Annotated in this window: 58 protein-coding genes, 1 rRNA gene and 7 pseudogenes (1 of these 66 running past the window's edge); 16 read left to right on the top strand and 50 right to left on the bottom strand. The window is 45.5% G+C overall.

From position 1 onward, the window contains the following. Positions 1-308: transposase (locus tag A3844_RS18520; RefSeq protein WP_143192110.1), on the top strand; the 308-nt coding region annotated here is incomplete at its 5' end. 474 nt (positions 309-782) lie between these two features. Here the strand turns inward: A3844_RS18520 and A3844_RS18525 are convergent. From A3844_RS18525 to A3844_RS18540, 4 genes are all read right to left on the bottom strand, one after another. After that, entirely contained in the window at positions 783-1,703 is a 921-nt protein-coding gene (locus tag A3844_RS18525; protein ID WP_074088245.1) for a sensor histidine kinase, read from the bottom strand. Further along, entirely contained in the window at positions 1,693-2,415 is a 723-nt protein-coding gene (locus A3844_RS18530) for a response regulator transcription factor (RefSeq protein ID WP_074108167.1), read from the bottom strand. The genes A3844_RS18525 and A3844_RS18530 overlap by 11 nt, the downstream gene beginning before the upstream one ends. Positions 2,416-2,695: 280 nt before the next feature. After that, the gene (locus A3844_RS18535; protein WP_074108168.1) at positions 2,696-3,100 is read right to left on the bottom strand and encodes a VOC family protein; all 405 of its coding nucleotides are present in this window, start codon (positions 3,098-3,100) and stop codon (positions 2,696-2,698) included. Between the two features lie 219 nt (positions 3,101-3,319). Next, positions 3,320-3,949 carry a TetR/AcrR family transcriptional regulator gene (locus tag A3844_RS18540; protein ID WP_074108169.1) on the bottom strand — a complete coding sequence of 210 codons (630 nt, stop codon included), beginning with the start codon at positions 3,947-3,949 and terminating at the stop codon, positions 3,320-3,322. A gap of 114 nt (positions 3,950-4,063) precedes the next feature. On the opposite strand from A3844_RS18540, the gene rrf reads away from it, so the two are divergent. Both rrf and A3844_RS18550 read left to right on the top strand, forming a co-directional pair. Beyond that, positions 4,064-4,180 (top strand): 5S ribosomal RNA (gene rrf / locus A3844_RS18545). Positions 4,181-4,265: 85 nt separating this feature from the next. Next, positions 4,266-4,682: a 4-oxalocrotonate tautomerase gene (locus A3844_RS18550; RefSeq protein ID WP_074108170.1), complete on the top strand. Its 417-nt coding sequence runs from the start codon at positions 4,266-4,268 to the stop codon at positions 4,680-4,682. A 60-nt stretch (positions 4,683-4,742) separates the two neighbouring features. Here A3844_RS18550 and A3844_RS18555 read toward each other — a convergent pair whose 3' ends face one another. The 3 genes from A3844_RS18555 to A3844_RS18565 form a co-directional block, all read right to left on the bottom strand. Next, on the bottom strand, positions 4,743-5,084 hold the full coding sequence (locus tag A3844_RS18555; RefSeq protein ID WP_074108171.1) for a darcynin family protein: 342 nt from the start codon (positions 5,082-5,084) through the stop codon (positions 4,743-4,745). A 72-nt stretch (positions 5,085-5,156) separates the two neighbouring features. Then, positions 5,157-5,738, bottom strand: a complete 582-nt coding sequence (locus A3844_RS18560) for a Crp/Fnr family transcriptional regulator (protein ID WP_074108172.1) — start codon at positions 5,736-5,738, stop codon at positions 5,157-5,159. A gap of 159 nt (positions 5,739-5,897) precedes the next feature. Then, positions 5,898-6,842 (bottom strand): MBL fold metallo-hydrolase, encoded by a 945-nt coding sequence (locus A3844_RS18565; protein ID WP_074108173.1) that lies wholly within the window; start codon positions 6,840-6,842, stop codon positions 5,898-5,900. A 171-nt stretch (positions 6,843-7,013) separates the two neighbouring features. Here A3844_RS18565 and A3844_RS18570 point away from each other — a divergent pair, with 171 nt between their 5' ends. Further along, positions 7,014-7,424, top strand: a complete 411-nt coding sequence (locus A3844_RS18570) for a MerR family transcriptional regulator (protein WP_074108174.1) — start codon at positions 7,014-7,016, stop codon at positions 7,422-7,424. 276 nt (positions 7,425-7,700) lie between these two features. Here A3844_RS18570 and A3844_RS18575 read toward each other — a convergent pair whose 3' ends face one another. After that, entirely contained in the window at positions 7,701-8,036 is a 336-nt protein-coding gene (locus A3844_RS18575; RefSeq protein WP_074108175.1) for a helix-turn-helix domain-containing protein, read from the bottom strand. Between the two features lie 418 nt (positions 8,037-8,454). Here A3844_RS18575 and A3844_RS33480 point away from each other — a divergent pair. Beyond that, positions 8,455-8,574, top strand: a pseudogene (locus A3844_RS33480) (DUF6044 family protein); the annotation flags it as partial. A gap of 260 nt (positions 8,575-8,834) precedes the next feature. Here the strand turns inward: A3844_RS33480 and A3844_RS18585 are convergent. Together A3844_RS18585 and A3844_RS18590 are read right to left on the bottom strand one after the other, a co-directional pair. Further along, positions 8,835-9,074, bottom strand: coding sequence for a hypothetical protein (locus A3844_RS18585; RefSeq protein ID WP_074108177.1), 240 nt, complete (start codon positions 9,072-9,074; stop codon positions 8,835-8,837). Positions 9,075-9,137: 63 nt separating this feature from the next. Beyond that, complete coding sequence (locus tag A3844_RS18590; RefSeq protein WP_143192111.1) at positions 9,138-10,280, bottom strand: stalk domain-containing protein; 1,143 nt, start codon at positions 10,278-10,280, stop codon at positions 9,138-9,140. Positions 10,281-10,521: 241 nt separating this feature from the next. Here A3844_RS18590 and A3844_RS18595 point away from each other — a divergent pair, with 241 nt between their 5' ends. Together A3844_RS18595 and A3844_RS18600 are read left to right on the top strand one after the other, a co-directional pair. Next, complete coding sequence (locus A3844_RS18595) at positions 10,522-11,997, top strand: FTR1 family iron permease (RefSeq protein WP_074108179.1); 1,476 nt, start codon at positions 10,522-10,524, stop codon at positions 11,995-11,997. Between the two features lie 23 nt (positions 11,998-12,020). Then, positions 12,021-12,401 carry a hypothetical protein gene (locus A3844_RS18600; RefSeq protein ID WP_074108180.1) on the top strand — a complete coding sequence of 127 codons (381 nt, stop codon included), beginning with the start codon at positions 12,021-12,023 and terminating at the stop codon, positions 12,399-12,401. 200 nt (positions 12,402-12,601) lie between these two features. On the opposite strand, the pseudogene A3844_RS34020 reads toward A3844_RS18600, so the two are convergent. From A3844_RS34020 to A3844_RS18615, 4 genes and pseudogenes are all read right to left on the bottom strand, one after another. Beyond that, positions 12,602-12,760, bottom strand: a pseudogene (locus tag A3844_RS34020) (EcsC family protein); the annotation flags it as partial. 612 nt (positions 12,761-13,372) lie between these two features. Further along, positions 13,373-14,032: a U32 family peptidase gene (locus A3844_RS34025; protein WP_425270614.1), complete on the bottom strand. Its 660-nt coding sequence runs from the start codon at positions 14,030-14,032 to the stop codon at positions 13,373-13,375. Between the two features lie 141 nt (positions 14,033-14,173). Next, positions 14,174-14,641: pseudogene (locus A3844_RS34030) on the bottom strand (U32 family peptidase); the annotation flags it as partial. Positions 14,642-15,230: 589 nt separating this feature from the next. Next, positions 15,231-16,175: an alpha/beta fold hydrolase gene (locus tag A3844_RS18615; RefSeq protein ID WP_074087059.1), complete on the bottom strand. Its 945-nt coding sequence runs from the start codon at positions 16,173-16,175 to the stop codon at positions 15,231-15,233. A 100-nt stretch (positions 16,176-16,275) separates the two neighbouring features. On the opposite strand from A3844_RS18615, the gene A3844_RS18620 reads away from it, so the two are divergent. Next, positions 16,276-17,187, top strand: coding sequence for a helix-turn-helix transcriptional regulator (locus A3844_RS18620; RefSeq protein WP_074100002.1), 912 nt, complete (start codon positions 16,276-16,278; stop codon positions 17,185-17,187). Between the two features lie 514 nt (positions 17,188-17,701). On the opposite strand, the pseudogene A3844_RS18625 reads toward A3844_RS18620, so the two are convergent. Then, positions 17,702-18,084: pseudogene (locus tag A3844_RS18625) on the bottom strand (EVE domain-containing protein); the annotation flags it as partial. 109 nt (positions 18,085-18,193) lie between these two features. Between A3844_RS18625 and A3844_RS33490 the strand changes: the two are divergent. Continuing rightward, entirely contained in the window at positions 18,194-18,415 is a 222-nt protein-coding gene (locus A3844_RS33490) for a flavodoxin domain-containing protein (protein WP_244169799.1), read from the top strand. Between the two features lie 152 nt (positions 18,416-18,567). On the opposite strand, the gene A3844_RS18635 is transcribed toward A3844_RS33490, so the two are convergent. The 12 genes from A3844_RS18635 to A3844_RS18690 form a co-directional block, all read right to left on the bottom strand. After that, entirely contained in the window at positions 18,568-19,290 is a 723-nt protein-coding gene (locus tag A3844_RS18635; protein WP_074087056.1) for a type 1 glutamine amidotransferase family protein, read from the bottom strand. A 39-nt stretch (positions 19,291-19,329) separates the two neighbouring features. Next, entirely contained in the window at positions 19,330-20,223 is an 894-nt protein-coding gene (locus A3844_RS18640; RefSeq protein WP_074108182.1) for a DUF2785 domain-containing protein, read from the bottom strand. A gap of 94 nt (positions 20,224-20,317) precedes the next feature. Next, the gene (locus A3844_RS18645; protein WP_074108183.1) at positions 20,318-21,238 is read right to left on the bottom strand and encodes a helix-turn-helix transcriptional regulator; all 921 of its coding nucleotides are present in this window, start codon (positions 21,236-21,238) and stop codon (positions 20,318-20,320) included. A gap of 51 nt (positions 21,239-21,289) precedes the next feature. Next, the gene (locus A3844_RS18650) at positions 21,290-23,881 is read right to left on the bottom strand and encodes an FtsX-like permease family protein (protein WP_074108184.1); all 2,592 of its coding nucleotides are present in this window, start codon (positions 23,879-23,881) and stop codon (positions 21,290-21,292) included. Continuing rightward, a complete protein-coding gene (locus tag A3844_RS18655) occupies positions 23,878-24,561 on the bottom strand; it encodes an ABC transporter ATP-binding protein (RefSeq protein WP_074100000.1) in 684 nt (227 codons plus the stop codon). The genes A3844_RS18650 and A3844_RS18655 overlap by 4 nt, the downstream gene beginning before the upstream one ends. 24 nt (positions 24,562-24,585) lie before the next feature. Then, positions 24,586-25,524, bottom strand: coding sequence for a VanZ family protein (locus tag A3844_RS18660; protein ID WP_074087050.1), 939 nt, complete (start codon positions 25,522-25,524; stop codon positions 24,586-24,588). Positions 25,525-25,625: 101 nt separating this feature from the next. After that, positions 25,626-26,627, bottom strand: a complete 1,002-nt coding sequence (locus A3844_RS18665; RefSeq protein WP_074087049.1) for a sensor histidine kinase — start codon at positions 26,625-26,627, stop codon at positions 25,626-25,628. Then, positions 26,628-27,311 carry a response regulator transcription factor gene (locus A3844_RS18670; RefSeq protein WP_042141824.1) on the bottom strand — a complete coding sequence of 228 codons (684 nt, stop codon included), beginning with the start codon at positions 27,309-27,311 and terminating at the stop codon, positions 26,628-26,630. A gap of 94 nt (positions 27,312-27,405) precedes the next feature. Next, positions 27,406-29,649, bottom strand: a complete 2,244-nt coding sequence (locus A3844_RS18675; RefSeq protein ID WP_074108185.1) for a U32 family peptidase — start codon at positions 29,647-29,649, stop codon at positions 27,406-27,408. A 169-nt stretch (positions 29,650-29,818) separates the two neighbouring features. Further along, a complete protein-coding gene (locus tag A3844_RS18680; protein ID WP_074108186.1) occupies positions 29,819-30,475 on the bottom strand; it encodes a DsbA family protein in 657 nt (218 codons plus the stop codon). A 29-nt stretch (positions 30,476-30,504) separates the two neighbouring features. Continuing rightward, a complete protein-coding gene (locus tag A3844_RS18685; protein WP_074108187.1) occupies positions 30,505-31,149 on the bottom strand; it encodes an NAD(P)-dependent oxidoreductase in 645 nt (214 codons plus the stop codon). 36 nt (positions 31,150-31,185) lie between these two features. Then, on the bottom strand, positions 31,186-31,845 hold the full coding sequence (locus A3844_RS18690) for an SDR family NAD(P)-dependent oxidoreductase (RefSeq protein WP_074087043.1): 660 nt from the start codon (positions 31,843-31,845) through the stop codon (positions 31,186-31,188). 196 nt (positions 31,846-32,041) lie between these two features. On the opposite strand from A3844_RS18690, the gene A3844_RS18695 reads away from it, so the two are divergent. After that, positions 32,042-32,635: a TetR/AcrR family transcriptional regulator gene (locus tag A3844_RS18695; RefSeq protein ID WP_074087041.1), complete on the top strand. Its 594-nt coding sequence runs from the start codon at positions 32,042-32,044 to the stop codon at positions 32,633-32,635. A 104-nt stretch (positions 32,636-32,739) separates the two neighbouring features. On the opposite strand, the pseudogene A3844_RS18700 reads toward A3844_RS18695, so the two are convergent. The 10 genes and pseudogenes from A3844_RS18700 to A3844_RS18755 all read right to left on the bottom strand — a co-directional run. After that, positions 32,740-33,047 (bottom strand): annotated as a pseudogene (locus tag A3844_RS18700) (hypothetical protein); the annotation flags it as partial. Between the two features lie 242 nt (positions 33,048-33,289). After that, positions 33,290-33,589, bottom strand: a complete 300-nt coding sequence (locus A3844_RS34035) for a DNA/RNA helicase domain-containing protein (protein ID WP_208619443.1) — start codon at positions 33,587-33,589, stop codon at positions 33,290-33,292. Next, complete coding sequence (locus A3844_RS34040) at positions 33,555-33,785, bottom strand: SRPBCC family protein (protein WP_074108188.1); 231 nt, start codon at positions 33,783-33,785, stop codon at positions 33,555-33,557. Before A3844_RS34040 ends, A3844_RS34035 begins: the two co-directional genes overlap by 35 nt. Positions 33,786-34,036: 251 nt before the next feature. Next, entirely contained in the window at positions 34,037-34,663 is a 627-nt protein-coding gene (locus A3844_RS18720) for a DUF2306 domain-containing protein (protein WP_074087040.1), read from the bottom strand. A gap of 120 nt (positions 34,664-34,783) precedes the next feature. Continuing rightward, a complete protein-coding gene (locus A3844_RS33140) occupies positions 34,784-35,833 on the bottom strand; it encodes a U32 family peptidase (RefSeq protein ID WP_208619441.1) in 1,050 nt (349 codons plus the stop codon). A gap of 102 nt (positions 35,834-35,935) precedes the next feature. Beyond that, a pseudogene (locus A3844_RS33910) lies at positions 35,936-36,136 on the bottom strand (DUF3656 domain-containing protein); the annotation flags it as partial. Positions 36,137-36,150: 14 nt separating this feature from the next. Beyond that, entirely contained in the window at positions 36,151-36,372 is a 222-nt protein-coding gene (locus tag A3844_RS33145) for a U32 family peptidase (RefSeq protein ID WP_244169800.1), read from the bottom strand. Next, positions 36,347-36,562: a DsbA family oxidoreductase gene (locus A3844_RS34045; RefSeq protein WP_074087036.1), complete on the bottom strand. Its 216-nt coding sequence runs from the start codon at positions 36,560-36,562 to the stop codon at positions 36,347-36,349. The genes A3844_RS33145 and A3844_RS34045 overlap by 26 nt, the downstream gene beginning before the upstream one ends. Before the next feature lie 393 nt (positions 36,563-36,955). Next, on the bottom strand, positions 36,956-37,537 hold the full coding sequence (locus tag A3844_RS18750; protein WP_074100736.1) for a TetR/AcrR family transcriptional regulator: 582 nt from the start codon (positions 37,535-37,537) through the stop codon (positions 36,956-36,958). A gap of 90 nt (positions 37,538-37,627) precedes the next feature. Continuing rightward, positions 37,628-38,638, bottom strand: a complete 1,011-nt coding sequence (locus tag A3844_RS18755) for a fumarylacetoacetate hydrolase family protein (RefSeq protein WP_074087034.1) — start codon at positions 38,636-38,638, stop codon at positions 37,628-37,630. A gap of 165 nt (positions 38,639-38,803) precedes the next feature. Between A3844_RS18755 and A3844_RS18760 the strand changes: the two genes are divergently transcribed. Then, complete coding sequence (locus A3844_RS18760) at positions 38,804-39,826, top strand: MBL fold metallo-hydrolase (RefSeq protein WP_074100735.1); 1,023 nt, start codon at positions 38,804-38,806, stop codon at positions 39,824-39,826. A 96-nt stretch (positions 39,827-39,922) separates the two neighbouring features. On the opposite strand, the gene rlmH is transcribed toward A3844_RS18760, so the two are convergent. From rlmH to A3844_RS18775, 3 genes are read right to left on the bottom strand one after another with little or no spacing between them, the layout of a single operon-like run. Then, entirely contained in the window at positions 39,923-40,402 is a 480-nt protein-coding gene (gene rlmH / locus A3844_RS18765; RefSeq protein WP_074108190.1) for a 23S rRNA (pseudouridine(1915)-N(3))-methyltransferase RlmH, read from the bottom strand. 58 nt (positions 40,403-40,460) lie between these two features. Continuing rightward, on the bottom strand, positions 40,461-42,059 hold the full coding sequence (locus A3844_RS18770) for a hypothetical protein (protein ID WP_074108191.1): 1,599 nt from the start codon (positions 42,057-42,059) through the stop codon (positions 40,461-40,463). Further along, positions 42,056-42,940, bottom strand: coding sequence for an ABC transporter ATP-binding protein (locus A3844_RS18775; RefSeq protein WP_074087030.1), 885 nt, complete (start codon positions 42,938-42,940; stop codon positions 42,056-42,058). The genes A3844_RS18770 and A3844_RS18775 overlap by 4 nt, the downstream gene beginning before the upstream one ends. Before the next feature lie 172 nt (positions 42,941-43,112). Between A3844_RS18775 and infC the strand changes: the two genes are divergently transcribed. Continuing rightward, complete coding sequence (infC, locus tag A3844_RS18780) at positions 43,113-43,631, top strand: translation initiation factor IF-3 (RefSeq protein ID WP_074087029.1); 519 nt, start codon at positions 43,113-43,115, stop codon at positions 43,629-43,631. A gap of 125 nt (positions 43,632-43,756) precedes the next feature. Here the strand turns inward: infC and A3844_RS18785 are convergent, their stop codons facing one another. Then, a complete protein-coding gene (locus tag A3844_RS18785; protein WP_074108192.1) occupies positions 43,757-44,107 on the bottom strand; it encodes an ArsR/SmtB family transcription factor in 351 nt (116 codons plus the stop codon). Positions 44,108-44,138: 31 nt separating this feature from the next. On the opposite strand from A3844_RS18785, the gene A3844_RS18790 reads away from it, so the two are divergent. Both A3844_RS18790 and A3844_RS18795 read left to right on the top strand, forming a co-directional pair. After that, positions 44,139-44,846 (top strand): MFS transporter, encoded by a 708-nt coding sequence (locus A3844_RS18790; protein WP_074108193.1) that lies wholly within the window; start codon positions 44,139-44,141, stop codon positions 44,844-44,846. Between the two features lie 418 nt (positions 44,847-45,264). Further along, complete coding sequence (locus A3844_RS18795; RefSeq protein WP_074087026.1) at positions 45,265-45,798, top strand: hypothetical protein; 534 nt, start codon at positions 45,265-45,267, stop codon at positions 45,796-45,798. A gap of 429 nt (positions 45,799-46,227) precedes the next feature. Here the strand turns inward: A3844_RS18795 and A3844_RS18800 are convergent, their stop codons facing one another. After that, the gene (locus A3844_RS18800) at positions 46,228-47,373 is read right to left on the bottom strand and encodes an IS110 family RNA-guided transposase (protein ID WP_074100730.1); all 1,146 of its coding nucleotides are present in this window, start codon (positions 47,371-47,373) and stop codon (positions 46,228-46,230) included. Between the two features lie 257 nt (positions 47,374-47,630). Beyond that, positions 47,631-47,939, bottom strand: a pseudogene (locus tag A3844_RS18805) (group II intron maturase-specific domain-containing protein); the annotation flags it as partial. 89 nt (positions 47,940-48,028) lie between these two features. Between A3844_RS18805 and A3844_RS18810 the strand changes: the two are divergent. Beyond that, the gene (locus tag A3844_RS18810; RefSeq protein ID WP_074086444.1) at positions 48,029-48,694 is read left to right on the top strand and encodes a phosphatase PAP2 family protein; all 666 of its coding nucleotides are present in this window, start codon (positions 48,029-48,031) and stop codon (positions 48,692-48,694) included. 398 nt (positions 48,695-49,092) lie between these two features. Here the strand turns inward: A3844_RS18810 and A3844_RS18815 are convergent, their stop codons facing one another. Next, positions 49,093-49,443: an ArsR/SmtB family transcription factor gene (locus A3844_RS18815; RefSeq protein ID WP_074086445.1), complete on the bottom strand. Its 351-nt coding sequence runs from the start codon at positions 49,441-49,443 to the stop codon at positions 49,093-49,095. Between the two features lie 138 nt (positions 49,444-49,581). Between A3844_RS18815 and A3844_RS18820 the strand changes: the two genes are divergently transcribed. Continuing rightward, positions 49,582-50,982 (top strand): MFS transporter, encoded by a 1,401-nt coding sequence (locus tag A3844_RS18820; protein WP_074108194.1) that lies wholly within the window; start codon positions 49,582-49,584, stop codon positions 50,980-50,982. A 158-nt stretch (positions 50,983-51,140) separates the two neighbouring features. Here the strand turns inward: A3844_RS18820 and A3844_RS18825 are convergent, their stop codons facing one another. The 6 genes from A3844_RS18825 to cydB all read right to left on the bottom strand — a co-directional run. Beyond that, complete coding sequence (locus A3844_RS18825) at positions 51,141-51,308, bottom strand: CxxH/CxxC protein (protein WP_074086447.1); 168 nt, start codon at positions 51,306-51,308, stop codon at positions 51,141-51,143. Between the two features lie 93 nt (positions 51,309-51,401). After that, positions 51,402-52,664, bottom strand: coding sequence for a M3 family metallopeptidase (locus tag A3844_RS18830; RefSeq protein WP_244169804.1), 1,263 nt, complete (start codon positions 52,662-52,664; stop codon positions 51,402-51,404). Further along, complete coding sequence (locus A3844_RS33505) at positions 52,568-53,185, bottom strand: gluzincin family metallopeptidase (RefSeq protein WP_083606923.1); 618 nt, start codon at positions 53,183-53,185, stop codon at positions 52,568-52,570. Before A3844_RS33505 ends, A3844_RS18830 begins: the two co-directional genes overlap by 97 nt. A gap of 199 nt (positions 53,186-53,384) precedes the next feature. Further along, positions 53,385-55,181: a thiol reductant ABC exporter subunit CydC gene (gene cydC, locus A3844_RS18835; RefSeq protein WP_074108195.1), complete on the bottom strand. Its 1,797-nt coding sequence runs from the start codon at positions 55,179-55,181 to the stop codon at positions 53,385-53,387. Continuing rightward, positions 55,178-56,998 (bottom strand): thiol reductant ABC exporter subunit CydD, encoded by a 1,821-nt coding sequence (gene cydD / locus A3844_RS18840; protein ID WP_074100726.1) that lies wholly within the window; start codon positions 56,996-56,998, stop codon positions 55,178-55,180. The genes cydC and cydD overlap by 4 nt, the downstream gene beginning before the upstream one ends. Continuing rightward, positions 56,998-57,671 carry the 3' portion of a cytochrome d ubiquinol oxidase subunit II gene (gene cydB / locus A3844_RS18845; protein ID WP_074086451.1) on the bottom strand. 343 nt of this gene lie beyond the right edge of the window, so the window shows 674 of its 1,017 coding nt (coding positions 344-1,017); its start codon lies beyond the right edge, outside the window — the gene reads right to left on this strand; its stop codon occupies positions 56,998-57,000. Before cydB ends, cydD begins: the two co-directional genes overlap by 1 nt.

Genomic DNA, 57,671 nt, shown 5'->3' on the forward strand with positions numbered 1-57,671 from the left:
TCAAAGAGAACAGTTCGGGAAAGAAAAAAGGCAAGTCCAGTATTACCAAGCGTGGACGTGCAAGGCTAAGGGCCCTGTTGTTCCGGGCGGTCATGCCCATGGTGGCAAAGAACACGGAGTTCAAGGCACTGCACCAGTACTTTACGAAGCGAAGTCAGAATCCACTGAAGAAAAAACAATCCCTTGTGGCTTTATGCGGAAAGCTCATACGAGTCCTGCACACGCTCGGGACCAAGCACATTCCATACGATGCAAACGACGTTTTAGGGCCGGTACGTCAGGCCCAGATCCAGATGGCACTTAAGTAAAACCGAAATCACGTTTCTCACCGGAAGGAAAGAACCAAGACAAAGGAAGCACGGAGCAGCCGCAGGAATCATTTCCATAAGGGCAACGACCCTGTAAAGGAGCAAGAAACGGCGTCCACCTCCTGAGAGGCCGAACGAAGGAATGTAAGGGCAAAGACCCCGCGTGACATGGGAGGGTAAGCCGTCAGGAGACAGGTGTGGATATCCAACGTGCGATCACAGAACGTATCCTTGGGTTGGGGATGAATCCCCCGCTCTCTATTCCCGCCACCGGCTTCACCAGAAAATAATGTCATCCTTACATGACTTCTCCAGCTCTCAATCTGTCTATGGCTGAAAATCTTAGAACGAGTGAGTAAACAAGAGTATTTATTAATTTATAGTGGGAGTAAATTCTATACGCCACTGATATAATTCTGATTTTTTTCTGATAGTCATACAAAAAGGAGGAAATGCTCTTGGCATTCCCTCCTCTTATCTTGCTAATGGCAATTGCAGCTTAAACACCGTTTGTGAAGATGGCAGGCTACTTACATTAATGTTACCACCCATCTTCTTCATAAGTTCGTAAGCAATCGCAAGACCAAGCCCACCATGTTCTGTTCTAGCCGCATCACCTTGATACAATCGATCAAAAATGAACTCCATATCTTGTGCAGCTATACCGTTTCCATGATCGATGACTTCTACAAAAACATGCTTATTCTCTACATAGACGTGGATTCCTAAATAACAACCTGATTTCCCATGAATAAGTACATTCCGAATTAAGTTTTGGATCACACGAATAAAAGCGGATGGATCTACCCTAACAGGGTATTCCTCATGAGGAATTTGCGTTTCCACATCGAAATGGCTTTTTTCAAGCAGGGGGACGAAATCGATAACAACACCGCGAACCAGTTCACAAATATCTAGTTTTTTCTCTTTCAGTTGAATTTCATTGGCATCAAGCCGCACGAGCTCAAACAACTGGTCAACGCGGCGTTTTAAGTCGTATGATTTTTGCAGCGCTGTTTGCAGATAGAGCTCCCGCTCATTACCATGAACCAGTTTCCCAGTAACGGCTTCCAAATAACCAATAACAGAAGCCAAAGGAGTGCGAACATCATGTGAAAGGTTTGCCAGCAATTGTTTTCTCGCCTGTTGTTCCCGGTTCACTAGAATACGTTCCTTTTGATAGGATTCCATGAGTTGATTAATTTGCAAGGATAAGTTCGCCGTTTCTTTTCCGGGCATGGTAAATAAATGTAATTTATTATTGCCCTCCAATACTTTTTCCAGTATAGATTCCATTTCTTTAATACGTTTACGAGTTTGCCATTGGCGAACTATTAATCCCACTGAAACAAGCAATACAACAATGAAAAAGATAAGTAATAAATTATTCGTCATAAGCTGCCTCGTAGTGGAAGCGGTATCCCACGCCCCAAACCGTTTGAATATACTGAGGATTGTCCGAATTGTCCTCCACTTTTTTGCGTGTACGACGGATTAGCGCCATGATATTGTTATCGTCATACACATATTCCTCGTTCCAAACGTTCTGATAAATTTGTCTTTTACTGAATACTTGCTCAGGATGGCTGGCCAAAAAGTTCAGCAGTTCGAACTCTTTTGCAGTTAATAATATTTCCGTTTCATTCTTAGAAACAAGATGTCTTTCACGATCTATTGTTAACTTCCCAAAAGTAAGAACGTGGTTACTTTCCTTATCGTCTACTCGACCCCCGAATACTGTAAACCTTCGAATCAAACTGTTCACACGGGCATTCAATTCAGAAAGACTGAATGGCTTGGTAAGATAATCGTCTGCACCTGCTTTCAGACCTAATACCTTGTCCATTTCTTGATCTTTCGCTGATAGCATAAGAACCGGCATATTACAGGTTCTGCGCAGTTCAGCTAGAACCTCTAAGCCGCCTACTTCCGGTAACATCACATCTAACACAACCAGTTCATAGTGATTATTTCTCACCATGTTTATTCCTGCGAGCCCGGAATGAGCCACGTCTACGGAATAACCCTCACTTTCAAGGCATTTTTTCAATACCGTACATAATTCTATATCATCATCAACGATGATTACTCTTTTCACAATGTTCATTGTGCACCTCAATTTTAGTAATTCATTTAGCTGTAATACAAAGATATTTAATTGCCTCGCCGATCCAGGTTTCCCGCCTCTGATTATTGCCATTAATCATAAAATAAGTGCTACACATACGCTACAGCAAAACGCACAAGCCAGTGGCTTGTGCGTTTTGCTTTTTACGACTTCATGGGCCCTATAGGGCTTTGCCTCATAATAATTCTTAAACAACTGGACTAAATTAGCTTCAAGCGATTCTGCTATCTTATATAAATTCAACAAAGAAACATTCTTCTCACATTCTACCTCTAAACCGTTTAATCGCATCCTCGGTTACGGGCTCGAAGAGGTTAATAAGGTTGCCGTCGGGATCGCGGAACAGCATAGAACGGTTCCCCCACGGCATCGTGGTCGGTTCCTTGACCCAATTATCGACAAATGGCTTCAAGCGTACATATTCGGCCTCGACATCGTCGACACGGAACTCAATAATGACAGAACGATTATTAGCCCCCACTACGGAACCGGCGCCGAATAACTGCGCCGTTTGGGAGTGGCCGATGGCAAGGGTGCATGATGGCACAACGAGTTCGGCAAATACAGGCGCGGGTCGCTCCGCCGAAACCCCCATAACGTGCTCATAGAACTCGACGAGACGATCCACGTCGTCCGTAATGATGCGTACAGAAGCGAAGTTCACCAGATATCATCCTTCCTAATTATTAATTATCTATCTCTCTTACATTTACATGTCCAATTATAAAAAAACGCTACTGACAACGTTATGTCAGTAGCGTTTTAGAATTTTCAGGGCTTCCTCACGAATCGAATGGTTCGGGTTCCAACACTATGGCGGATCTTATCGGGATTTTCAACTGAATCCTGAAACGCTTGTCTAACCTCCGTAATAGCTACCACTTCAGACCATGAACGAGCGGATGTGCGCGATCATGGCGTCCAATCCCGCTTCGAGCGGGCTCGTCTCCCTGCGGACCTGTGTAAGAAGAAGTCCGCCCTGAAGGGCGGCCAGCAGCGCAAGCGCGAGGCTGTCCGGATCACCGTCGGCTCTCATCTCACCGCGCTCATGCATTGCGCGAAGTCCTCGTCTAATGGAGTGCTCCCACTGCACAAATGCGGACGCGAGTTCGGTACGAGCCGCCGGTTCCGTATCGGCCAGCTCGCTGACAAGCGAGCCGATGGCACACCCCCCCTGACATTTCCGTTCAATCTGAACTTGTACGATCGCATCCCGCCAAGTTTGCAGCGCCTCCATACTGTCCAGATGGCTCAGTAAGGGCTCCTGGGCATTCAGTACACACTCCGTCTGATACACAATGACCGCCAGAACGAGCTCTCGCTTTTCCTTGAAATAATGATATAGCTGAGAGGCGCTTACCTTCGCCTCCCGTTGAACGTCTTCCACACTTGTACCCGCAACACCCCGCTCAAACATCAGTTTGGCCGCAGCGGCTACAATACGTGAGCGGGTCTCTTTTCCCTTTTTTGTCAGCCGATGCTCTTGCTTTTTGATTTCAATTAAGTTTTCCATACTTGTAGTATACCAAAAATGGAGTTGACAATCCAGAATCGCAACGTTATGATGAGTTCGTAAATAGTGGAGTGAACACTCCAAAATTAAGCAGCGAGATTTTCTAACGATCCGTTTGGTGGCAACAGCGGAGGGGTCACACGCGTACCCATCCCGAACACGACCGTTAAGCCCTCCATCGCCAATGGTACTTGGACCGCAAGGTCCTGGGAGATTAGGACGTTGCCATGCGGGTCCTCTAGGACTGCTCTTTGTTCCTTGAAAACCGAATTGCGAAACAGTTCCGATAATATAATCCAAAAGGAGATGTATGTGCATGCCTCTAACTCTTACTCTTACAGAAGGTGTTTTACCCCAAGGTACCGAGAATCTAGCGTTCTCACGTCTAAGTGACCTGATGTTAGAATGGCACGGGCTTAGCGGCAACAAGATCATGACACCAAACATTGTCGGCTCCATTCACATCATTTCGCAAGAGCACACATTCTCTGGCTCGAAAGAAGCGCCTGTCGCTTTTATTGAATGGAAAACCCCAGCGACAGCATTTAATACCCGAGAAATTCAACAGGGGTATTTCATGGAAGCGACCGACATCATTCATGAAATGTCAGGTGGAAATTTACCAAAAGAGCAAATCTGGATCAACGTTATTCATGCAGTCGATGGAGCCTGGGGCATTGGTGGTCAAGCATTGACTAACGAACAATTAGGCGGAGCGCTTTCGCAAGGCTAGGGAATCATTTCCTTAAGGACTTTCCCATTAAGTAGTTTTGGTACGTTTCGCATTCGGTTTTTAGGGGCCCATATTCAGTACTTCTTCCTCATACGATTGAAATGCGTTTTCTATTCCCATCACAACATCTTTGATTTTCATATACCCTTTGGTGTACGGGAGCGAGTCTCTGATTTCTTCCCACATATAGTGGTACTGCTTTAAGTCCACCGTTTCGCACAGGACAAAATCCGTATAATCTTTTCCAGGCAGCGCTTCTGCGTCAAAGAATCGCACTTTGACGTGCTGACCGTATTTTTGCATAATCTCCTGCAATGAATCGGCATATGTTCTCCGTTCCTCCCGAGGCAATGCAAGCCAGGAAGGATAAAACTCCAACAGCACAACCATCATGTACCGCATTTCTTTACCACCTTTATTTGCTTATTTTTGTTTTATTTTAGCGACAAAGCGCTGGCTTCGCATTAACATAGGTTAATCTTTTTCCGAATGAAGGATCCGGCTCAGAGAAACAGGGGTAATTCCCAAATAGGACGCAATGTGATACTGAGGAATCCGATGGCCCAATCCAGGGTACTTGACCAAAAATACGTCATATCTTTCCTTCGCGGTCAGGTAAAGCAATTCCCGCTCTCTTTCTTCCTTTCGTATATATAATCTTTCAACACTCTTATACACAAAACGTTCCCATGCACGGCTTTTATCCATTAACTCCTTCAGAATATCATAAGATATTTCGATAACTGCAGAGTCTTCCATAGCCTCGATTGTAAAGAAAGAAGGCGTCCCCATGACCATGGCACCATAAGAAGTAGCAAAATCATTTTCCACCGTAAAGGCAACATTATATTCCCTGCCGTCTTGAAGCGTATAATACAGGCGAAATAAGCCCATTGTGCAAAAATAAGCATGCTTCACCAATTGTCCCGCCTGAATTAGGGTGACTCCTTTAGGGATTCGTTTTGTTCGTGTACGTTCTACAAACAGGTTCCAGTCCTCATCGGATAGCTGCGCTGCTTGAGGAAGATCTCTTATCGCACTGTAGTCAATATCCATCAGGAATAACACCCCCTAGTTTTTTTGTCGCAAGTGACAACATCTATTGAGCGAAATCGAAAGGCACACGATGGGTGCCCTCTTCACGTAAATTATAAGGTATACTTCATACTTATCCTCGTTTCTATATTTATTTTGCAAACAGTGCTGCTTGTTGTCTCATCTGTTGTTTTGAACAAGCATACTGTTAAAGAGCCAGCGAAAGTTCCATCTGAAATACTGGGGCAGATGCCAATCCTCATAGCCTTTTAATACCCCTTGTTCCAGCCAGTAAGACTCTGATTTCCCGCTTTTTACAGCTCCAGAAACATAAGTGATCGTATTCTCCAAAAAGCGTATGACATCCGTGATTCGATCTGAATTAGATACCTCTCCGTGTCCAGGAATGACAGTATCGACCTTGAGGTCTTTTTGAATGCGTTTAAGGATACGTATCCAAGCGTATGGATTACCGTATGGTATGACCGGAATGGTCTTAGTCGATATTAAATCACCCGCGATCAAAGTTTGCTCTTCTGGAACGTACACAACAGCATCACTTAAGGAATGACCGCCTCCGTAAGATAAAACTTCGATGGTTCGCTTTGTTCCTTGAATAACGAGTTTATCCTCAAAAGTTATCGTGGGTATCACCCTGCAAAGGGAAGGGATGGCATCATAAAGGGCACGCTGTACGGAAAGATCATAGCCGATTTCAGTCAGCATGTGGGGATCTTTTTGCGTTGAACGTACCTGATTTAGGCTAGTTATTATCTTTTGAATGTTTTGCTGCATGAGATCAATATTCACTTCACCCATATCAGACAGCAAATCTCTTGTCCAAACGGTAGAAATAAATTCGCTTTTCATAAATTGCTGATTGCCGTTGACATGATCTCCATGAAAATGTGTATTCACAACATATTTAACCGGCTTGTTTGTTAATTGTTCAGCAGTATGCCGTAACAAAGCACCAGAATGCGGCAGGTTGGTTGTATCCACTACAACGGTTAAATCCCCAAGATCAATAATTGCTGCATTCCCCAGAGAACCGCTGCCTGGAACCGAAATAACCCCCCATATACCTTCCGATGCTTGTTGAATCGTGAAATATTCGTTGTTCATTGTTGCACCCCTTTAACAATTAGTAGAGTTAACTTACAAGTTAGAGTCAACTGGAAGTCAAGAGATTCTTCAGGGTGAGGTTAGGGGGAATTGTAAACATTCGCTTTGAGTAGACTGAAAGCTGTATAATATTTTTCAATATCAGCATTAAAAAGGAGGGGCAGAAATCGGATGCTTACAATCAGTCAAGTGTCAGAAAAAACGGGATTAACTCCTTATACGATACGTTATTATGAAAAAATCGGGGTACTACATGAACCCAAGCGTAGTAATGGAGGGGCACGTGTCTACAAAGAAAGCGAGGTTTCCTACATTCAATGTCTAAATAAACTAAAAAAATTGGGTTTATCGCTTGAGGAGATTACGGAATTTACTCGTGAGGGCTGTGTAATGGATAAAATTCAACAAGGGGAAAATCCTTCTAATTATAATCCCACCTTAAAAAAGCGGATTGAAATCCTTGAGAAGCATCTGATGGAACTGGAATCCAGGCGACAAGAAATTGAATACATGATTTCTCTCGCCGAAGAGAAACTTACCCTATACCAAGAACTTACGAAAGAAGACATAGTAAATACCTAGATAAATTCTATCGCAGAAAAAAATGTAAGCCGTGCATTTCCTGCACGAATAAGTCAGCATGTCGATCATAGTTTAATTCTCGCATGCTATAACAGGCTTATATACGTTTCAAGCCAAAAAACTTACCCCTATTTATGATGCGGTTTCGAGAGGACGCCACCGTGATGTAAGACAGCAAGGCAGATGAGAGCCATGCGTGAACATAGTAGATTGGAAAAGTCGAAGTCTTAGCACTAGCAAAACGCACAAGCCAATGGCTTGTGCGTTTGCCTTGCTTCATAATAATTCTTTTAGCACATTTTTAGCCACACGTATCTTCTCATCATTGGAATCACGAAGCATACTTACGATATCCTGAATATCGCTCTCTGCTGAGGTAATCAAGAAATCCTCATTCTGATACGCAAACAGCTGAACTAAATTAACATCAAGTGATTCTGCTATCTTATGTAAATTCAATAAAGAAACATTCTTCTCACCACGTTCAATCTGCCCTATGTATGAAAAATGAAATCCGCCCTTTTCCCCAAGCGCTTCTTGCGATAAGCCCCGCTCTTTCCGCAGAGCCCGAATCCGGGTTCCTACGAGCTTCAATATTTCTTTATCCATCACGTTATTCACCTCTCCATGTCAAAAGTGTAGACAAGTTTCCTAAAGGTAAACACCAATGAATGAATATCATTATATATTTTAATATTTATAAGTATTATAATAGTGTAATACTTTTCCAAACTCGGTGTGGGAGGTCTTCACTATGGGAAGAAGCATGCAAGAAAAAATCAAGGACTATACAGAGCTTGCTCAATATCACATGAAGTTAGCTCATATCATGAAAAATCACAAGCAATATAAAACTGCGTTCTTTCTATGTCATTCAGCACTCATCTCCATGATTCGTGCTTTATGCATCTATGAGCATAGGACAGAGTTTGGTACAGAGATATCATTAATTGATCTTACGCTGCTTGCACATACGGATTACAACCCTGGGCTTGAGATTGTAGTGTTTTTGGGTGAGTTGAATTATATCGGCCGATATATTTTTTCGTCTGTGCCAATTTTGAATGCCGATGAAGATGGACTCCTATTATTGAACACCTTCGACAACCCTGAATCCGCTTGGAAAATATACCTGTACCAAGCAAAATGATAAATTGAAGGAGAATTGCCGTTTGTTCTGAAGTCTAAGTCCCTGGGCCTTAGAGGCCCTCTGAAGCGGGCAAGATAACGGGACCGGTTAGAAGGGTGTCGCCATTATCTTCAAGCGTGATGGTCAGATCTTCGAACCAGTCCGTCTAACCGGGTCCCAGATGGCCTTTGATCCTGATTTGATACATTACGGATTCGCTTGGATTTATTGACGGATCGATACCTGCCTTGATAGGCTTTCAGATCTCCTCAGATATCTTGCTAATGATTCAATTTCAATGAACCTATGATCTCATTTAATTCCTTCTGTGCATCCTCTAAAATCTCTTCATTTGCAGAAGCCGTAATCTCGTAGAAAGATCCATCCACGTCAAAGATAATCACCGTGCATACAAAGTTTTTCCAGCCTTCTTCTTCCGTCTTGTGGAAAACTAACCTTTTAGCAGGATACCCTTGGAACGTCTCCTCTGTTTCTTCCAATAGGGAGGTTTCGGGGTCCATTAGTAACTGCGTCTTGGTATCCTTATAAAATTGATCCAGATTCGTGTCGGGGGTCCGTTCTTGTTAAGAAACCTCGCTTACGACCAATGCGCTCCAACTAAAAGTTTCAATCGCCAGCTTGGCAAATTTGGGAAGGTCTTCAATAGCGGTCCAGCCGCCATAGGCGGTGACTTCTACGGTGCCATCTGAGGAAGCAAACCGCTGCTTGCTTCTGATAATAGCTAATTTTCGACTGGCGTCCCATTCAACTTTAGCATCTAAGGACTGGGCCACGAACCGCAATGGCACGAAGGTACTACCTGACACGTTTATCGGTGCTACAGCAAGCGATATCTGCTTTCCGTTAACATCGGCACTTTGCTGACCCAGTTTCATCTTTATCGTAATACCTTCTTTTTCTCCAATTATGGTTTGGGTACCTTCGATCCATGAAAGCTTTAAGCCGAGTTTTTCGAATATGGCTCGAAATGGAACCATCACGCTTCCGTCTATTATTAACGGTGAGATATCGAAAGCAACCGGCTCCCCATCGAGAGAAACTTGAATCTCCTCTGGCTTAGTCCCATCGTTATCTTCCAAATCTACAATGACGCCATTGTTCTCTAGTTTTTTGACAACCTGCTTCGCCAGCTCATTCAGCGAGTTGTTTACCAAAGATACTTCTCTTAAATTCGGTATCGTTTCAAGCACTTCAATATCCTGGATGAGGTTATCATCCAGATAAAGATACTCTAATGTAGGATGATTTTTTAACGGCGTCAAATCTTGGATTTTATTTCCGCTCAGCATGAGCCATTTTAACTTCAATTTCTGAATGGGACTTAGATCTACCACCTGATTGTTACTGGCAAGAAGATCGGTCAGCTTATGTAAATTTTTCAACGGCAATAGACTTTTTATCTTGTTATCGTCAACAACCAGATTTTCCAGAGAAGTTAACCCGGAAAGCGGTGAAAGGTCTGTAATCTGATTCCTGTCAACAGCTAAAAATGTCAGTTTATTCAACTTGGCGAGCGGTGTAATATTCTTTATCTTTTGGCCGGGCAGAAATAAGCTCTGCATGTTAACGGCATATTCAAGTCCTTGCAAACCGCTGATTTTACCCTTTTCATCCATAGGATACAAAGATATCAATTTCTGCAAATCACTCGTCTTCACCTCTTTATTAGCCGGCAGCTTTAATTCCACTCGAATGGCTTTCGCCACCTTTTAAGCAACCCGAATGGGTGATTCTTACTTTTATCGGATTTTTCTCCCAAACTGTTCACCTTTAACGCTGATACGGTTTCTACGAGCGATTTTTAAAAGACACCTAATTCCGGGACCCAAATTGTGCGATAGACGATTACTTATTGACTTGAGAATCATTATCAGTTAAAATTACGATTGCATATTGATAATGATTTTCATTATTGACACAAACATTTGCAGCTAAGGTGGATGACACATGCGTAATCGGTTTTGGATGGCAGGGATTGCAGCCCTGGTTTTGCTCCTATTTATACTTCCTTCTGGGGCTTTTGCTTCGAGCGCCGGTGTTGAAAATATGACGAAGCTCAAAGTCTACATTGAGCAAGCTCTAGAAAAAGCTCCTACAGATCTGGTATCTTCCAAAAATGTGTATGATCAATATCATGATCAATGGCTTAATGTTGAAGATACCATTAAATCAAATTCAATGGATGCTTATCGGGATATCGAAACCCAAATGGGTCAAGTCGAATATGCCTATATTACTAATAAGGTTCAAGATGTCCAGAATGGTCTTCAAGGCTTGAAGAAAGTAGCCGAAGACTTTATTGCCGGCAAATATGGAACATCGAACGATTCGAAACAGCAAAATTTATCGCTTTCCGATTTCATTGGTCTATTGCAGCACACGAAAGAAAGTATACTTACTCAGGATCAACAAAAATCGCTTCAAGCGATTTCCAATGCGCGTGAAGCTTGGTTGAGCGTGGAGGGTGTCGTCGTGGCGCAATCTGCGTCACTTTATAGCAACTCTGAACGAGATTTGGTCGTTATCCAAGCGATGATCAAAGATCAAAAGTTAAATGAGGCGGAAAAGACAGTAAGTAATATGATTGCCTATCTGACGCCTCTTAGTCAAAAATCCGCTTATTCGTACTGGGATGCGGCCATGATTCCAATTCGGGAAGGATTAGAAGCTCTTTTGGTCGTCGGCGCGCTTCTTGCTTTCGTGAGTAAATCGAAATCCGGAAAAGGGAAGACGTGGATCTTATCCGGTGTCGGAGCCGGCCTACTACTAAGCGTTATTTTGGCCGTCATTATTCAGGTCGTTTTCTCATCCGGCGCTTTTGGCCAAAATAACTTCCTCATTTCTGGTTGGACGGGAGTTTTCGCTGCCGCAATGCTTCTCTACATGAGTTACTGGCTGCACAGCAACTCCAACATTCAGCAGTGGAATAAATACATCAAAACCAAAACTGAAAATGCCATGAGTTCCGGACGGATGATCTCGTTAGGGCTCCTATCTTTCTTGGCGGTTTTTCGCGAAGGAACCGAGACGGTACTGTTCCTCATTGGTATGATCAATCAGATCAGCATTCAGCAACTGCTTCTAGGGATGCTAATTGGATTCGGATTTTTAGCAGTCCTGGCGTTTTTAATGCTCTATGTTGGTGTCAAATTGCCGATCCGTCCCTTTTTTATCGTCTCAAGCTTGATCGTATTTTACTTGTGCATCAAATTTATGGGTTTGGGGATCCACAGCTTGCAGCTTGCGGGGATGTTGCCTGTCTCCAATTCGTCTACGCTGCCGAGCATTGATTTTCTTGCTTTTTACCCTTCTTGGCAAAGCGCTGCGCCTCAATTGATTGTCACCTTGATCGCCATCGTATTCTTAATCATTAACCGAATTCGCAAAAACAAAGCCAAACCCGAATCGTACACCTTAAATTAAACTTACAACTGGAGGACTTACCAATGACACGATTTCCAACATTACTTACTGCTTCGTTCCTTGCTCTTACTCTAATTCTCTCCGGATGCGGATCCAAAGCAACGGAAGATCCGGCTAAAAAAGGCGCGAATGATTTGATCAGTGTTACGAACGATATAAAAAAGGAAATCGATGCAGGAAACGATACGAAAGTAAAAGAACTTGGTCCAAAGCTGGAGGAAACTTGGGCTACTTTCGAGGATAGCGTAAAAACTAATTACGCGGACGACTACGAGAAAATCGAAGAAAGCTTGAATCCGGAAGTTGCCGCAACGAAAGCAAGCCAGATCGATTCTAAAATCGTAAGCCAACTAAACGACAACCTGAATAAAACGCTGACTGAATTGGTACAAAAAATGAAGTAATCCAAACGCAGTTTAGTAAAAGCCCACCAAGCCCCTAAAAATGGCCTGGTGGGCTTCTTGCGTTTAATGATCACTTTCACAATTTCAGGCCTCTGCTTCCCGCCCAAAAATTCGCCCTACTTATGATACGGTTCACCGTAACATCTATAGAATGAAATTGAAGGCCTCACTATTCCTTCATCCCTTAACTCTTTCGCTATTCACTCCGCACTCTTCCCGCCCTGCGCCAATCTCTCCAAAATCCTTCTTTTACGATACAGCATCCGCGCGGCCTCGGCTACCTCTTCCAGCGCTTTGCGGTTCGTATACGCACCGAAGAACATGCCCGCTACCGAGATGGCCTGGAACAGCTTCTTCCAGGGACACAAGGTAGAGCTGGGTTCAGAGATATCGTTAATTGATCTTTTGCTGCTGATACATAAGGATTTTAATCCTGGGCTGGAGATTGTGGTATTTGTTGTTAACTTGGAAGTTCGATGTTTTGGACCTAGTCTATCGTCCTTAAATTCGAAGGTTACTTCGATCCTAAGATTTCTACAACTAACCAATGTAGATTCAACGATAAGGGGATTTCTGCTGAAAAGCAGTCGGCCTCTCAAAAAGACTTTTCCTTACTTCTGACACGTTCACGCGATGGTTGAAGCGGCAAGTTTTAGAGCCGCCCAATACTGGGCGGCTCTTTCTTGTTCTTTTATGTTAGGCTGAACGATTAGCAAGGAAGACAGCGATATACGGGTCAGCAATACGAAAATCATTTCCACGATTAACCAACATGCAAAATTGATTATTTCGTTGATCGATTAGTCCAACACCAGAGAACAAATACTCTTTGTGTTCAATGACCAATCTGTACGCGGAATACCCCCATCGCAGAGTCTGCCGTCCGGGCATTTATGTACGCCATAATCTGACTGCTGCCGCTGTTGGTTTCGCCCCCGCCATCATATCGCCAGAACCATCCCTTTGGCTACCTACACAATCTCTTTATTAAAATGTCCTCTTGTGTCTGTTTCCTGATTAAAGACAGCATTTTTCATTGAGCCATTTAATTTACCTGACGCCATATTAATGACTTTCACAACCTGCTCTTTGGATTCAACTGTGAAGTTTAATCTGAGCGCCTCGATTCCTTTGATGTTTGGTAGCTCATCTAAAAGATTAAGCGTCTTCCCATTAAGGAGAGTCGTTGTACAATCATTATGGGAAATGATAGGGAACGATCCGTGCTCATCTTTTAACTCATAGCTCTTCGTTTTGCAAATTCTGCATTGATTCATTTTTTTCATCGGACAATATTTTGTAAACATCAAAGGAACCCTACCATATACAATCATTTCTAGTGCAGGATAGCCGTCATTTTCTTCATAATAAGCATTCATTAAATCTTCAATTTGGCTCTTATTCAATTCATAGGATAAAGTGACTCGTTTTGCACCTAATTTATATAATTCATAGCAACTAGTAGCATTAACAACATTTAGAGAATAGTCCGTAACAAACGGATTCGTTTCTCTGTAGTGATAAATTCCACCATATCCTCCGATGAGTAGCTGCCCTTCTTTTTCCTTATAATCAATCTGATTTCTTCTAACAACGTTTTTAAAATAGATCTCCTTAATTCCACAGCTCACGCAAGCATCGTACTGCTCCTTAGTCGTTACAGAGGCCGTAAGGTATGGTTCTTCAGGGGCAAAGCTTATTTTTTCTTTTGCTTCCAAAGCCTTGGTTCGTTTCTTTTGGCTGTTAAGCTTCAAGTCATATAAGCCCAGTACAATATCCCTTCTTGCTGCATTTAACAGTTTAGCTGGAATAAACGCATTGCATTCTTCATATTCCACATGATTAAGTTCGAATATCGTATCATTTAATCTTGAAAATTGCTTGATTACCTGGTCTTTCGTTGTTGGATTATTAATGGCTTCGCCTAGTATTTCCTCGCTTTCATATGAATAATTAAAGCCTAAGCCCTCCGCATCTATGAAAAGCTTTGAATCTGGACATGCATATACTCTAATATCTATAACCTTTGCATTTGTTGTCTGCAGTTCAAATGCTGCCAATGTCAACCGTCTACGTCGGATGTACTCAGATAACGATACTCCAGTAATATACGGAAACATTCTTTGAAAATGATAAGTAGAGCAACAGGCTCTCTGAGCTATTTCATCATATGAGATATTGTCCGCCAGATTTGCTTCGATATATTCCATGGCGCTAATCATCCTGTCCAACCAATCCATCGTTTTCCCTCCCTTCAAGATAAATTTTATCGGAGATAAGAAGTGAATGCCGTGCATTCTCTGCACAAAAAAGTCAGCAAAAAACTTGCCCCTACTTATGATACGGTTCACCGTATCATCTCTAACGCGAAATCATTTGTTGTTTTTTCTATGTATTTTTAATAGCGCGAAATCAAGAAGCACCCTCTTAGGGTGCCCTTATTGTCCTTCTATGTTTTGCTTGCTAAGCGACTCTATTCAGCATCATCGCGGCTTGCACTGTGTCAGCCGGTAGATTGCTAGGAATGTTGTTATACAAGTATTGTACCGCCGTGCACCGCGTGCGGCGGGATCGAGTCCACTTCTATCCAAGCGACGAAGTACTCGGAGATCAGACCCATGAGCCTGATCATGCCCCTTGCCCTCCTTCAACACGCTGACCACACCGTACGCCGCCCGCATGGCTCACGACCGCCACACCATTAGAAGACACGTACTAGCCCAACCGGGGTTGCGGTGCCCAATCAGTCACCTCAAAGACGGTGGCCGCGTCTCATTCCACCCTCCGGTCAAGCCGTAGGGCAGGCTCAGCCTTGAAACGCTCTTGGGACTAGATGGCATTCTGCTGTTCCAGCCATCTCAAAATCGCTTGGTTTGTTTCTTCCGGCTTTTCTTCCTGGATCCAATGACCGCAATCCAGATTGACCACTTCCACATAGGGCACGAACTTTGTCAGGTTTTCAGACTTCGCAACCACATCCCGGTCGCCGTAGATCATGAGGGTCGGCTGCTGGATGATTGGGTTCACTTTCGCCAATAACCGCCAGTTGCGGTCAAGGTTCCTGTACCAATTTATGCTGCCCGTGAATCCTGATGTTTCAAAAGCGGAGACGTAAACGGCCAGCTCACTTTCGCTCATTACGGGCTCACCGAGCGGTGTTTCTGCTCTGGCGAGATTGATCAACGCCATACCTGGCTCAGGTGCTCTGAGAGGCTCGTTCTTCCGGTACAGGTTGCGAAGGAACCTGTATGTATTGTCTTCGAATACGGCGTCCGCGACGCCTGGCTGTCGATTGAAGTGGACGAAATAGAAATCGCCGCCAAGTATTTCTTCCATGAACTCGATCCAGGGTTTTTCTCCGCGCTCTTGGTAAGGCAAGCTCAGATTTATCACTTTATTGACGCGGTTTGGATGCAACAAGGTCAGTCCCCAAACGACAAATGCACCCCAGTCATGACCGACAAAGGTAGCGTCCTCGTATCCATAGTGATCGAGAAGCGCGATGAGATCACCTGACAAGTGTTCAATGTCATAGTCTGTTACTTCGGGCGGACGGGATGAGTTGCTGTAACCCCGCTGGTTGGGGACGATGACATGGTAGCCCGCTGCGGCAAGGGCGGCCATCTGATGGCGCCAAGAAAAGGCATGCTCTGGCCAGCCGTGGCAGAGTACAATAGGTTTTCCAGCGTTTTCTCGGCCTGCTTCAAACACTTCGAGTTCCACACCATTGACTGAGATAAGGGTGGGCTTGGGAAAATCGGTTGGATTAAACATTAAATCAAAACCTCCTTCTTGTGATACATGTAGTATAATGGATAAACGGTGACATCTTATTGTCACCGTTCTGAATTCATGTAGAAAAAAGAGGGCAATTATGGACAAAGTGGAGAGACTCATTTCGATTATCATGATATTGCTGAGGAAAGAGATTGTTTCTACAACGGAATTCTCACAACTATTCCATGTTTCCAAAAGAACGATCCTTCGCGATATGGAAACATTGAGCTTATGTAACATCCCGATCTACTCTGTCATTGGCGTCAAAGGCGGCTACGGCATAATGGAGGAATACAAGGTCGATAAACGCCTTCTAAGCAGCTCCGATTTACAGAATATATTGGCTGCGCTCGGCGGATTGGAACAACTCCTCCTTACTGAAGAAGTGGAAAGAACGATAAAAAAAATAGAGGCAATGGTTAGTCCATTGTCTCTGAATCGTTCCATTCAACTGTCGTTTTATGATTGGGAAGGTCGGTCCGAGATTCTTGAAACCTTAAAGACATGTCAAGAATCCATATCAAAGAAAAGGCTGGTTTCGTTTGATTATACAGATAAAGACGGGGCTGTAACGGATAGAATGGTTGAGCCCTATGAGCTGCATTTTAGCGAATCGAGTTGGTACTTGAAAGGATTCTGTTTACATCGACAGGGGTCTCGAACATTCAAGTTATCCCGGATCGATCATATTACTATGGATGAACGCGCGTTTCATCCTAGAGACGATTGGTCTGAGCAAGGACACGAAGCAAGTTATCTACCGCAATTCGTCACGATTAAGGCATGGATATCGCCTAGCATAAAAGATCAAATCATCGAAAGGTATGGTCGACGAAGTATTGAAGACCATGGTTCTGGACTTTTATTAGCAACCATATATGTCCCTCAAAATTATTTGGGATTTCAACTTTTAGCAAGCTTTGGCACTCATCTAAAAGTTGTAGAGCCCAAAACCTATCTTGAAGACTTTCGAAATTATTTATATCAAATGGTGGAGAACTATTCCTGATAAAGGTCTTGTCTCGGCATATATGACCAATTCCACATGAGTTAGGTCTTAACGCGCTTCTTAATAGATTTAGCATTGAAGCTTCAACCCTCAACTCAACTTTCCGCTTTACCACTATTTGTGGTATGGTTCACCCAAACTAGCCATAAACAAATATTTCCGATCAAGGCCAAATATGCTATCTTATGCTATGCATTGAAACAACAGACTTAAAAATCAAAACGCTGAATCATCCTAATGCAACAAGCCATATTTACATTGTGGTAAACTATATTTCAAAGAGTAGGGTCCTGTCTGAACTCAATGAGCTACGACAAGGTGGCAACACTTCAGCACAAACTATTCAACTGTTTTGGCTACTATCATCCTTTATTTCTACGTATAAAGAGTTAGGTTTCCAAGCTCACATAACCTGCAGACCTTAAGAAACTTGAATTCCCAAAGCTATTATTGCAGCTATAAAAATTCCGCCCTACTTATGATACGGTTCCCCGCGCTGTCTGAAGAGACAAGTTCAAAAACATTCTATCTGCAAGCTTGGCTCAAGCATCGCACTGGCAATGATCAGAAAGTCCTCGCGTCCGATTTCAAAATGGCCGTAGCGGAAGGAATACCCCCAGTTTCGGTTCCGCGCGTAAAGCTAAGCTGCTCTAATAGATCTCTAATCTTTACTTCCTGGCATGATATATAGCTGATATTTCTGCGGAATGGCACAAACGATTCGGACATCGGATATTCGTAGACTCTATCATCAGCCACTTCTCCGATTGCTGTGAACGCTTGGAGTGGTTCACCTTTCGTGATTTCCGTGCGTGGGGAATAGTAGATCATCCAATCGCCTGGGCGCATTTTACGTAAAGACGCTGACTTGCCGTGACAGAGCTGGGCGAATCCCCCCATTTTTAACACAGGCCTCTCTAATATCACGGGAAAACTTGACCACATTTTGGTTACCGTTCGTTCTAGAGGAACAGATTCATATTCTAAATGACAAAGGATGAGTCAAATGGCAGTACTAGTTGTATATGCTACGAAAACAGGGGCAACAGAACAATGTATAAAAATTTTAGCAGAAGAGATTTCGGATTGTACCCTTTGTAATATAGAACTGGAGAAGCCTAATATCGGGGATTTTGATTACATCATTTTGGGTGCAGGAGTCAGGGACGGGAAAATATACAAACCCATTCGCGACTTTATCAAAAAAAATCATAATGAATTGCTTTAGAAAAGAATGGGATACTTCATTTGCAATGAGAAGCAAAAGGAGACAAAAGAAATAATAGACCGGAATATCCCCGCTGATCTGAGAGAAGCCGCTGTCTGCATTGAATCATTTGGCGGTTATAAGGCTTATGCTGCACCGAAAGAAGGTTCCGATCAACTGAAAGGAATTTTCTTGGATAAAATAAAAGCCTTTTCCGAAAAATTCAGGAAGAGCGTCTCAACCAATTTCTGAATCTTTGAGCGGGAAATTAAATATATAGGACCCATTGTTTCGATTTTGCCGTCCTTTACCCGTATAGCGCTCTCCTGTTCTGCCGCATAGACATCAATCTCTTCAGACAAGGGGAACAGGTAGCCTTGAACAAACGTGTCGTAGCCCCGTTTAGAATGAGATTCATAGGCAAATTGATCAAAGCCCATACCTTCATAAATAGTACCTGTTTCAACTTCATGGTCCGTGTCATTCAAGCTTAACCATTGAGCAGACATGTTTAGCGCACCGGCGCTGGCACCCAGTATAATGGCATTGCTGTTCTTAATAATGTCCGCTAATTCATAATCCGCCAAGAAATCCTTCTGCAAACCAGGATAACCGCCGCATAAAAAAATGACGGAAGCGTTCTGAATGAATCGCCGGGCATCTTCCTTCTGCATGCGGTAATCAATGAAATGATATTCATCAAAAATAATATTAGCCTGATTCAGCCATGTCCATTCAGAGATATCATCAAAGTTAATTGGCTCATCTGTATAACCAGACGGGTCAGCACTAATCATAACAAGCGATTGTCTGTCTTGTATATCCTCCTGCAAACAATGGACCAGCTTCTCCGGAAAAAATTCATTAAACCAACTGAAATAGTAGTGGGTACTCAAACTTAATTACCTCCATATGTATTATTTCTAGCGCACTTCTTAATTAGCCTCATTAAAACGGTTTAATTTAGCTTCAGCCGTCAGCATGGCGCCGTTAAGAATAAGATTATTTCCGTCATTCCGGACCCTTGTTCTGAAATACAGGCTGCGTACGAAATTTTTCCCGTTTACTCTGGCGATTCTCTGCGTGCGCGTATCCGGCCATTCCGTACACTTCGACAAGCAATGAATCCAGTCGGCAATCTCCTGCTGCGGAAGCAGTGCTTCGCTAATCATCGTGTCCACAATGCTGGCCATGCGCTCGTCTTCCTCCTCGTCAAAAATCCGCACACCGTTATGCAGCATCCCTTTAACCGCCTCCAGCACCTCGCGCTGCAACACATTATCGCTTTCCCGACAGCGGATCAGCTCCTCCAGGGCATCTGCCCCATGAGCCGCAGCATGAGCCCAGCCTTCGACTGCCAGATAACCGCGCAGGTCCTTCTCCTCCTGGTAGTAGCGAAGCAGCGAATGCTTTAGATGCTGGAACTCATCCGGAGTCAAGAATGGATTGTTCCTGTCCCGCTGCACAATAAGAGCGACAGGCAGAACCGAGAACGCCCTGGTAAGCACACTTTGGTCACCCTCGCTTCCAATCCGATAGAACAAATGCCGGTCATCCATTAGAACAGCCAAAAGTTTCCATATTTCCTCACAGGAGAACTTATTATCGCGCTTCAGCCATATGTAAAAAATCGAATAGATATGCTCACGGAGCACAGGCTCCGGATCGCCAATATGTCGCAGCATCAGACAGGTAAAGTCTTGTAACCTTTCTCCCTCACGCAGGATATAACGTTCCTCCTCCAATCTTTGCAGCTTCCGTATCAGTTCTGTTCGTGTGTCCTCCTTACCCCATTCATTGAAATCATCGTCCAAAATGCTGGCTTTCATTTAGTCGGTTCACTCCTAGCCTAGTTATAGCGGGCGGTATGTATTCTTTCCGCCGATATCCCCACTATAGAACACAATGACTGACACCAGGGCGTCAGTCATTGTAGGATAGAAGCATATTTTGCATATATTGCTGAAGCTCCGCCCGTAATTCACGAGGCTCCAGCAGCTCGCACTCCTTGCCGAAGCTTAGAATGAATTTCAGCAGGCCCTCCTCATGAGGAAAAGTATCCCTAACGAGATAGAAGCCATCTTCACCCCGGCTAATTTTCTCTTTCTGAAAGTACTCAGTAAGCTGCGCGCCAATTCGCGAAGTGAATCTGAGCACAACCTGTATGTCCCGCTGCGAATAGCTGTGCTCAATGACCTCGGCGATTCGGTCATCGGGCAGCTCTCTTTTTGCAAAAGGCGGTCCCTGCTTCAGTTGCTTGATCCGCACGAGCTTGAATCTGCGGTAGTCCTCTCTGACCCGGCAAAAACCTATCACGTACCAATGGCCGTGGCGAAAGTCAATCCAGCTTGGCTCTACCGTTCGCTCCAGGTATTCCATATCCCTGTTGATATAGTCGAACACCCGCAGCCTGTTATCCGTGATGGCCTTGCTTATGATCCCCATGTACTCTTTAATTTCCTGCTCCATGCTGAAATGGGACATATCCAGAGTCAGTTTGTGCTTACCTTGCTCCTGCTTATAGGTATGCTCAACCTTTAGCATGATGTCATTAAAAGCTTCGTTCCTGCCAAACAAGCCGTGTAAATTCTTCATTACAGCTACAAACGTATGAGCTTCATCCTGGTTTAAAAAGAGGCTGGTTATATTATAGCTGTCCATAATATAGTATCCTCCGCCCTTGCCGCTGGACGATGCAACCGGTATGCCGGCTTCTCCTATTTTTTCGATATCCCGGTAGATCGTCCGCAAGGATACCTCGAAATGCTCGGCAAGCTCCTTGCCCGTTACCGTACCTTTACCGGAGATGATCAGCAGCATGGAGAGCAATCGATTGACTCGCATGATTGTGTGTGACGTCGGGTAACGTCTCCTCCTCTGGGTGAAGTAAGTGAATCATATATTCTCTTGCTTTAATGCATCAATAATATTCTCCTTTTTTACTTTAGCTCCGGAATAAACAACCGCAGAGCTGACAATGACAAATACACACACAGTGACAGACAGAATGCTCATCCAGGGCAGGGTGAACCCATAGCTGAATTTGTTCGCAAATGCTTTATAGATTAGAACCATCACGGCGAAACTGACAGGAAGCCCATACAAGAGCGACTTGACCCCATAAAAAACACTCTCATAGTTCAGCATTTTTGCAAACCCCTTTGGCGTCGCGCCTACGGATTTCAGCATCGCAAATTCCCGTTTGCGAAGAGCCAGCCCTGTTGAGATCGTATTAAAGATGTTCGCAACGGAAATCGCAGAGATTAATACGATAAAACCGTAAGAAAAGACGTTCATCAGCAGAATCTGTTGTTCTTCGCTTATTCTGGATTGATATACATTGTAGACATTCAGATTGGTCTCATTCATCGCTTCAATTTCCTGCTGCGTTTTCACCGGTTCCGTGCTTTTCAAATGGAGGTACATCGAAGCGTTAGCCAGCTCCTCGCCGTCTGCCAGCCGATTCATGACGCGTTCCGACACGATCATATTTAACCCACCTACGCCTACCGGGCTCATCCCCATCGGTGCCTTATCCGTCAATGCGGCAAATATCACTTTATTTGCCTTCGTTTCTTCCCCGCTCTCATTAATAAAACTCGTTAGCTCGATATGTTGACCGATATTCGCATATATGGACTTCGTCTGAATATATTTCCCCGTATCTATATCTTTGTAATGAATCGTATCCATCACGATTGCGGCGGGATGATCCAGATCCGTAAGCTGTTCGTAATCTGCGCCAACCGCTCTGGCATAGGCTTGCAGGCTCGAATCATTCAGTGCATAGAGTTTAATTTCGTAAGGGTATTTCCCGTCTTGCAGCATACTCTTATCCTGCTTAACCTTCTCTTGCAACTCGTCGGCGATGCTTGCTGCATCGACCCAAGCGTTCCCGACTAACTCATGACTCACGTTGTATTCCGTGACGCCATCCAGAGATACAAGCGATTGCATCAACCGGTCATCTAGTCTTTTTCCATTACTGGACGACACTTCAATATCGTAATTGATGCCTTCCAGCGACAATGCCAGAGATTGTGTCAGGCCAGTCGTGAAAAACGATATCGTCAAAAACAAAACGATGCTGATGACAAGCGAAAAAAGAATAACATGATGTCTTCGTTTGTTCCTTTTTAAGTTTTTCAGCCCGATTTCTGCTTCGATTCCGAAGAGCTTACGAATGATCTTCGACGTCTTCACTGCTTTGGCCGTAAGCTTTACGTCAGTGGTTTGGCGAATCGCGTCCATGGGAGATACCCTAGATGCTTTAACCGCCGGGAGATACGCCGAAACGAAAATCGTCAGCATCGAAACAAGACAAGTAATCAAGAGCAATAACGGCGTGACGATAAGCCTCAGCTTTTCACTAGTCCATAATGCCCCTTCAATCATTGTGTTCATGAACGAAAAGGTGATTCCGATTCCGGCAAGACCGCATAAGATGCCAATGGGAATGCTGATCAAACCAATGACGATACCTTCAAAAAATACGGAATTTCGCTTCTGCCTTTTCGTCGCCCCCACGCTCGCGAGCATCCCTAAATGGCGGGAACGTTCCGAGACGGATATCGCAAAAGCGTTATAGATGAGCCCAACCGAGCCAATTATAATGGCCCCCATAATGATTGCCGATAATGAGAACATCATGCTGGATGAGGCTCCGCTGCTGGACAAGCCATAATAACGAAGCAAATCGTTATTATATTGGACAGTGTCAATTTGGTTTTTCTCAGCCAGCTTCTCCGCATGTGCGAACAAGAACGGATTGACCTGCTGCAAGACCACCGACGCATCGACCCGATCGCCCCCCCCGATGATATGATCATCGACATAGCTAATGATCGTATAACCCGGGGCCCAAGCCGTTTCCGACACCGGACGTTTAATGAAGCCTACCACCGTATAATCCCTAATTATGCTATGCTGTAATGTCTCGGTCAATGTGCCGTCTTCCCTGCGCAGCGGTTCCGTCTGATCCAGGGGATGATCGCCCCCTTGTTCGAATCGGTCGCCGACGCGAAGCGTTAGACGGTCGCCGATTTCGTACTTCACTTTGCCATTTGTTGCAACAGACTCGGAGATCACAACCTCCTTGTCCGTGTGCGGAAGACGCCCCTTGCTTATTTCAATCTGAAATTGTGTGAACCCTTGCACATCATATTCCTTAATGAACAAGTACGGCTTATTGGAATTTTGTCCCCCTTCTAATGGGGCATACCCAAGGTCTCTTGTGATTGCAACCGTTTTGGTTGCATCATCGCCCTGTATCGCCGCAAGCTGTTCCTTGGATATATCTTGATACTGAATATGCCACTCCCCTGTATCTGTGATAGTTTGTCTGATCATTAAATCCGCAAAGGAAAAAACAAGCGTAATGACAGCGGTCATCATGGATACCGAAATAATTACGCCAAGAATAGTCACAAGTGTTCGTCTCTTGTTCTGCTTCAGATGCCGGATGGTTAATGTATTGACAATATTCATCGCCTTATCACCTCGTCTTTGGCAATCCTCCCATCTTCGATTGAAATGATTCTGTCGGCTTGCAGGGCGATCCGTTCGTCATGCGTGATTACGATCAGTGTCTGATGATAGGTCTTATTCAGCATTTTCAATAAATCGACGATCTCGCTGCTATTCCTGCTGTCCAGATTCCCGGTGGGTTCGTCGGCCAGCATGATCGCAGGATTGCCGATGATCGCCCTGCCAATCGAGACACGCTGCTGCTGTCCGCCGGATAGCTGATTCGGCAGATGGTTTAATCGATGCTGCAAATTCAACGTATTCACAAGATCAGCCAATTGCTTTTGATCTACCTTTTGTTGATCCAGCAAGAGCGGCAGCGTAATATTCTCTTCCACCGTCAGGACGGGAATCAGATTGAAAAACTGGTAGATCAGCCCGATTTGCCTGCGTCTAAAGATGGCCAGCTGCGTTTCGTCCAAGGTATACATATCCGTATCCTGAACATACACTTTCCCGCCAGTCGGTCGATCCACACCGCCCAGCATATGAAGGAGTGTCGATTTTCCCGATCCGGAAGGTCCGATAATTGCGACGAATTCACCTTTTTGGACCGAAAAGGAAACATCATCAAGCGCCTTCACCGCCGATTCGCCTGTGCCGTATATTTTGGACAAATTTTCAATTGTTAAAATCTCCATTGTCATCCCCCCTTCCCTAGATGCTCAATTCCAGGTATATACCATCTCTCTATATCCAATATCCCAAAGGGTTTCATTCCCCTCAATGGTTATCTTAAGCTCATTAGCCCGGGTGAGATAAAGGATCCTCATATCCGGCTCATGGAGCTGATCTTCTGCAGATACAGACAGGAGCTCATGCCCGTCAACCGTAACCTTAATGCTGCCCTGAAAATCCTTATGATCAGGAATTCCATAATTCAAGCTAAGATACAGCTCTCCCTTATTGCCTAGCGAATACGTATATGTTTCCTTCTTTTTACCTTCGATGCCATACACATTATATTGGGGTGTCACGTCTTGACCGCCAATCTTAAGACTGTCCTGTTTGGTTCCCGTTAATCGATTTCCGTTACTATCTTTCCATTCGTTTATCGCTACAAAAGGGCCCACCTCTTTGGTGAACACTTGATCAACTACTCCGAAGACCCCCCACACGCCGAGCATTAAGACAGCACTTGCAATTCCCGTAGCAGCGATATTTCTCCAGTAGTTTTTTGTACGGAAGCCAATCTTGTACGCCCCGAATCCAATAGCAGCGCCCAATGAGTTCTGTATGACGTCGTTCGTGTCGAAGCTGCCGAGGAATGTTAGTGCCTGGATGGTCTCCACCACAAGAATGGACAGGATAAACCCTGTCATGAAGCGAACAAAGCTGGTGCGGTATAACAACGGAAACAGTATGCCAAAAGGTATGAAGGCTGCAAAGTTTCCAATACCCACCAAGTCCATCAGTGTCGGATGTAGAAGATCGGAAAGACCCGGCACCCTAAAAAAACCGTCCGGCAAAAAAATAAAGGTGTACTGACTGATTTGATCTACCTTATCCGCTCTGCCGAAAGCAAAAAGCATAAAATAAAGAATAATCAGGGTGTAGCCTATCGTGATAATAAAAGTAATCTTGCGCTGCTGCTTCACTTGCATGGTTGTACCTCCATCGTTCATCTGATGAATATCATTTTATCTGTCCAAAATGACTTTACAGTGACGTTGGAGGTGACAGTTCAGTCACTTACGGAGTGCTGTTAAATCACATGCTTATAAAATTTGATCCGAAACTCTGTACCAGTCCCGCTGTCGCTCGTTACATCAATCACGCCGTTCTGGCTTGCAATGATGCTGTGAGCCATCGCAAGCCCTATACCGATGCTTCCTTCATTAGCATTTTTTCCTTTATAAAAACGTTTGAAAATATAAGGCAAATCCTCTTTCGGAATGCCCTCTCCGTTGTCAGCAATAACGATTTCCGTAAATAGCACGTTGTCGGAAAATGTGATGGTAATCGCACCGCCCTCAGGTGTATGCTCCACTCCATTTTTCAAAATATTGATAACCGCTTCAGCAGTCCAATGGAAATCGCCGGCAAAAGAGACGCTGTCATCCCCTGTGATGGAAACGGTCTGTCCCTTAATATCCATCGGAATCATAACCGGCTCCAGTGCCTTTTGGATTAGGGTTTCCATGTGTATTCGATCTTTTTTGAACGGGATAGTTCCCGCTTCCATTTTCGCTAGCTTTAATAAGGATGAAACAAGCCAATCGATCCGTTCAAGCTGAATGCGAATATGATGGGTGAACTCCGTTCTTTTGCGTGGAGGCAGATCAGGGGCGCTTAACAGATCTGCCATGACTGTCATAGAGGTGATCGGTGTTTTGAGCTGATGTGAAATATCGGAGATGGCATCGGTCAGTTGAAGCTTATCCCGCTGCAATAGCGAACGATGCTCGGAGAGCATGCGTGTCACCTTGTAAATATCATTCTTTAAGATGCTAAGCTCACCTTCTTGATTATCGCGAGGGTCAAGGGAGGCCTGGCCGCTGCTAATCTCCCGCAAATAGACGGACAGCTTCTCTAGCTCGTAATATCTCCGTTTTGTGAATAATAAAGCTGTGCCGGTAAGCAGCACGGATACAATAATAACCAGGGCTGCGGCGACGGACGAAATGAAAGCAGCAATGACGATCGCCGATAAGCTGATCGAGCCCATGACGAGTAATAATATTTGATTTTCCCGATTGCGCAGCATCTAATCACCAACCTTATAGCCTAAACCGCGTACCGTTTTGATCAGAGCCGGCTGCTCTGGATTATCCTCCAGCTTTTCCCTTAGCCTTTTGATATAGACCGTTAACGTGTTGTCATTCACGAAGTCGCCGGCCACGTCCCAGATTTGCTCCAAGAGCTGATTCCTGGTGAGGACCTGTCCAACGTGGTTGCCAAAGATCAGCAATAAGCGGTATTCCAAGGCGGTTAGCGAAATTTCGGCACCGTTTTTATATACTTTGCCTTCCAGCGTATGGATGCGCACATTGTCAATGTCGATGACCGCTCCGGCGTGGGACAGCTTCTGGTATCTCCGCAAGACGGATTTGATCCTGGAGAGAAGCTCGCGAACCCGAAAAGGTTTGGTAATGTAATCATCGGCTCCCATATCGAGTCCCATCACGACATTGACCTCATCATCAATCACCGTTAAGAAAATGACCGGAATATCCCGTCGTTCCTTCACCATCTTGCATAATTCATAACCAGTTCCGTCTGGAAGCTGTAAATCGAACAGGCACAAAGTGAACTGATCGATGTCTTCGGCGAGCACCTTTCGGGCTGAAGCGGCATCATGGCAGAGAACGGTCCAATAACCCTCTTGCTGCAGCGAATATTCCAGTCCCGACGCGATCGTCTTATCATCTTCAACTAATAATATTTTCATCTGAAGGTCATCCTTATGATTGGATTGAATTGCACCTGTCCCAGATTTACTTGTAGTATTTCCCAAGATTTTGGACATTTAATGAATTCCACGACTACACAATCTCTTTATTAAAATGTCCTCTTGTGTCTGTTTCCTGATTAAAGACAGCATTATTCATTGAGCCATTTAATTTACCTGACGCCATATGAATGACTTTCACAACTTGCTCTTTAGATTCAACTGTGAAGTTTAATCTGAGCGCCTCGATTCCTTTGATGTTTGGCAGCTCATCCAGAAGATTAAGTGTCTTCCCATTAAGGAGCGTCGTTGTACAATCATTATGGGAAATGATAGGGAACGTTCCGTGCTCATCTTTTAACTCATAGCTCTTCGTTCTGCAAATTCTGCATTGATTCATTTTTTTCATCGGACAATATTTAGTAAACATCAAAGGAACCCTGCCATATACAATCATTTCCAGCGCAGGATAGCCGTCATTATCTTCAACATAGGCATTCCTTAAATCTTCAATTTGGCTCTTATTCAATTCATAAGATAAAGTGACTCGTTTTGCCCCTAATTTATATAATTCATAGCAACTAGTAGCATTAACAACATTTAGAGAATAGTCCGTAACAAACGGATTCGTGTCTCTGTAGTGATAAATTCCACCATATCCTCCAATGAGTAGCTGCCCTTCCTTTTCCTTATAATCAATCTGATTTCTTCTAACAACGTTTTTAAAATAGATTTCCTTAATTCCACAGCTTACGCAAGCCTCGTACTGCTCCTTAGTCGTTACAGAGGCGGTAAGGTATGGTTCTTCAGGGGCAAAGCTTATTTTTTCTTTTGCTTCCAAAGCCTTGGTTCGTTTCTTTTGGCTGTTAAGCTTCAAGTCATATAAGCCCAGTACAATATCCCTTCTTGCTGCATTTAACAGTTTAGCTGGAATAAACGCATTGCATTCTTCATATTCCACATGATTAAGTTCGAATATCGTATCATTTAATCTTGAAAATTGCTTGATTACCTGGTCTTTTGTTGTTGGATTATTAATGGCTTCGCCTAGTATTTCCTCGCTTTCATAGGAATAATTAAAGCCTAAGCCCTCCGCATCTATGACAAGCTTTGAATCTGGAGATGCATATACTCTAATATCGAGGTTAAACCGCTTAAATTCTTTTTCCAGTGATGATTCTAATTCTTTGTTATAGAAATAATCCTTCGTTTTATATACTAAATCTCCCTTAGACACCTTTTCTTTGATTTTGATATAGCAGACATCGTCTGCTTTGTTGATTAATTCGCCCTCTTTATCGTACAGTTTTGCAACAGCTAAATTAACATCTTCATTGTTGTGACTTATTCTGATTGTATCGTTTTGATTTAAAGGACGTGTAAGTGTTATTTCATATCTATCTTTAACAATCTTGCTGATGGTTCCAATTTCATAACCAAAGTTATTAGGTCTTACGATATTTGTAATATTTTTCTTATCTTCGTGAAACAAATACCCTTTAGTAAATGTTCTATTGAACGTTTTTTTCAGATTTTCTTTATCTGCTTCGGTTATTTTATGATCTAAGGCCATGCGATATTTGGATACAACATTAGCAACATACGTAGGCACTTTCATTCGACCTTCTATTTTTAAAGAATCGATTTCTTTTAAATCATGGATATAATCGATTGTGTTTAAGTCCTTAGTAGATAGAATATAGTTTTTCCCTAAAGACGTATCTGTTGTCTTATCCATTAGTTCATACTCCTTACGGCATGAACCCACACATCTTCCGCGATTTGCGCATCGATAGCCGATTAATCCTGACATTAGACAGTTTCCCGAGTAAGATACACATAAAGCACCGTGAACGAAAATTTCTAAAGGTATCTCAGCTATTCTTTTGATCTCTTTTACTTTTTCAATCTCAACCTCACGGGACAGAACCACTCTTTTAGCACCAAGTTCTTTGAATAATAAAGTTCCGTCTAAATCGTCTATCCCCATTTGAGTTGAACAATGTGCTTCCATATCAAGAAAGTTTTTAACGATATAATCGAAAGCAGTCAGGTCCTGGACGATAATGCCATCCACACCGATTTTATTTAATTCGTCTATCTGCTCTTTCATCTCTTCAACTTCGTTTTCAAAAACGATGGTATTCATTGTAACATAGAGTTTAACGTCCCTCAGATGCGCATACGTAACAGCCTCTTGTAACGATTCAAAATCAAAATTAGATGAATATGCACGTGCCCCAAATTTTTGCATTCCTAAGTATATTGCATCACAACCATTAGAAATTGCAGCTTTTAAAGCCTCCATATTTCCTGCTGGAGCTAGTAATTCAGTCATTTTTTCCTCCTTGTGACTCATAAGTTACACGCCAGTCAAACTCAGCACCATTGATCATAAAATAAGAACTACACTTAAGCTACGGCAAAAAGCACAAACCAATGGTTTGTGCTTTTGCATTCTTTCTTTGTCACTCGGCTCTCCTCTTGATGATTCGTGCGAGGCTTATTTATTGAGCTGCTTGGTTAAGGGCGCTTAAGAATATCTCAATGGGTTGTGCGCCGGAAATTGCATATTTTCTATCAATGACAAAGAAAGGGGCTCCTGTTATTCCCAACTGTTTTGCTGTGGCTTCATCTGAACGTACTTCGTTAGCATATTTGGATGGATCCTGGAGAACTGCCATTGACTCGTCCCTATTCATACCAATTGATTCTGCAATATCTGCTAATGTATCATGATCGCTAATCAGCTTGGCTTCCGTGTAATAGGAATAGAACAGCTTCTCGGATAATTCCTTATCTTTACCAACCGATTTGGCATATTGGGTTAGACGATGAGCATCAAACGTATTGGTGGGCTTCATTTGGTCGAAATTATACACCAGACCCATCATCGCCGCTTGTTGTCCAAGCTTAGCATTTGCCTCTTTCGCTTGCTCGATACTCATACCATGTTTCTCAGAAAGGATTTGATGCATATTTTTGCCTGAGTACATGGACCCTTGCGGGTTAAGTTCAAAGCTTCTATATTCAATCACCACTTCATTCTGATGAGCGAATTGCTCCAGTGCAGACTCCAATCGTCGTTTACCAATATAACAAAATGGACAAACATAATCTGACCATATCTCGATTTTGATTTTGAATCCTCCTTCACTAACCACTAACCGGTGAATACTGCATTTTTTCGAGCTTATTTGTTATAGACGATAGGCATTTTTCTAATCAATTGGTTGTCACGGGTGGCAGCGTACATGATTTCGGCAACATTTTCCCTGGAAACCGATAATTTAGCCGATTTATCTCCGAATGAATAGTCATAAGATTGCCCTTTGTGTTTAACATTGGGGTTAATAATTCGGACAACTGTCCAATCAAGGTTCGATTGTTTAATAATTCCTTCCATTTTCTTCATCTCTGCATACCCGTTTGGAAGGAACACTTTGGCCATCACACCTGGAAGTATCGTCGAAATATTTTTCTTATCGTCATCTGATTGTAAAGCCGGCGTTGCAAGTGTAATTAACCTTGTTTTGTTAAGTTTCTTCATAGCCCTAATCATCAGTTCGTGTCCGTCCGCAATCGGCGTGCCTTTAAGCTTTCGTGACATATCGGATGCTGGTCCTAGTGTGCTGATTACGACATCTGATTTAGCAACAGCCTCTTCGATGGTAGAAGCATTCGAAAGTTCCCCTTGTACAAGGCTCAAATTGGGATGTTTGAGGCTGATTTTGTGGGGGTTTCTAACATATGCCGTAACGAAATCTCCGTGATCTAGAGCTAATTGTGTTAGCAGCTGTCCGATTGCACCACTTGCACCAAAAATGGTGATATTCATTTTCTTGAATTATCTCCTTCATCTAAATTATTCAAATCACACGCGGTCTTCAGTTATAAATTCTTCTACTCTGTCTCTTTTGGTGTACATGTCGTACCAAATATCAGCGATTTTGTCTTGAACTCCTGAGTTCGGCTGCATCCAAATTCCGATCGAAAGGTGACCCGCATACACACCTTTGTCCGCTAATTCGCTGTTCAAATTAAAGATATAATTACGAAGTCCTGAAATTGCAATTCCGACATTCCCCATCATCGGTACCGGGTGGATTGCAGCGCCTCCAGTAGTAAATAATAAGGCCCCGCTTTGCTTATCCAGCATTTCCGGCAGCACTTGCCGAATACTGGATAACGCACCTAAAACATTAAATTGAAATTGGTATAACGCATTTTCTTCTGTTACTTCTAATGATGGCGCTACGGTGTGGATGCTCGGCGTTGGACTGTATTCAAGAACATCAATAAATCCGTATTTCTCTTTAATAGCGGCGAAGGCCCTCTCGATTTCTTCTTTATTTAATATGTCCGCTTGAAATGGAGCAGCTTCAATTCCCAATTGTTCTAATTCACTAACCAGCTGGTTCAACTTATCTTCATTTCGGGCAATAAGAGCTACGCGAAAGCCGTTTTGTCCGAATTTCTTCGCAATGGACATTCCTAAACCTGCTCCTGCTCCAACAATGGCTATAGTTTTCATTTGATATCTCCCTTTTAATTAGAATTAATGGTCAATAAAATAAATAATGGTCAGTGTGTTGTATATTTATCTTGTGTTTATTATGATTAATAAAAGGTCAGCATTCAATATTTAATATTTCTGATTTTGAGAGATAAAATGCAATTTCAGCTCAAATGTCGTATATCTAACAAAAAAATTAAGGGAATGAGCCATAATGAACAAAAAAACCGATTTGCGTATCATTCGCTCCAAACATTCGATCAAAAAGGCGTTTATAGAGCTTCTTACGGAAAAGGGATACGAAGGAATTACGATTCAAGATATTGCCGATAAAGCGATGATTAACCGGAATACATTTTACCTTCATTATCAGAACAAACCCGATTTATTAAATGCATCTATGGACGAATTAATAGAAGAACTAAAGAGTACACTCAAGCAATGCTCAAGCAGCAAAACTCCTGTAAGCGGTTCTATGCTTGAACAACTAATGCAAACCATCCTGGAGAAAATTCAGGACAATATCCCTTTTTACAAAGCATTGTTACTGGATGAGAATAGAATTCATGGTTTTCAAGCAAAAATGGAGGAAATTATAAAAAACACAGTGGAGGTTGGCTTGGATAATACTCCATTGAAGATTTCAAAGGAATTATTACTCCAATATATTGCATCTACTTTTATGGGCATTGTAGTGTGGTGGGTTAAAAATGATTTTTCCTATACTCCAAAGGAACTTGCATCTCAATTTGGTAAAATTCTAACTCACGGACATTTAAAAGCCGCAGGTATTTCAATCAATGATTAAAGTGATAAAATCTTACGTACAGTCGCTGAGGCTAACGGTTCAATCAACCCCGTACAACTTATTCATATGTTTAATATGAGAAATTCCCCAATCATTTAATACCTGTAGATGACAATGTAGCCCTTTTCCAGATGGTGAACTGCCCTTAGCCTGATGTATGGTTCAGCGACCACGAAGCATTAAGCTGTTAACAACCGTCGCGAGTGTCCCGATATTGTCAGCCTCTGCTCTTTCTATGCCCCAGCTCTCCGCCATATTCCCCCGACAAATATTCCCCGCCACCTATAACTAATGATACCTCGACTCCCAGGTTCACAACGGACAGAATTTCGTTCGCAAACTCTCTGCTGCGGTAACCGTGAACTCTTCGTCCTGGGGTAAATCGTAGGCAGATTTTCACATTTAGAATCAGTTAGTTTATCCCTGCCTTATACGACCAACATTCCGGTTCATCAGATGCCGTACAACCCTGCTATAGATTATTTTCTTGAACGGGCTGAGCCCTTGCGGATGAGCGGAGAAAAATGCATCGGGGCTGTCGTATATTCCGAAATCCTGAACGATTCCTTCTTTTTGCACATAGGTATCATTTTCGTTCCAGCCCCGCAAAAATTAAATAGGTTGCCTTCTGCAGCTTGTGCAGTTTGATCGTCCTCATCTCCGTTTGGAATATAAATAACCATTCCTTGACGTGCTCTTGTCATTAGAACTCGAAGCATTAATTAGATATATCTGTGCATCAGTTTTGGATACATTATTCCAGTTAGTTTCGGAGAAATTCTTAAAAGACCAGCTACCCTCAGTTAATCTTAGATCAGCATCCCATGCAAGGCATGTCCAATCTAATTCTAAACCCTGGACATCAAATTCAGTTGCAACATCTTCAAGGCAGTACGATAAGCGAATATCCTCTTTATCGTTAAGAAAGGGGGGGTGATATGACGAACGTATCAGGGCCGGGCTCCAACCCGAGCAGGAATAGCTCTAATCGACCTAGGTAGTAATTCCATCCGGCCCGATGCATACGTCTGCGCGTAACCGGCAAACCGTCGTGCGTTAAGATCAGTTGAGTTCCGTTGCTCTGCTCTCGTAATTGAATCTCAGCCGTGCTGGAACCTGACGGAAACGAGTCCGATCCGGTCAGCCCCATCGCTAGACGTCCCCAATCGCATAGGTTTGGCCGCTAGCCATACTTCCTTCAAAGTCCACTTCCGTATCCTCCGTTTGAGCGCTCCTCTCCCTTTTCTTTCGTCCAGTCGAGACGCTTTTCCTCCTATACTCGCTTTTCATCGTGGAACCTGCGTCATTGGGGCGCGGCACGAACACATTCCACCGTACGCAAAATAAAACCGCGCCATGGATGCGCGGTTTTACGGATTATTTTGGCATGGCAGTTGTGAATCATTGTCGCTGCCGCAACCTCATTCTGGAAATCACAGCTTCTATGACGAGCAGATTAGGAATCCAACAGACCCAAGCGACAACCCGAAAGGCCACCTCGAAATCGCCAAACAGAAGAGCCAGCGGAGCTAACCAGATACGAAGCGTGACAGCTGCAAAAGTAAGCGCATAACTGCGAAGCATCCATGCTTTATGAGCTTGGATGTCTTTGGCCATAATTTTTCTCGTTGCAGTAAGCGTCGTCGCAACCCACAATACATCGAGCGACATGAACCCAAGCCCGGCAATCCAACCTCCTGTGGCAATAAGGGATAAATATACACTCACGATCCCACTAACTGTAATTGAAAGAACATATCCATACCCCAATAGGCGATGCCAACGTTTCCTAGCATTCGTTGGCTTCATATATAGTTGAAAGGGTCCTATGATCAAGGCAAATATCGCGGTAAAAATATGGATGTATAGTACATATATCCATGGTTTGAGTTCAAAATTCGGCTTTTGCAATTTGAAAGAAGCAAGTCCTGCATCACTAGCTTTAAGCACGCCATACTGAACAATTGCGTATCCGGCAATCGAAAATGCGAGAATGAGAACGAGAGCCCGAATCATCTTATTTCTCATATGAATGTCCTCCTCCGTTGGTGCACCGTGAAGCTATTGCCCCTTTAAACCCTATGGCTAAAGGGTTAATACCGATCTTCTCGATTGAGGCACCAGCTAGGGTCGAAAGGGACGCAAAATTCACCACTTGTTCTGGTCAAGTTTTCTGCCATACTTTTGATGCAAACGGATCTTCGCTTCCTCCCAGCTCGGAATAGTATCGGCATCCCAGTGGACGGCCTCCACTTCATCGCCAATTCGGCGTGCGATCCGCATGGCCTTGGCGTGATTGCCGTGATTGCGGTATTCCAGCATGCGATCCTTGTTCTCCCATACCGACATCGTCCAGCCTACTCTCCAACTGTCGCGTGTAAGGTCGGAATGCAGCAATCCGGCAGCCCTATTCAGTTGCTTCGTTGACCGGACGATGTGGTAAATAAAAAACGGAAGGACCCACATGCCCTTTACTCGCACCCGTGTCACTGAAATCAACAACGAAATCGCCCCTTCCACGAAACACCCATTTTCGGTTGCCATATGAATGACTTTCACAACCTGCTCTTTAGATTCAACTGTGAAGTTTAATCTGAGCGCCTCGATTCCTTTGATGTTTGGCAGCTCATCTAGCAGATTAAGCGTCTTCCCATTAAGAATAGTCGCTGTACAATCCTCATGGGAAAGGATAGGGAACGTTCCTTGCTCATCTTTTAACTCATAGCTCTTCGTTCTGCAAATTCTGCATTGATTCATTTTTCTCATCGGACAATATTTGGTGAACATCAAAGGAGCCTTGCCATACACAATCATTTCCAGTGCAGGATAGCCGTCATTTGCTTCAACATAGGCAATCAATACATCTTCAATTTGGCTCTTATTCATTTCATAAGATAAAGTGACTCGCTTGGCACCTAATTTATATAGTTCATAGCAGCTAGTAGCATTAATCACATTTAGAGAATAGTCCGTAACAAACGGATTGGTTCCTCGGTAGTGATGAATTCCGCCATATCCTCCGATCAGCAGCTGCCCTTCTTTTTCCTGATAATCATTCTGGTTTCTTCTAACCACATTGTCAAAATAGATTTCCTTAATTCCACAGCTCACGCAAGCATCATACTGTTCCTTAGTCGTTACAGAAGCCGTGAGGTATGGTTGTACAGGGGCAAAGCTTATTTTTTCTTTGGCTTCCACAGCCTTGGTTCTTTTCTTCTGGCTGTTAAGCTTTAAATCATATAAGCCCAGTACAATTTCTCTTCTTGCTGCATTTAACAGTTTGGCTGGAATAAACGCATTGCCTTCCTCATAATCGACCTGATTGAGTTCGAATATCGTATCGTTTAATCTGGAGAATTGCTTGATGACCTGGTCTTTGGTGGTTGGATTATTAATGGCTTCGCCTAATATTTCCTCACTTTCATAGGAATAATTAAAGCCTAAGCCCTCCGCCTCTATGACAAGCTTTGAATCTGGATATGCATATACGCTCGCTAATATCTAGGTCAAACCGCTTAAATTCTTTTTCCAGCGATGCTTGTTCCAATCTCATAACCAAAGTGATTAGGTCTTGAGATGTTTGTAATATTCCTCCGGTCCTTGTGGAACAAATATCCTTTGGTAAAGGTCCGATTGAATGTCTTCTTCAGATTTTCTTTATCTGCTTCGGTGATTTTATGATCTAAGGCCATGCGATATTTGGATACCACATTAGCCACATACGTAGGCACTTTCATTCGGCCTTCTATTTTTAAAGAATCGATTTCTTCTAAATCCTGGATATATCTCAATGGGTTGTGCGCCGGAAATTGCATATTTTCTATCTATGACAAAGAAAGGGGCTCCTGTTATTCCCAATTGTTTGGCTGTGACTTCATCTGAACGCACTTCGTTAGCATATTTGGATGGATCATGGAGAACTGCCATTGACTCGTCCCTATTGCATACTGACGATCTCCTGAATATCACTCTCTGCGGCTACTACGTTATGCTCAGCAATAACTAATACAGCATTTCAATATAAACCAAGCGTTGCTACAGAAATAGCGTTGAGTACGCGTGGGAAACCTGTATAGGATATGCAAGGGGTAATGCTTCAACGACTTCATTCGTAGAGAGACCAACATTAGAAGCCCCTCGAATATGGGTATGAAGTTCTGACTCGACTCGACCTTGGGTTGTCAGGGAGGCAATCGTCAACAGGCAGCCTCCTAGTAAGTCAAGTGAAACGAATGGTGAGCATAAGCAGTCCGCTTTCGGATGAGGAGCGAGCAGAGCCGCGCAAGCAGTCTTCGGCATATTTAAATAAATCAACAAAGCTTATGCCTGAGACAACATTCCTTTAACAAACAATGAGACACTGTGCTTGTAGAACTCTTCCTCAGTGATGAGTTGGGACTGATATTGCCGGTGAATCAGCTCGCTCATCTGAAATCCGTAACACATCGAGAGAAAAGACATAGCGGTAAGACGCTCATCCTGTCTAGCTATCACTTTTTTCTTCTGCAGGCGTTCAAAATATTCAACCAGCAAGGAGTGCAGCTTCACTGGCGGATCAGCCAGCACTCTGTCCAATTCAGGAAGCATTCCTGTGTCACGGATGCCAATCATAATGATGTCCGCATTTTTATGGAAGAACAAACGGTACTGCTGGCTTACATTCAGCAGATCGACTTCCGGATTATCGGTTGCGTCCTCTTTTAACAGCTTCTCAAATTGCGGGATATCTGCATGTCTTTCAACGATGGCTTCCAATATGCCTTGCTTGCTTCCAAATTGCCGAAAAACCGTAGATTCATTGACTTTAGCTTCCGTTGCAATGGCTTTGGTGCTGACTCCCTGATAGCCCTTCTTTCTGATGAGCCGTGTCGCGGCTTCAATGATTCTGTCCGAAGTATTCATTGTATTTCTCCTTTTGCATATGTTAAGCCTATTCTACTACAAGTTTTGCATATGCAGCAGGGTCGGGGTTCATCTTTCATCAACGTTTATTTAAGGAAAATCGCTTCTTTTCTCCCAACGGCTTGGTTCCGTAATCTTGACAAGTTCAGGCACAAATTGAGTGAGCGTGCCTAATTTATCGAATGTAATCTGGATTCGGTCAGAGGGCAACAACCATTGTTCGTTCTCGATTGCACAGCAATCTGGTATCGTCCCCATTCCTATAATCGTGCCTGGGAGCGGCGTGAAAACTTTCAGAACCTCCTCCATCACTTTCCCAGGGTGTGCAGAATACTCGGAAGTACTTCCCTTCCAGTGCAGTCTCTCCCCGATGTGTATATCCACATCTAGTGCCAGCGGGTTGTCAATTTCATCCGGCGTAACCAGAAATGGCCCTATACCTTTGCTGCGATCAAAATCTTTGCAGCGCGTCGGTCCGGTCAGTGCCTGGAAATCCGGCCACTGCACATCGCGGACAGTACTGTCGTTAAAAATAACATAACCTGCGATGCAATTCCCCTTCCCTGTAACAAAGGCCAGCTCCGGCTCGATATCCAGGTATGAAGAATATGATGGCCAATAAATCGTATCCCCATCGCCAATTACAGCATTATGGTTACACTTGTAATAACTGAAATTCACTTTATTCGGATCCTGCTGGAATTTTTCGGCGATTTTTTGTTTAAGCTCTTCTCTTTCCGGCCCTGTATATTCTCTCTGCAGCAGATTTACGCCAGCATTTCTTAGATGTCTTGGCGTCAGCCCGAAATCGATAAGCGCAGCTGGATTCGGAACCGGCGGAAGCAGTTTTACTGCTGCAATCGGGAAGATTTCATTTTCATTGAATTGATGCGGCTGTTCGACAGCATATTGCATCAATTCCTTAGCGGCATCATAACTTTCCGGCAAATAATGGAGATAGCTGTCCATACTTTCAAGACTGTCAGAGAATGTTCCCTGCTTTTTCATGATTACAGCAAATGAAACGACAAAGTTCTCGTTAATAACAAGCCCAAACAAAGGTGCCAGGGATGTCTTGGTTTGAAAGGTTACTAGCTTCATGTTGCAGCGCCTCCATCCATATAGTGTGATGTTGTTCTGTTACAATCATAAAGCATAGAGTAAATGCATGCAAGCACTTGCTTGCATTTATGTTTTCCATTCTCTATAATAAAGGCATAATCAGTATGCCTTATCCCAAAAACACATACGCAAAGGAGAATTTTCATGAAGTATGGTCGTATTATCCAAAAACCCCGCGTTAAATTTTTTGAAGTCGCAGCTGGCGTCTTTGCTGGTATTTCGCCGTACCGCGGCATCAGTTGGGCCAATGCCGGGTTTATCAACAAGGGTGAAGGGCTGGTGTATGACACGTTTTTCGATTTGTTCCATGCACGGGAAATGCGGGAGGCTTACAAGGAAGTAAGCAACGGCGGCTCTCCCGCATATGTGGTGAACTCGCACTATAACAGCGACCATGCCTGGGGAAACAAAGTGTTTGAAGATGCTTGCATTATTATGCATAAGGAAGCCTCCAGAGAGCGTCTCACCGAAAATATCACCTGGATGGACAACGTCATCAGAAGAGGAAAGGATTCTCTGGAATCGACTTCGGGCGAGCGGTTTTTTGCAGCGGAATTTGAAGGATTCGACCTGGAGGGCGTAGAATGGGTATACCCGAATATTCAGATAAAGGACGATATCAGCATCCGTCTTGACGATACGGAAGTCATGATTTACAACGTAGCTCCGGCCCATTCCGACAGTGACTTGCTGCTGTGGATGCCAAAAGAAAAAGTGCTGTTCGCCGGCGATGTCGTGTTTAACGGTTGTACGGCATACAGCGAAGAGGGAACCCTCAATTGGGTTAAAGTGCTTGATCGCATTATTGATGAAATTAAACCCGAAATTGTTGTTCCAGGACATGGCGCTATCTGCGGCCTGGACTTCGTGAAGGAGCAGAGGGACTACCTCCTGAACCTGATCAGCGAGTTCAACAAGCATTACAATGACGAAATTGATTCCTTGTCCCTGACCAAGCAAATTGATATTTCCCGCTTCCTTCATTGGATTCAGCCAGAACGCTTATATGTTACAGTGGATATCCTATTGAAAAGCAAACGAGGGTTATCACCCCTTCCAGCTTGGAACGAGGTGCCTGCTAAGCTGGAAGACATGAAAGCTTTTTTGGCCGGAAAATATGGCAATCAGATCAAGCCATGGGACCCTATGAATGTTTGGCAAGAATAGCAATTTGAAGCTAGCGTACGAAAAACGGCCCTGTCGCAAACGATGCGAACAGGGGCCGTTTTCTTTCAATTGTTCCACGGAATTAGCAACTTGCCCCTACTTATGATACGGTTCACCGCGATTTATCTTCACCGCGCGGTAAATCTGTTCCACCAGCACCAGCCGCATGAGCTGATGGGGCAGCGTCATGCGGCCGAAGCTCATGCGGTGCTGGGCGCGGCGCATGACGTCATCGGAGAGCCCGTGGCTCCCTCCGATGACGAAGACGACATGGCTCGTCCCGTAGGTGCCGAGCCGGTCGATTTCGGCGGCAAGCTCTTCCGAGCTCCAGAGCTTGCCGTCGATCGCGAGCGCAATGACATGCGCCTCGCTCTTAATGTGCGCGAGGATACGCTCGCCCTCGCGTTCCTTCACCTGAACAACCTCAGCACCGCTTAGGTTGTCAGGTGCCTTCTCATCCGCCACCTCAATGATCTGGAACTTGAGGTATGGCGTCAGCCGCTTGGCATACTCCGCGATGCCGAGGGTCAAATACTTTTCCTTCAATTTGCCTACGCCAATAATTTGAATCAACATATATACCTCCATCTGATAGCTTCTGTAGTTACAACTCACCCGCTTTGTTCACGCACCACTAGTGGGTTGCAATTTTCACTTGCCGTACTCTCCCAATAACAGCTAACATCAGTAAAAGAACTGTAGCCAGCAGGTAATACAGATATACCTTTTGATCAAGAGATTGCTGTGAGGCTCCCATAAAATCCATAACCGTTAATTTATTTAAAGGACCCAAATACCACATTAACATAAATATCACCTGAAAAAGCTTGCTATTTCTCGACCATACACCTAAGGCTAGTGCCAACGTGGGAATAAATAATCCGCCGACCGCCATCGCCATCAGAGTTTCCCATTCCCCTGCAACCAGACAATGAATCATAGCCCCACTGCCTGCCAGATAAGCAACGATGATTCCGGCTAGCCACAATACAATAAATTGATTCCGAACCGGATGCATAGCCGTAAACACGAATTGATGAGTCCGGTGATAAGTTTCATTCGTGCCCATTGCCGACCAAATCAGAATAGGCCAAACCCAAGTAAAGGGTGCAACAAATCTTGTTACAGACTCCATGGGCAACAGTAATCCCAGTACAATCATGACCAGTGCGATCAAGTACCACCAAATACGCAACCCTTTGAGCATAAGCCGCAACTCCATACCTAATATCCTGATGTAGTGGGACTGCCCATGTACTACATTAGTGTAGGGAGTTAACTTTATTCCACTGTCATTTATAGGCACAGGCTTCATTTGCGGCTCTACATTTCTAAATTCGCGGGGTTTACCATTTGTACTAATGTTGGATGAACGCGTAAGATCGAAGCGATGAAAGAAGATGGAAGCCACTACTGCAATCCCTACTGCCACAGCTAACCAAATATAACGTTCCAAAAACATCTGCATCGTCCAAAGTACCCCTGTCCAGTCGTAGGTTACTAAGTCCCCCCGCAACGGACTCACCCCAGAGATATGACCCCCATTGCTATGATTAAGCCTCGCATTAACCCCACTTGATAGTCTGGTAAGGATCGGAGAAATCCCGAGTATATCCTGGCTGGAATGAGTTGCTGTAGTAGACAATCTAAGCGAGAGAATCCATAACACAAAGTATATTAAATTGCCCAATCCCTTGCGAAACAAAGGTACCGATTCAAAGAAGATGGCTATGGATGCAACCAAAGCTATAGTTGGCAATGTAGAATACAAAAATGGAAGCAATAGTTCCAGCAGCTCAACCGTGTAACTCTCTCCTCTAATCAGTTGCATGACAAGGGCGGATACCATTAAAACAGCCACAATAGACATCAAGAAAACGAAGTTACTCCACATTTTACCCATGGTGTACATCCACTTTGTAATCGGAGTCGTTGCTATAATTTGCCCTACTCCCGTCTGCACATCCCGTTCAATCGCATTTTTCACCAGAAAGAACGCTGGAAGACTTAATATCATGGAGGCTAATATAGCTGTTGCACTGCCGACCCAATCGGAGTTATATATGCCGCGTATATTGTGGAACGATAAGGTTATATAGCTCTCATGACTGGAGGGAATAAATTTATATACGATAAAAATGGATACAAGTACTGTAATCAAAAAGCTGTACCTTCGGACCCTTTCTAAATAATCAGCTTTTATCATCTGAAATAGAATGCGAAGCGGCGTCATACGGCTGCCTCCTGCTTATTGGCCGAAATGCAATATAAATAGGCGTCTTCCAAAGTGGGTGTCTCTAAGCGGCTGTCGGCTGAAGGCTGATTATCGGCAATAACTCTCATACGGACCCCGTCACTGCTCTGAATGGTGCTGCTGATTAACAATTGCTTACGCGCTTCCATCCATGTATCATTCGGTATCAGCCACTCCCACACTTTCCCCACCGCCGCTTCCAACAACTTGCTTGGAGCTGCCTGTATCACCAGCCGTCCTTGATGAACAATAGCGATATCTGTTGCAGTCGCTTCGACGTCGGATACAATATGCGTTGATAATATTACAATCCGATCCCCTGACAATTCCGCTAAAAGATTACGAAAACGAATACGTTCTTCAGGATCCAGTCCCACCGTTGGCTCGTCAACGATTAATAGCTTAGGGTCATTCAATAAAGCTTGTGCTATGCCTACACGTTGTTTCATCCCGCCTGAAAAGCTGTTCAACGGTTTTTTGCGGACCTCATGAAGATTGAGCAAAAAAAGTAATTCATCAATTCTTTTTTTAGCGATTGTATGATCCAATCCTCTGATCGCTGCTAAATATTCCAAAAACTCAACCGCATTTAAATGAGGATATACGCCAAAATCCTGTGGTAAATAACCGAGTATGCCCCGAACCGCATTAGGGTCCTTAGTGATATCGATGCCATTCCAGCTCACCTTACCTGCTGTGGGTTGAGTAATGGTTGAGAGAATTCGCATCAAGGTTGATTTCCCAGCACCATTCGGACCTAATAATCCCAAAACCCCTGTATTGATTTGCAGAGATAAGTCACGGAGCCCGTAAGAATCGCCCTTGTATTTCTTGCTTACGTTGTCAATTGTTAATTTCATAATGCCCTCGCGATTTATCTGATAACCTGCGTCTATTGGTTTGACGATACCAAAGATGCTTTACCCTCAGGCATTCATGAAAATATTTGAAAATTTAACCACCGAAATTGAACGTCCGGCAAGTTCCGTATATGATAGCTATAGATTCTTGTACCCAGGGGGTTTGCTTACAATGGCAGTCTTAATCAATGAACAAATTAGAGCGTCCGAGGTCGTCCTTACCGGACTGAAGGGTGAGAAGCTGGGCGTGGTTTCCAGAGAGGAAGCGCTGGCTAGGGCCCGGTCCGCAGGAGCAGACCTGGTCTGTACCTCGCTGATGAGCAGCCCGCCGCCCTGCAGCCTCATGGCTAAGGGCAAAGCCAAAGCGGCAGCGCAGAAGGATAACACCGCCCGCAAGGCAGCTTCAGGCCGCACTCCGGCAGGCGCGGACAGCAAGGAGAAGGTGAAGGAATTGCGCTTCACCGCACATATTGAGGAGCATGATTACGATACGAAGCTGCGTCAGGCGGACAAGCATCTGCGCTCCGGGAAGCCGGTGCAGCTGGTAGTCAAGGCCTCAGGCGCGAAGGAGGCCGCTGCATCCAAGGCCGTCATTGAACGGCTGCTCGCTGATCTTAAGGAGGTTGGGATGAAAGACACCGGCATCCAGTATGGCGGCAAAGGCTCGCAGGTGAAGGTGAATCCGCGCTGAGGCAACGGAGATGGTCATAGAAACAGACAAAGACAAAGCCGCCGGGGCTTTGTCTTTTATATATATATAAGGATTTATACGTTCTCTATTATCTATCTCTGTTACTAAATAACCCGCCTCAGTTGCTACTCTCCCTCTGCCTCTACCTCAGTCACCGGCACAGGCTGTTCTGCAGCCTCGTAGGCACGGAGCACAGAATCTAATAGTCCCGGAAAACGTGCATTCAAGTCCTCGGTGCGCAGGGACAGTATACGCTGGGTACCTTGAACACGGGTATGGACAACCCCTGCCTCGCGCAGCGTCCGGGCATGATGGGACAGCGTCGACTTGGCGACAGGTACATTGAAGCAGTTGCAGGCTTGTTCTCCATGGTGATGGATATCTGAAATGATGGATAAGCGAATGGGGTCACTGAGCGCATACAGTACGGAGGCAAGCTGAATGTCTTTGCGGTCCGGATGAAATAGTATCTTCATGGATCAATATCCCCTTTAGAGTACAGATATTATGTTCTCCATTGCTTCAATTACCTACAGCAGACTCTCCGACTTCCTGCCGATCCGCAGGCTGCTGACGATTGGCCTGCTGACACTCGGTTTGGCGGCGGTTGCCGGATTCCTCAGCACGAACTTCATCTTCCTCTTGATTGTCCGGATCGTGCAGGCTTCTGGGGCCGGGGCCGTCATGTCGTTGTCTCTGGTGCTGTTCACCCGGTATGTTCCCCTGGACCGCCGCGGCAAGGCGATGGCTACCATAATGTCAGCAGTTTCGCTTGGCCTGGGACTCGGTCCCGTTGCGGGCGGAGCCATTACCCAATACTTCGGCTGGAACTGGCTGTTTGCCGTTACCGCGTTTATTCTGCTGCTTGTACCGCTGTTTCTGGTACTGCTGCCGAAGGAACTGCCGAGCCGCGGCTCTTTTGACGCCGTCGGAGGGATCTTCCTCGGAATCGGAACCACCGGGCTTCTGCTATTCCTGACCAGTGGGCTGTGGATTGCTCTGGTTGCCGGCATTGCCGCCATTTTCTTGTTCGTCAGCCGGATCCGCACCACACCTGATCCGTTTGTCATGCCTGCTCTTTTCAAGAACCGATCCTACTGCATACAGTTCAGTGACTTCCAGATCTCGGGAAATGAGGGAGCGGTGCAACGCGTAAAAGGCTTTGTTACAATGACCAAGTCTAAGATGTGGGGATATTTCAGGGGCGGCCTGTAGCAGCAGGCATACTCACGATGGGTGGGTGCTGGGCATGAGCTGTTTACGGAGTCGGTGACAGACGAAATTACCGTTTTTCCAGCGGAACTGCCTGGCTGGTGAACAAGCTGTGTACCCACGCCTTGATCTACGGCGCACAGAACAAGCATCGGATTATAGATGACCATATGGTAAAAATAAAACACGTGATCCATGGAGAATTGTCATGATTCTCCCTGCTTTTCTATCCTGCTGCGGACAGCATGGCCGTCAATAGCAGGACACTTCACACCGTGAACCTGTGGTCACTATGGGTTAGCAGTAACAGTTAATCATTAAAAAATAGTAAATATATTACATTACATGTATAATGATGGTATCTATTGAATATTAATAATTACTCTTTGGTAATCATAAACAGCTAACGGGAGGGGAATAATTGAAGAAAAAATCACTTGCTTTAATTGGAATTATTGTTTTGTCTTCCTCTATCTTTACTGCCTGTTCTTCTAAAAAAGATGATGTTTCTATAGCTATTGAGGTAGCTCGTTCTTACAAAATGAATGAGCTTGAAGCAAATAAACCGGATAACACCAGAGAGGTAACTCCTCAGCAAATAGCGGAAAAAGAAGAGGCCATCAAACCTTTGACTACAGAATCCTATTTTAATAAACAATCAGCTAGCCGTGGCTTTGTACGCGGTTCAAGAATTGCCTTGATAAAAAAAACCGCATTAAAACTCGAGAATTTATCTTTTACTGAGAAAGTTGATACAGGACAAAGTATCGATCTCTCATATACTGGTGAGCTCGTTTTCGGAGAAGATATGATAAGCCTTGATGGGATTGTAACACTACTAAAAAAAGGGGATACCTGGAAAGTGAATAATGATATCTACAACTCCGAGGATATTATGGCGATTATTAATACAGAAATAGAAAATAGTTTGAGCGATAATAATGGAAAAAACTAATTTCCATTCCTAGTCACATCTCCGTGTGACGTTCCTTTTGTTCTTCACGACAGATAATAAACTCATGGTGAAGCCGTTATTGTCATGCCCATATTACGTTACTTTAAAACAGACGATTATGCCCTTCCTGATTTATTTGCCTCTTTAAAGGTAATTTTACTTCCATTACTAATATGGAAACGCGGCCCCGACGTTCCGCAGAAGGCTGTGCAATCCGAGTATAGGCGTCAATAACAAAGCTAATTAGGGAAAATCGAGTAGGAGGCTACTCATTTGTGAGTAGCCGACCTCTCACCTATGAAAAACTGCAAGTCCCAATTTGCGAATAAATGAACGAAGTCCAACTAAACCTAAAAATGCCAACACTAAGCTAAACCAGGCTACTTTGTTTTTTTAGCCTGGTTTAGCTTATAGCTTTGGGTTCATCTTCTATCCGACTCCTCCAAGCCATTCCTCACTCGTTACTATCGGTTCTTCTGACATCATTTCAAGCGCTTCAACAACTTCGCTCAGCTCGGGCATAGCGTATTCATTCGCGTTTTTTTCCATACGCTTGAGCTTGCGTTCAAGCAGGTCTCGCCGCAGATCCCTGTATTCTTCTTTACGACTTAACACCGCCCAAATGACGTGGAGAAGTTTACGAGCAGTTGCAACAATCGCAACCTTATGCCCCTTTTTTTCCTTCAGCGCTAGATAAAACAAACGCAATTTTCCAGGGCTTTGTACCGCTCGTTGGGCACACTGGACCAGAATCCAACGCAGTGTACTCCGGCCTTCCTTGGTAATGTTACCGGTATAGTACGTTTTCCCCGATTGATGGACCGAAGGGACCAACCCACTGTATGAAGCCAATTTTTTGGGAGAGGAGAAACGTGAAATATCTCCGACCTCAGCAAGGATGGTCAAGGCGCTTAGTACAGATATCCCAGGTATACCCATAAGCAAGTGTACGCTTGGGTTCTCTTTCGCCCTTGCATGCAAATCTGCTTCCAGAGCCGCCATTTCTTTCTGGACCGAATCCAGCATACGTAGCGACGAACAGACAATAATTTGCTCAGTCGTCGGCAGCATGACTTTCTCTAGAAATTTCCTTCCACCCTTCCCAAATAAATCGCTCCATGGCGATTGAATTCCGCTCCGAATCAATGCAGCATGTATTTTATTTTTAAGCATTGTCCGAATTTTCGCGAGCCTTATCCGGTGATGAAGTAAGACTCTTAACTGGTACTCGTCCTTCGATGGAACCCAACTTTCTGGGATAAAATCAGCTGCGAGCAACTGCGCTAGAATCTGGGCATCCAATGCGACTGTTTTTACACGAGCTTCTGCGATTGCTCGCGTCTTAAGAGGATTCGCGACAACGACTTGCCCGGGATATTCGGATAAGATATCATGAATCCAAAAGGCGTTGCTGGTCGCTTCGAGAACGATGCGAGTATTGGGATCTAGGGTTTGGCCGAACTCCTCCCAAGCTTCGCGTGTGTTAGCGATCCGGAATCGTCTTTTTTTCTTATCGGTGCCGATTTCACATCCTTCCGCATATTTTTGGTGTACATCCAAACCAATAAACCGCATTTCCCTTCCCTCCTCTTAATACAATTACAGGCGGAGTTGCTTGTACATTCACCTATCCGTGGGCTATGCCACAACTGGGTGAGGCGAGGAGGCGGTTAAACACACCAACGGGCTTATTTCATCCCAGCGAGAGGGCAACCGCCCCGCCTGCAGCCTTCTCCGAAACTTTGTCTCCATTGTAACAAGAACGGGCCGGTACGTTTATCATACCAACACACCACCGTACATGCGGGTCCGCATACGGCGGTTCCAAAAGGTTAACCAAGTTCCAGATAACGTGAAAGCAAACTTTTCAGCCCTTTCGCTTCCCAATAGGAAGCCCTTAGGGCGTTATTTGTGTTCCGGGACATTTCCCATGCGCTTCTCCGTGAGTTGGCCATTGTAAAACATGCCCACTCCAGCACCCCAAGTGCCCGTAGTTCACGGATTCGTGTACGTACTCGTTTCCATTGCTTCCACTGACACATTCGAAGTCTTCTCCGAATCCACTGGTCCAGTTTATGGAGGTGCGTCTTTGCCGAAGCTAGACGGAAATAGCCGATCCAACCCATTAGATAGAAGGCGAGAGTGCGGAGACGAGATTGTTATTTTTATTCCTGCTTAAATCAACTATAATGGGGGATAGCTTTATCATTCGTAGGGAGAAGGTTGAGAAGTGTCGCTACGCAATTGGAAATATACACCGCTGCTGTTGATGCTGATTTTCCCGGTGCTCGGCAAGATGTATGCATGGGTCAACAAGCCGAGAGGCAAAGTCTATCATTTGATGACCTCATGGGATAACGCCATCCCTTTCGTCAAATATTTTGCACTACCTTATTCCGTTTGGATCTTTTATATTTATCTATGTCTTTACTATTTCTTCAAGAACGATTTGCGTGTGTATTACCGTGCTTTGTTGATTTATACCGTATGCGCATGCATTTGTTACGGGATTTACTCTGTAGTTCAAACAACGGTGCCACGCCCCGAGTTGGTGGGCCATGACGTCTTTACCTTGATCGTGCGTTTTGTGTACCACCGGGACCAGCCGTTCAATTGTTTCCCCAGTATCCATGTGTTCTCCAGCTACATGGTGTTTCGCCTAACCGCCAGCAGCGGCTTCCGGAACAAATGGAACATGCTCCTGATCGGGGGGATGTCCGGGATGATTATATTATCCACGCTGTTCATCAAGCAGCATGCGATTCTCGACGGCCTTGCCGGCATTATGCTAGTTGAAATTGTATTGGCCGCCGTTCTGCTGGTGGAGCACTTCTTCACCCGCAGCAGCAGCACTCCCCAAGAGCGTTCTTTCGAAGATAGTCCTCGAAGCACCTGAAGCTCCTTCCGCAGATAAGCGAAGGGGGCTAACCGAAGTGTCAAAACCGTGAAAGGCTACATCCATGCGTATAAAACGGGTGGTCTTTCTGCTTTACAAATGAATTATTCACCAGGTGCGCTTTTCTTTTTCAACTTTTGTGCCATATACATTACACCACCCCTGCTCATGACATAAGCTTTTCTCATCAGCTTTATGAAAGACACCGGCATCCAGTATGGCGGCAAAGGCTCTCAGGTGAAGGTGAATCCGCGCTGAGGCAACACAGATAGTCATAGAAACAGCTAAAGACAAAGCCGCCAGTGGCTTTGTCTTTTTTGATAAAAATATATATGCGCCGCTGACCCATTAGCCTTCTGGTTTTTGCCACTTTCGAGCTCAGTTACTCAACAGACACCTCAGTTACTACTCTCCTCTGCCTTCATGACCGGCACAGGTTGTTCTGCAGCCTCGTAGGCACGGAGCACAGAATCTAATAGTCCCGGAAAACGTGCATTCAAGTCCTCGGTGCGCAGGGACAACATACGCTGGGTACCTTGAACACGGGTATGGATAACCCCTGCCTCGCGCAGCGTCCGGGCATGGTGGGACAGCGTGGATTTGGCGACCGGCACGTTGAAGCCGTTGCAGGCCTGTTCGCCATTGTGTTGGATATCTGAAATGATAGATAAGCGAATGGGGTCACTGAGCGCATACAGTACGGAGGCTAGCTGAATGTCCTTACGGTCCGGATGAAATAGTATCTTCATGGATCAATATCCCCTTTAGAGTACAGATAGATGCCACAAATAATTGTGCTCCTAATTGCATTTTATATCAACCCATGCTATATTTCAAATGTTCGATGATAATCGAAATATAAAACATAAAAAAGGAGTGGCCATCACATGGACTCATTAACGAATACCTCCGCTACAGCGGAAGAGAAGGATTCATCAGTGGAAGCCACTCTTCCCAGAGAAGGGCTGCTGACGCTTCTGTTCAGTGTTGCGGTTGTTCTCGTCATTATGAATACGGCGATGTTCAATCTGGCACTGCCTGATGTGACGGAGTCGTTTGGCATCTCAGCCTCCGCCGCTTCCTGGATCGTGACCGGATATTCCATTATGTTCTCCATTGCTTCAATTACTTACAGCAGACTCTCTGACTTCCTGCCGATCCGCAGGCTGCTGACGATTGGCCTGCTGACACTCGGTTTCGCGGCGGTTGCCGGATTCCTCAGCACGAACTTCATCTTCCTCTTGATTGTCCGTATCGTGCAGGCTTCCGGGGCCGGGGCCGTGATGTCATTGTCTCTGGTGCTGTTCACCCGGTATGTTCCGCTGGACCGCCGCGGTAAGGCGATGGCTACCATAATGTCTGCAGTTTCGCTTGGTCTGGGGCTCGGTCCCGTTGCGGGCGGAGCCATTACCCAGTACTTCGGCTGGAACTGGCTGTTTGCCGTTACCGCATTTATTCTGCTGCTTGTGCCGCTGTTTCTGGTACTGCTGCCAAAGGAACTGCCTACCCGGGGCTCTTTTGACGCCGTCGGAGGGATCTTCCTCGGAATCGGCACCACCGGGCTTCTGCTGTTCCTGACCAGTGGGCTGTGGATGGCTCTGGTTGCCGGCATTGCCGCCATTTTCTTATTCATCAGCCGGATCCGCACCACCCCTGATCCGTTTGTCATGCCTGCTCTTTTCAAGAACCGATCCTACCTGGTGCTCTCTCTGGTCGGGATTGCCTCATACCTGTGCAGCTTTGCAACACTGTTCCTGCTGCCACAGATTCTGGTTCACCGATTTGGCTTCAGCGCAAGCCATGCCGGATTTGTGATTTTCCCTGGCTCCCTGCTGGCCATTGTTGTATCCCGAGCGGTAGGCCGGATCATTGACCGTTTCGGCAACGGGGGTATTCTGCGCTTTGTGCCCCTGCTTGTACTAACGGCTACCATTCTATTTGCCCTGTTCGCCGGACATTCATGGGTGGCAGTGATGCTCGTATACATGATTATGAGTCTAGCCTTCACAACGCTGTCCAGCAGTGTATCCAATGAAATCTCCCGTATCTTGCCTTCCTCCCAGATTGGTTCCGGGATGGGACTGTTCCAGCTACTGCAGTTCTTCAGTGGCGCCTTCGGTGTCGCCATGGCTGCCAGTGCGCTGGAATGGCAGCGTGGACTCTCCCTGTCTGCGGCTTACTCCAATATTTACTGGGGACTTTCCATTGCCGCACTCATCGCCATTGCCTCTGCTTTTGCGTACCGCCGGAGCAACGGGAATGGGATGGAGGATATGGTTGAGGCATGAGCGGATCATCAGGCAATATATATACAAAAATACCCTGCAGCTCACAACAGCTGCAGGGCAAGCCTGATTAAGAGTGACCGGATACCCCGGATGAGTGAACATCCGGCTCATGGCCCTCTTTTGAATAGTTGATTGAATTGTCATGAAGCACTCCGGCTCTAAACTACCAGAACCTCTGCATTCTTATCGCACTCCGCACATTTCGCCGGTGGATCCCAGTCAGAGAACTCGGTTTCCTTCAGGTCCACAATATCCGGTGCATCCTCGAACTCGTCCACAAATTTGTCGATGGCCAGCTCTACATGTTCCTTACACACTACATACATTCGATCAAGCATCCCTTTCTGTGCCGCTGCGGCATATACTCCTTCTACTGTTCTACCACACTTCCCCGCAAAAAGGAACTCCCTCCGCAGAGTTTACACACTCTCCACAAACTTCTGAATATCATCCGCAATCAGTGTCAACGCATCAAGCCAGAACTCTGGTGAATTCACATCAATATCCATCAGCCTCGCGGCATCTGTGATGGTGCTTTTACCCGTTGCTGCCAGGAAAGAGCGGTACCGGTCTACGAATGCTTCGCCTTGCTTCTTATACTGCGCATACAGTCCCTTGGAGAACAGCAGTCCGAAGGAATAGGGGAAATTCAGAAATTCATTGCCTGCCATATAATATCCGGCTTTGCTGATCCATTGGTAAGGATGAATCGTGTCAGGGTTAATGCTATCCCCATATGCAGCTACCATCGATTCATGCATCAGGTCATTCAGTTCTTGGACGGAGAGAACACCCGAGAGTCTTCGTTCATACAGCCTGCTCTCGAACAAGTAACGGGCATAGAAATCGACAATGTAATATCCGGCATCGGACAGGCTCCGTTCCAGAATGGAGAGGGTCTCGCTTTCAGGTGCCACCTTCCGCAGCTCCTGGTGAATGAGACTTTCGCAAAAAATCGACGCTGTCTCGGCAATCGGCACCGGATAGTCTGTATTCACCATAGTTTCACCGGTAAGACAGCTGCTATGGTAGGCATGCCCGATTTCGTGCGCCAGTATACTGATATCGATATAATTCCCCGTAAAGCTGGTGATGATCCGGCTCTCTCCGATCGGAAAAATATCGACACACAAGCCGAAATTGCCCTTGCCCGTTCTCGGCTCAGCATCGATCCAGCGCTGCCGGAACACCTTGCCGGCGAATTCGCCCAGTTCTGCGCTGAATGCACTGAAGCCGGAGACGATCACATCTCTCGCTTCCGGGTAGGTTATTTGGGCTGAACTCTCTCCGGCCACCGGAGCAAAAACGTCATAAAACGGCAGCGGACCGGAATGTCCGAGCATCTCTGCTTTTTTCAAATAGTACTGATGGAAGACTGGCAGACTCTCCTCAATGGCATTCAGCATTACGGTCAGTGTCTTCTGGTCCATTCTCGATGCGGTCAGTACTTTATGCAGTGGTGAATCATACCCTCTCAGCTCATAGACTGCAGCCGCTTCTCCGCTAACCGAATTCAGACAGGCCGCACTCTGTTCCGCTACACTCCGGCACGCTTCGTGCTCAGCTTCATAAGCTGCTTGTCTAACTAATGCGTCCCCGTATAGACGAGATTCCGCAATTCTGCAAGAGACATGTTCTGAGCTTCTCCACCGGTCCTGATATCCACCCGCAGTCTGGATAATGTCTGCATATACAGCCGCTCCCAGGCTTTGGAACCGGTACGTTGCATCCTCGCAATGACCGCTTCCGCCTCTTCCCCGAGCCAATGAGCAGATTGCCGCTGCAACCCGTACAGATAGAACTCATGCTCGGCAAGGTAAGCGGACGAAGCTAGGATGGTATTCAGATCTGTGATTTTTGCCAGCCACTTGCTGAAGTCCGCATGAACCTCCCCCGCAGCCAGTGCCGTGTCCTCAAGCTCATCCATTCGGTTCACTGCATCCATATTGCTGCTGTCTACGCTGAACCTAAGCTCCGCATAGCTAAATAGACAGAGGTAGACACTTTTGTAAGCATTATATTCCTTCAGAAATTGCTCGATGGCTTGCGCTGTTTCTCTATCGTTATGTGTACGGTTATGCAGATGTTCAGCAGACCATCTCTTCAATCTCTCAGCAGACTCTGCCAGAAGCTCACGGTCCTGATTGAACTTCTCCGACTCAAAAGAAGGGTATAGGCTTTCCAGCTCCCACGATAAATCCATTATTTAATCTCTCCTTATTTGAGAAGCGCGGAAATATATTATGATATCTTATCTTATAGAGCAGCAGAACTCACATGCTTCCACCTCATTCGATAATATGGGTAAACCCATCCAATAGTATCATGCTACCATATATTCTCAAAAAAAAGCTCCCTCCGCCCAAAACCGGGCGAAAGAAGCCTTGTAAGATCAATATGACTTAATCCCCTGCCCGCTTCGTAAGGAACTCAGCCGGACGGTCCAGCTCATAGAGTCTGCGGTAACGGGCTTCACGGGCCATCAGCTCTGCATGGGTGCCGCGCATCTCCACAACCCCATTCTCCATGAAAATCACTTCATCCATCTGCTCTGCGCCCACCAGATGGTGGGTTACCCAGATCAGCGTCTTATCTGCCATCGCACCAAACATCGTTGCCAGCAGTTCACGCTCCGTACGCGGATCAAGTCCGACCGTCGGCTCATCAAGCACGACAACCGGAGTATTCTGCAACAGAATACGGGCGAGGGCAATCCGCTGGCGTTCCCCGCCGGAGAAGCGCTGACCGGCTTCACGCACCGGAGTATCATAACCCTCTGGCAGTGAAGAGATCAGATTGTCCAGTTGGGCCAGTTCCCCGGCACGCTTGACTTCTGCGTCCGAAGCCTCCGGGTTGCCCAGCCGGATATTGTTCGCCACCGTTGTGTCGAACAAATGCGGGCTCTGGTTAAGGACAGCAATCAGCTTCGGAATGTTCTCCCCGTAGGCGGAAGCGTCAATGCCATTGATTACGGCAGACCCGATAGAAGGTCTAATCACACCTTGAATCACTTTCAGCAGCGTGGACTTGCCCGCTCCGCTGCGGCCGATAATAGCAACCTTTCGTCCCTGCGGAATGGCGAGAGTCAGATCCTGAATCGACCAGTCGTCTCCGGAAGCATAACGGTATCCTGCATTCTTCAACTGAATATGTGCCTGCCGGGTCTCTCTGATCGCCTTGGTAGCAGCTTCTGCAAGGGCTCCCGCCTCCGCGCTGCTTGCTTCATCAGCCTCGAAGGGATTCCCCCCTGCTGACTCTACTTGATTCAGACGCTCCAGAGAATTGCGGTACTGCGGAATCTTCTCTACCGCATCAGAGACCGGCAGGAATGCATCAGCCACCGGGAACACTACCAGTACGAACGCCGCAATCAGTGTTCCGGCGATGGCGCCGCTCTGATACTCTCCGGCAGCCCAGTAGATTACAGATACGACAGCGATCCCGACAACGGCCTGCCCGAGGAACATCCGGATACGCGCCCATCTGCGGAGTGCTCCGTCGGTATGGGCAACCCGTTTCTCGTCTGCCTCGTAAGTAGCAACGAACTGGCTCTGCCGGCCGCTGATCACCCAATCCCCCATCCCGAGGACAGCATCGGTCAGCTTCTGATAGAGCCGGTTGCGTTCCTGCTTCACCATCCGTTGCCGCGACTGCGTGAGCAGCAGCGAGATCAGCGGGAGGACAATGACAATGACCAGCATGTAGAGCCCCATCAACAGTGCAAAGGCTACATCAAACGTACCCAGCGAGATAATCGCAGCCGCATAGATCAAGAGTGCGATAATACTCGGAAATACGGTACGTAAGTACACATTCTGCAAATATTCAATATCATCAGCGAGCATACCCAGAATATCCCCGGTACGGAAGCGCGAAGACAGGAACAGTGCCTGCGGCTCCAGAATGTTGTATAGCCGGATACGCATCTTAGAGAGAATCCGCAATATCGTATCATGCGAGACCAGGCGCTCCACATAGTGAATTACCGCCCGGCTTGTCCCGAAGGTACGCACGCCGACAATCGGCACGTAGATCATCAGAATATTTTCCGGCGGGATGGATGCCTTGGAGATCAGGAACCCGGAGGTATACATCAGGGAGGAGGCTGAGAAAATAGTCAGCGCACCCAGGATGATAATCAGTAGAAACCGCCAGAAATAGGAATTGAAATAGGGAGCAAACCATCCTTCACGTTTCAATGGATTCCCTCCAATTGACTTTGAATAAGCTCATAATAGGCACCCCTGCGGGCTACCAGCTCTTGGTGTGTGCCAACCTCGGCCACTTGCCCCTGCTGCATAACGACAATGAGATCCATATCAATCATCCAGTGCAGCCGGTGGGTAGCCAGGAACACCAGCTTCCCCTCAAAAAGCGGGAGCATCGTTTCCTTCAGCTCATACTCCGTCTCAATATCCAGATGAGCAGTCGGCTCATCCAGCAGCATGACCGGCCGGCTGCTTAGCAGTGCGCGGGCCAATGCTACACGCTGCTCCTGGCCGCCGCTTAGTGAACGCCCTCCACCGCCAATCATTTCATCCAGTCCATTCGGGAGTGACGCAGCCAGCTTCGATAATCCAGCAGCGGCAATCACTTCACCCACCGCTTCATTCGTAGCATCAGGGTAATAGAACCGTACATTATCTGCGAGTGTTCCGCTGAAAATATACGGCCGCTGCGGAATATAGGCGGTCTGCTTGCGCCATCCCTCATCGGTTAACGCACTCACCTGGTTACCGTTCACTTCAATCGTACCGGACGTAGGATGCAGGAAGCCACCCAGGATATCCACCAGGGTGGACTTACCTGCACCACTTTCGCCAATAATGCCGATCTTGGCATTCCCTCTGAACGCCAGATCCACACCGGAGAGCGAAGCAATACCATCGGCTTCATATTTCACGCCCACCTGATGTAGTGCAAGGACACTGTCCTTCTGCCAAGTGAATACATCCCTGAATGGAACAGCTCCGGAAGCCGAAGTACCTGCAACGTCACTTGTTACCGTTCCAGCTTTGTCTCCAGTTCCAGCTTCAGCTATGACACCAGCCGAATTCAGCAGTTTGGCTTCCACTGCCTCCCGGTCAATAATACTCTTCATCGCTTCTCCCGCTTCCTTGCCATCAAGAGTAGCATGGAAGTCCGCTCCGACCAGCCGGACCGGCAGGAAATATTCCGGTGCCAGGATCAGAATGGTTAGTCCAGTGACCAATGTCATCTGTTCATTCACCAGACGGAGGCCGAGGCTTACCGCTACTGAAGCCACAGACAGCATCGTGAAGAAGTCCATGGCGAACGAGGACAGAAAAGCTACGCGAAGCGTACGCATGGTCGCGGAACGGTAGCGGTCACTAACTGCCGCTATACTCTCGCTATGACTGCGGCTGCGCCCGAGAAACTTCAGCGTTTCCAGACCACGCAGCGAATCCACGAAGTGATTGGACAGCGTGCGGTACGATTTCAATTGACGGTCCATCTGCTTGCGGGCCGTCATCCCGATCAGAATCATAAAGACAATAATGATCGGCATCGTCAACGTAAGAATAACACCGCTTGAGGTGTCCTGAGTGTAGACGTACACCAGCAGCAGGGCCGGTGTGACCGCCATCCCCACCATCCGCGGAATAATCAGTTCCAGGTACGTCCGGAACTTCGTGACTCCTTCAAGCACAAGCGTAACCAGATCTCCGGTCCCCCGGTCGCCTGCCAGCCTTGGTCCCAGCTGGAACAGCTTGTCCATCATCTGTCTCCGCATGCTGCTGCCAGTAGCTTCCGCGAAGCGGTAAGACACACGGCTCATCAGCAGGGCACTGGCATGGCGCACCAGAAACGCAAGAAGGAACAAGAGCGATTTCGCCCCTTGTTCCTTCAGCGGTTCCCCCGCAAATAGCGAAGAGACAACTTCTGCCAGCGACTTCGCCAGCAGAAGAATGGACAGGCTTTGCACCAGGGTAAGGAAGCCCACGATCAGAAAGACCGGCTTAACTCCTTTATACCCAAGCAAATTTTTATCCATTAGTATTCAAGATGCTCCTTCTCGTGAACCCGTTTATGGAAGACGAAGTAGCTCCAGATCTGATAGCCCAGCACGAACGGCAGCAGCGACAGCGCCACAATCGTCATCACCTTCAGGGAATAATGGCCGGAAGCTGCATTCGTAATCGTCAGATTAAAGGCTTGATCCAGCGAACTGATCATCACCCGCGGGAAGAGTCCGACAAAGATAGAGATTACCGACAAGGCCATCACCGCACCTGTCATCCCGAAGGCGAGCCCGTCTTTCTTCTTACTCATGAAATAGCCGGACAGCACATAAGCAGCAATTCCCAGTATTACAATTACAAACAGCAGTGCTCCCCGTTTCTCAAATACATCTGTCATGTAATAGGTCATTACCACAAAAGCGAGCAGCAGCGCAGCCAGCGGGAACAGCAGCTTCTGTGCCAGCTTGCGGGCACGTTCCTGCAGATCCCCTACCGTACGAAGCGTAGTGAACATCAATCCGTGCACCAGGCAGAGCATCACTACTGTAATACCAGCCACTACAGTATAACCATTTACAATATCGAAGAATCCGGCATACATCTGCATATCTCCGTCGATCGGCAGCCCCTTGATGAAGCTGGCGAACACTACGGCAAGCAGGAACGGCGGCAGGAAGCTTCCGAAAAAGATGCAGACATCCCAGG

The sequence above is a fragment of the Paenibacillus helianthi genome, from assembly GCF_001909055.1.
GTDB classification, from domain to species: domain Bacteria; phylum Bacillota; class Bacilli; order Paenibacillales; family Paenibacillaceae; genus Paenibacillus_AQ; species Paenibacillus_AQ helianthi.

Bases quoted from the DNA above. Each gene is read 5' to 3' on its own strand.
- A3844_RS18570 (WP_074108174.1), top strand. From the start codon at position 7,014: ATGCTTACAATCAGTCAAGTGTCAGAAAAAACGGGATTAACTCCTTAT.
- A3844_RS18550 (WP_074108170.1), top strand. From the start codon at position 4,266: ATGCCTCTAACTCTTACTCTTACAGAAGGTGTTTTACCCCAAGGTACC.
- A3844_RS18820 (WP_074108194.1), top strand. From the start codon at position 49,582: ATGGACTCATTAACGAATACCTCCGCTACAGCGGAAGAGAAGGATTCA.
- A3844_RS18675 (WP_074108185.1), bottom strand. From the start codon at position 29,649: ATGACTGAATTACTAGCTCCAGCAGGAAATATGGAGGCTTTAAAAGCT.
- A3844_RS33490 (WP_244169799.1), top strand. From the start codon at position 18,194: ATGGCAGTACTAGTTGTATATGCTACGAAAACAGGGGCAACAGAACAA.
- A3844_RS18565 (WP_074108173.1), bottom strand. From the start codon at position 6,842: ATGAACAACGAATATTTCACGATTCAACAAGCATCGGAAGGTATATGG.
- A3844_RS18615 (WP_074087059.1), bottom strand. From the start codon at position 16,175: ATGTTTAATCCAACCGATTTTCCCAAGCCCACCCTTATCTCAGTCAAT.
- infC (WP_074087029.1), top strand. From the start codon at position 43,113: ATGGCAGTCTTAATCAATGAACAAATTAGAGCGTCCGAGGTCGTCCTT.
- A3844_RS18640 (WP_074108182.1), bottom strand. From the start codon at position 20,223: ATGAAAGCCAGCATTTTGGACGATGATTTCAATGAATGGGGTAAGGAG.
- A3844_RS18695 (WP_074087041.1), top strand. From the start codon at position 32,042: ATGAACAAAAAAACCGATTTGCGTATCATTCGCTCCAAACATTCGATC.
- A3844_RS34045 (WP_074087036.1), bottom strand. From the start codon at position 36,562: ATGGCAGTTCTCCATGATCCATCCAAATATGCTAACGAAGTGCGTTCA.
- A3844_RS18755 (WP_074087034.1), bottom strand. From the start codon at position 38,638: ATGAAGCTAGTAACCTTTCAAACCAAGACATCCCTGGCACCTTTGTTT.
- A3844_RS18690 (WP_074087043.1), bottom strand. From the start codon at position 31,845: ATGAAAACTATAGCCATTGTTGGAGCAGGAGCAGGTTTAGGAATGTCC.
- A3844_RS18595 (WP_074108179.1), top strand. From the start codon at position 10,522: ATGCGTAATCGGTTTTGGATGGCAGGGATTGCAGCCCTGGTTTTGCTC.
- A3844_RS18665 (WP_074087049.1), bottom strand. From the start codon at position 26,627: ATGCTGCGCAATCGGGAAAATCAAATATTATTACTCGTCATGGGCTCG.
- A3844_RS18750 (WP_074100736.1), bottom strand. From the start codon at position 37,537: ATGAATACTTCGGACAGAATCATTGAAGCCGCGACACGGCTCATCAGA.
- A3844_RS18685 (WP_074108187.1), bottom strand. From the start codon at position 31,149: ATGAATATCACCATTTTTGGTGCAAGTGGTGCAATCGGACAGCTGCTA.
- A3844_RS18645 (WP_074108183.1), bottom strand. From the start codon at position 21,238: ATGCGAGTCAATCGATTGCTCTCCATGCTGCTGATCATCTCCGGTAAA.
- A3844_RS18525 (WP_074088245.1), bottom strand. From the start codon at position 1,703: ATGACGAATAATTTATTACTTATCTTTTTCATTGTTGTATTGCTTGTT.
- A3844_RS33505 (WP_083606923.1), bottom strand. From the start codon at position 53,185: ATGGATTTATCGTGGGAGCTGGAAAGCCTATACCCTTCTTTTGAGTCG.
- cydD (WP_074100726.1), bottom strand. From the start codon at position 56,998: ATGGATAAAAATTTGCTTGGGTATAAAGGAGTTAAGCCGGTCTTTCTG.
- A3844_RS18560 (WP_074108172.1), bottom strand. From the start codon at position 5,738: ATGGATATTGACTACAGTGCGATAAGAGATCTTCCTCAAGCAGCGCAG.
- A3844_RS18825 (WP_074086447.1), bottom strand. From the start codon at position 51,308: ATGTATGTAGTGTGTAAGGAACATGTAGAGCTGGCCATCGACAAATTT.
- A3844_RS18775 (WP_074087030.1), bottom strand. From the start codon at position 42,940: ATGAAATTAACAATTGACAACGTAAGCAAGAAATACAAGGGCGATTCT.
- A3844_RS18760 (WP_074100735.1), top strand. From the start codon at position 38,804: ATGAAGTATGGTCGTATTATCCAAAAACCCCGCGTTAAATTTTTTGAA.
- A3844_RS18655 (WP_074100000.1), bottom strand. From the start codon at position 24,561: ATGGAGATTTTAACAATTGAAAATTTGTCCAAAATATACGGCACAGGC.
- A3844_RS18790 (WP_074108193.1), top strand. From the start codon at position 44,139: ATGTTCTCCATTGCTTCAATTACCTACAGCAGACTCTCCGACTTCCTG.
- A3844_RS18770 (WP_074108191.1), bottom strand. From the start codon at position 42,059: ATGACGCCGCTTCGCATTCTATTTCAGATGATAAAAGCTGATTATTTA.
- rlmH (WP_074108190.1), bottom strand. From the start codon at position 40,402: ATGTTGATTCAAATTATTGGCGTAGGCAAATTGAAGGAAAAGTATTTG.
- A3844_RS18670 (WP_042141824.1), bottom strand. From the start codon at position 27,311: ATGAAAATATTATTAGTTGAAGATGATAAGACGATCGCGTCGGGACTG.
- A3844_RS18540 (WP_074108169.1), bottom strand. From the start codon at position 3,949: ATGGAAAACTTAATTGAAATCAAAAAGCAAGAGCATCGGCTGACAAAA.
- A3844_RS18785 (WP_074108192.1), bottom strand. From the start codon at position 44,107: ATGAAGATACTATTTCATCCGGACCGCAAAGACATTCAGCTTGCCTCC.
- A3844_RS18650 (WP_074108184.1), bottom strand. From the start codon at position 23,881: ATGAATATTGTCAATACATTAACCATCCGGCATCTGAAGCAGAACAAG.
- A3844_RS18600 (WP_074108180.1), top strand. From the start codon at position 12,021: ATGACACGATTTCCAACATTACTTACTGCTTCGTTCCTTGCTCTTACT.
- A3844_RS18720 (WP_074087040.1), bottom strand. From the start codon at position 34,663: ATGAGAAATAAGATGATTCGGGCTCTCGTTCTCATTCTCGCATTTTCG.
- A3844_RS18800 (WP_074100730.1), bottom strand. From the start codon at position 47,373: ATGCGGTTTATTGGTTTGGATGTACACCAAAAATATGCGGAAGGATGT.
- A3844_RS34040 (WP_074108188.1), bottom strand. From the start codon at position 33,785: ATGGGGCTGACCGGATCGGACTCGTTTCCGTCAGGTTCCAGCACGGCT.
- A3844_RS18620 (WP_074100002.1), top strand. From the start codon at position 16,276: ATGGACAAAGTGGAGAGACTCATTTCGATTATCATGATATTGCTGAGG.
- A3844_RS18815 (WP_074086445.1), bottom strand. From the start codon at position 49,443: ATGAAGATACTATTTCATCCGGACCGTAAGGACATTCAGCTAGCCTCC.
- A3844_RS33145 (WP_244169800.1), bottom strand. From the start codon at position 36,372: ATGAAAGTGCCTACGTATGTGGCTAATGTGGTATCCAAATATCGCATG.
- A3844_RS18530 (WP_074108167.1), bottom strand. From the start codon at position 2,415: ATGAACATTGTGAAAAGAGTAATCATCGTTGATGATGATATAGAATTA.
- A3844_RS18585 (WP_074108177.1), bottom strand. From the start codon at position 9,074: ATGGACCCCGAAACCTCCCTATTGGAAGAAACAGAGGAGACGTTCCAA.
- A3844_RS18660 (WP_074087050.1), bottom strand. From the start codon at position 25,524: ATGCAAGTGAAGCAGCAGCGCAAGATTACTTTTATTATCACGATAGGC.
- A3844_RS18555 (WP_074108171.1), bottom strand. From the start codon at position 5,084: ATGCGGTACATGATGGTTGTGCTGTTGGAGTTTTATCCTTCCTGGCTT.